This is a genomic window from Nitrospiraceae bacterium (assembly GCA_019637075.1).
Taxonomy (GTDB): domain Bacteria; phylum Nitrospirota; class Nitrospiria; order Nitrospirales; family Nitrospiraceae; genus JAHBWI01.
In genome coordinates this window covers 741,050-798,720 of sequence record JAHBWI010000002.1, presented here as the reverse complement: position 1 = coordinate 798,720, position 57,671 = coordinate 741,050, and the positions used below count along the sequence as shown (strand labels likewise).

45 protein-coding genes (2 of these 45 running past the window's edge) are annotated in these 57,671 nt (G+C 60.0%); 32 read left to right on the top strand and 13 right to left on the bottom strand.

Annotated elements, in window-relative coordinates; genetic code table 11:
* Positions 1-902 carry the 3' portion of an NAD(P)-binding domain-containing protein gene (locus tag KF814_08035; protein ID MBX3236088.1) on the top strand. It extends 409 nt beyond the left edge of the window, so the window shows 902 of its 1,311 coding nt (coding positions 410-1,311); the start codon falls outside the window, past its left edge; the stop codon is at positions 900-902.
* 18 nt (positions 903-920) lie between these two features.
* On the opposite strand, the gene KF814_08030 is transcribed toward KF814_08035, so the two are convergent.
* Entirely contained in the window at positions 921-1,430 is a 510-nt protein-coding gene (locus KF814_08030) for a hypothetical protein (protein ID MBX3236087.1), read from the bottom strand.
* Between the two features lie 306 nt (positions 1,431-1,736).
* Here KF814_08030 and KF814_08025 point away from each other — a divergent pair, with 306 nt between their 5' ends.
* The 7 genes from KF814_08025 to KF814_07995 all read left to right on the top strand — a co-directional run bounded on the left by KF814_08025 (position 1,737) and on the right by KF814_07995 (position 7,940).
* Positions 1,737-2,837, top strand: coding sequence for a deoxyhypusine synthase family protein (locus KF814_08025; GenBank protein ID MBX3236086.1), 1,101 nt, complete (start codon positions 1,737-1,739; stop codon positions 2,835-2,837).
* The gene (locus tag KF814_08020) at positions 2,837-3,532 is read left to right on the top strand and encodes a thioredoxin domain-containing protein (GenBank protein ID MBX3236085.1); all 696 of its coding nucleotides are present in this window, start codon (positions 2,837-2,839) and stop codon (positions 3,530-3,532) included. The genes KF814_08025 and KF814_08020 overlap by 1 nt, the downstream gene beginning before the upstream one ends.
* A 45-nt stretch (positions 3,533-3,577) precedes the next feature.
* A complete protein-coding gene (locus tag KF814_08015; GenBank protein MBX3236084.1) occupies positions 3,578-3,856 on the top strand; it encodes a hypothetical protein in 279 nt (92 codons plus the stop codon).
* A gap of 23 nt (positions 3,857-3,879) precedes the next feature.
* Positions 3,880-5,310 carry an aldehyde dehydrogenase family protein gene (locus tag KF814_08010; protein MBX3236083.1) on the top strand — a complete coding sequence of 477 codons (1,431 nt, stop codon included), beginning with the start codon at positions 3,880-3,882 and terminating at the stop codon, positions 5,308-5,310.
* A 175-nt stretch (positions 5,311-5,485) separates the two neighbouring features.
* Positions 5,486-6,061 carry an arginine decarboxylase, pyruvoyl-dependent gene (locus KF814_08005; protein MBX3236082.1) on the top strand — a complete coding sequence of 192 codons (576 nt, stop codon included), beginning with the start codon at positions 5,486-5,488 and terminating at the stop codon, positions 6,059-6,061.
* 13 nt (positions 6,062-6,074) lie between these two features.
* Entirely contained in the window at positions 6,075-7,007 is a 933-nt protein-coding gene (gene speB, locus KF814_08000) for an agmatinase (GenBank protein ID MBX3236081.1), read from the top strand.
* 222 nt (positions 7,008-7,229) lie between these two features.
* Positions 7,230-7,940: a pseudouridine synthase gene (locus tag KF814_07995; protein MBX3236080.1), complete on the top strand. Its 711-nt coding sequence runs from the start codon at positions 7,230-7,232 to the stop codon at positions 7,938-7,940.
* 2 nt (positions 7,941-7,942) lie between these two features.
* Here the strand turns inward: KF814_07995 and KF814_07990 are convergent, their stop codons facing one another.
* The 5 genes from KF814_07990 to KF814_07970 form a co-directional block, all read right to left on the bottom strand.
* A complete protein-coding gene (locus KF814_07990) occupies positions 7,943-8,734 on the bottom strand; it encodes an MCP four helix bundle domain-containing protein (protein MBX3236079.1) in 792 nt (263 codons plus the stop codon).
* A 78-nt stretch (positions 8,735-8,812) separates the two neighbouring features.
* A complete protein-coding gene (locus KF814_07985; GenBank protein MBX3236078.1) occupies positions 8,813-10,483 on the bottom strand; it encodes an ABC transporter ATP-binding protein in 1,671 nt (556 codons plus the stop codon).
* Between the two features lie 121 nt (positions 10,484-10,604).
* Positions 10,605-12,272: an ATP-binding cassette domain-containing protein gene (locus tag KF814_07980; GenBank protein MBX3236077.1), complete on the bottom strand. Its 1,668-nt coding sequence runs from the start codon at positions 12,270-12,272 to the stop codon at positions 10,605-10,607.
* A 137-nt stretch (positions 12,273-12,409) separates the two neighbouring features.
* A complete protein-coding gene (locus tag KF814_07975; GenBank protein MBX3236076.1) occupies positions 12,410-13,900 on the bottom strand; it encodes a TolC family protein in 1,491 nt (496 codons plus the stop codon).
* Positions 13,901-13,984: 84 nt separating this feature from the next.
* Positions 13,985-15,421, bottom strand: coding sequence for an HlyD family efflux transporter periplasmic adaptor subunit (locus KF814_07970; GenBank protein MBX3236075.1), 1,437 nt, complete (start codon positions 15,419-15,421; stop codon positions 13,985-13,987).
* Positions 15,422-15,590: 169 nt separating this feature from the next.
* Here KF814_07970 and purE point away from each other — a divergent pair, with 169 nt between their 5' ends.
* Together purE and KF814_07960 are read left to right on the top strand one after the other, a co-directional pair.
* Positions 15,591-16,145, top strand: a complete 555-nt coding sequence (purE, locus tag KF814_07965; protein ID MBX3236074.1) for a 5-(carboxyamino)imidazole ribonucleotide mutase — start codon at positions 15,591-15,593, stop codon at positions 16,143-16,145.
* Positions 16,142-17,287 (top strand): 5-(carboxyamino)imidazole ribonucleotide synthase, encoded by a 1,146-nt coding sequence (locus KF814_07960; GenBank protein ID MBX3236073.1) that lies wholly within the window; start codon positions 16,142-16,144, stop codon positions 17,285-17,287. The genes purE and KF814_07960 overlap by 4 nt, the downstream gene beginning before the upstream one ends.
* A gap of 95 nt (positions 17,288-17,382) precedes the next feature.
* Here the strand turns inward: KF814_07960 and KF814_07955 are convergent, their stop codons facing one another.
* The 4 genes from KF814_07955 to KF814_07940 form a co-directional block, all read right to left on the bottom strand.
* Positions 17,383-18,084 carry a rhomboid family intramembrane serine protease gene (locus tag KF814_07955; protein MBX3236072.1) on the bottom strand — a complete coding sequence of 234 codons (702 nt, stop codon included), beginning with the start codon at positions 18,082-18,084 and terminating at the stop codon, positions 17,383-17,385.
* A 27-nt stretch (positions 18,085-18,111) separates the two neighbouring features.
* Entirely contained in the window at positions 18,112-18,963 is an 852-nt protein-coding gene (locus KF814_07950) for a phosphohydrolase (GenBank protein MBX3236071.1), read from the bottom strand.
* Between the two features lie 87 nt (positions 18,964-19,050).
* The gene (locus tag KF814_07945) at positions 19,051-20,106 is read right to left on the bottom strand and encodes a TIGR00730 family Rossman fold protein (GenBank protein ID MBX3236070.1); all 1,056 of its coding nucleotides are present in this window, start codon (positions 20,104-20,106) and stop codon (positions 19,051-19,053) included.
* Positions 20,107-20,215: 109 nt separating this feature from the next.
* Positions 20,216-20,920, bottom strand: a complete 705-nt coding sequence (locus KF814_07940) for a CBS domain-containing protein (protein MBX3236069.1) — start codon at positions 20,918-20,920, stop codon at positions 20,216-20,218.
* A gap of 226 nt (positions 20,921-21,146) precedes the next feature.
* Here KF814_07940 and KF814_07935 point away from each other — a divergent pair, with 226 nt between their 5' ends.
* The 5 genes from KF814_07935 (at position 21,147) to lipA (ending at position 26,387) form a co-directional block, all read left to right on the top strand.
* A complete protein-coding gene (locus tag KF814_07935) occupies positions 21,147-22,658 on the top strand; it encodes a DUF692 family protein (GenBank protein ID MBX3236068.1) in 1,512 nt (503 codons plus the stop codon).
* Positions 22,655-23,830: a tRNA-dihydrouridine synthase gene (locus KF814_07930; GenBank protein MBX3236067.1), complete on the top strand. Its 1,176-nt coding sequence runs from the start codon at positions 22,655-22,657 to the stop codon at positions 23,828-23,830. Before KF814_07935 ends, KF814_07930 begins: the two co-directional genes overlap by 4 nt.
* Positions 23,831-23,833: 3 nt before the next feature.
* The gene (gene maf / locus KF814_07925) at positions 23,834-24,463 is read left to right on the top strand and encodes a septum formation protein Maf (GenBank protein ID MBX3236066.1); all 630 of its coding nucleotides are present in this window, start codon (positions 23,834-23,836) and stop codon (positions 24,461-24,463) included.
* A gap of 199 nt (positions 24,464-24,662) precedes the next feature.
* Positions 24,663-25,337, top strand: a complete 675-nt coding sequence (locus KF814_07920) for a hypothetical protein (protein MBX3236065.1) — start codon at positions 24,663-24,665, stop codon at positions 25,335-25,337.
* A gap of 120 nt (positions 25,338-25,457) precedes the next feature.
* Positions 25,458-26,387 carry a lipoyl synthase gene (gene lipA, locus KF814_07915; protein MBX3236064.1) on the top strand — a complete coding sequence of 310 codons (930 nt, stop codon included), beginning with the start codon at positions 25,458-25,460 and terminating at the stop codon, positions 26,385-26,387.
* Positions 26,388-26,630: 243 nt separating this feature from the next.
* Here the strand turns inward: lipA and KF814_07910 are convergent, their stop codons facing one another.
* Both KF814_07910 and KF814_07905 read right to left on the bottom strand, forming a co-directional pair.
* A complete protein-coding gene (locus tag KF814_07910) occupies positions 26,631-27,863 on the bottom strand; it encodes an ABC transporter permease (GenBank protein MBX3236063.1) in 1,233 nt (410 codons plus the stop codon).
* A 126-nt stretch (positions 27,864-27,989) separates the two neighbouring features.
* The gene (locus KF814_07905) at positions 27,990-29,306 is read right to left on the bottom strand and encodes an efflux RND transporter periplasmic adaptor subunit (GenBank protein ID MBX3236062.1); all 1,317 of its coding nucleotides are present in this window, start codon (positions 29,304-29,306) and stop codon (positions 27,990-27,992) included.
* A 262-nt stretch (positions 29,307-29,568) separates the two neighbouring features.
* Between KF814_07905 and KF814_07900 the strand changes: the two genes are divergently transcribed.
* The 11 genes from KF814_07900 (at position 29,569) to KF814_07850 (ending at position 47,649) form a co-directional block, all read left to right on the top strand.
* Positions 29,569-30,945 carry a sigma-54-dependent Fis family transcriptional regulator gene (locus tag KF814_07900; protein MBX3236061.1) on the top strand — a complete coding sequence of 459 codons (1,377 nt, stop codon included), beginning with the start codon at positions 29,569-29,571 and terminating at the stop codon, positions 30,943-30,945.
* Positions 30,946-30,978: 33 nt separating this feature from the next.
* A complete protein-coding gene (locus KF814_07895) occupies positions 30,979-34,272 on the top strand; it encodes a PAS domain S-box protein (protein ID MBX3236060.1) in 3,294 nt (1,097 codons plus the stop codon).
* A gap of 381 nt (positions 34,273-34,653) precedes the next feature.
* Positions 34,654-35,079 carry a response regulator gene (locus KF814_07890; GenBank protein ID MBX3236059.1) on the top strand — a complete coding sequence of 142 codons (426 nt, stop codon included), beginning with the start codon at positions 34,654-34,656 and terminating at the stop codon, positions 35,077-35,079.
* Positions 35,080-35,169: 90 nt separating this feature from the next.
* Entirely contained in the window at positions 35,170-36,561 is a 1,392-nt protein-coding gene (locus tag KF814_07885) for a sigma-54-dependent Fis family transcriptional regulator (GenBank protein MBX3236058.1), read from the top strand.
* Positions 36,562-37,101: 540 nt separating this feature from the next.
* Positions 37,102-42,039 (top strand): hypothetical protein, encoded by a 4,938-nt coding sequence (locus tag KF814_07880; protein MBX3236057.1) that lies wholly within the window; start codon positions 37,102-37,104, stop codon positions 42,037-42,039.
* A gap of 198 nt (positions 42,040-42,237) precedes the next feature.
* Positions 42,238-43,197 carry a carboxypeptidase regulatory-like domain-containing protein gene (locus KF814_07875; protein ID MBX3236056.1) on the top strand — a complete coding sequence of 320 codons (960 nt, stop codon included), beginning with the start codon at positions 42,238-42,240 and terminating at the stop codon, positions 43,195-43,197.
* 16 nt (positions 43,198-43,213) lie between these two features.
* Positions 43,214-44,137: a formylglycine-generating enzyme family protein gene (locus KF814_07870; GenBank protein ID MBX3236055.1), complete on the top strand. Its 924-nt coding sequence runs from the start codon at positions 43,214-43,216 to the stop codon at positions 44,135-44,137.
* 48 nt (positions 44,138-44,185) lie between these two features.
* Complete coding sequence (locus tag KF814_07865) at positions 44,186-45,157, top strand: formylglycine-generating enzyme family protein (protein ID MBX3236054.1); 972 nt, start codon at positions 44,186-44,188, stop codon at positions 45,155-45,157.
* A 119-nt stretch (positions 45,158-45,276) separates the two neighbouring features.
* Entirely contained in the window at positions 45,277-45,978 is a 702-nt protein-coding gene (locus KF814_07860) for a hypothetical protein (GenBank protein MBX3236053.1), read from the top strand.
* Between the two features lie 75 nt (positions 45,979-46,053).
* Positions 46,054-46,878 (top strand): MBL fold metallo-hydrolase, encoded by an 825-nt coding sequence (locus KF814_07855; GenBank protein MBX3236052.1) that lies wholly within the window; start codon positions 46,054-46,056, stop codon positions 46,876-46,878.
* Positions 46,879-47,175: 297 nt separating this feature from the next.
* Entirely contained in the window at positions 47,176-47,649 is a 474-nt protein-coding gene (locus tag KF814_07850; GenBank protein MBX3236051.1) for a hypothetical protein, read from the top strand.
* 41 nt (positions 47,650-47,690) lie between these two features.
* On the opposite strand, the gene KF814_07845 is transcribed toward KF814_07850, so the two are convergent.
* Positions 47,691-48,392, bottom strand: coding sequence for a CHASE3 domain-containing protein (locus tag KF814_07845; protein MBX3236050.1), 702 nt, complete (start codon positions 48,390-48,392; stop codon positions 47,691-47,693).
* Between the two features lie 494 nt (positions 48,393-48,886).
* On the opposite strand from KF814_07845, the gene KF814_07840 reads away from it, so the two are divergent.
* The 6 genes from KF814_07840 to KF814_07815 all read left to right on the top strand — a co-directional run.
* Complete coding sequence (locus KF814_07840) at positions 48,887-50,134, top strand: NAD(P)/FAD-dependent oxidoreductase (protein ID MBX3236049.1); 1,248 nt, start codon at positions 48,887-48,889, stop codon at positions 50,132-50,134.
* Positions 50,135-50,278: 144 nt separating this feature from the next.
* Positions 50,279-50,467, top strand: coding sequence for a DUF2892 domain-containing protein (locus KF814_07835; GenBank protein MBX3236048.1), 189 nt, complete (start codon positions 50,279-50,281; stop codon positions 50,465-50,467).
* A gap of 40 nt (positions 50,468-50,507) precedes the next feature.
* Positions 50,508-51,578 (top strand): efflux RND transporter periplasmic adaptor subunit, encoded by a 1,071-nt coding sequence (locus KF814_07830; GenBank protein ID MBX3236047.1) that lies wholly within the window; start codon positions 50,508-50,510, stop codon positions 51,576-51,578.
* A gap of 136 nt (positions 51,579-51,714) precedes the next feature.
* Positions 51,715-55,041, top strand: a complete 3,327-nt coding sequence (locus KF814_07825) for an efflux RND transporter permease subunit (GenBank protein ID MBX3236046.1) — start codon at positions 51,715-51,717, stop codon at positions 55,039-55,041.
* A 129-nt stretch (positions 55,042-55,170) separates the two neighbouring features.
* Entirely contained in the window at positions 55,171-57,228 is a 2,058-nt protein-coding gene (locus KF814_07820; GenBank protein ID MBX3236045.1) for a sigma 54-interacting transcriptional regulator, read from the top strand.
* 415 nt (positions 57,229-57,643) lie between these two features.
* On the top strand, positions 57,644-57,671 hold the beginning of the coding sequence (locus KF814_07815; protein MBX3236044.1) for a Spy/CpxP family protein refolding chaperone. 410 nt of this gene lie beyond the right edge of the window; only the first 28 of its 438 coding nucleotides appear in the window; it begins with the start codon at positions 57,644-57,646; the stop codon falls past the right edge of the window.

Below are 57,671 nucleotides of genomic sequence, written 5' to 3'. Positions count from 1 at the left end.
TGGGAGGAATGGGGCTGATCAGAAAGGGTGTGGAACAAGGTGCGCGGGCGGTGGAGGCGATTCAGCGCAACAGAGGTGGCGCGGATGAATTGGACGTAGTCATTGTCGGGGCCGGTCCAGCCGGACTGTCGGCGTCGCTTGCGGCAAAACAGGCGGGCTTGCGGTTCGTGACGATCGAACAGGAAGACTCTTTCGGCGGCTCGGTGTATCACTATCCGAGAAACAAGATCGCCATGACCGCTCCGATGCAGTTGCCGATGGTCGGCACGGTGAAGATGTTCGAGATCAGCAAAGAGGAATTGCTGGCGTTTTGGAATAAGATTCTTCGGCAGACGGGCTTGAAGATCAATTTCATGGAACGAATGGAGGCCGTGACCAAACACGGCGGCAGTTTCGTGGTCAAAACCTCAAAGAAGAGCTATGGGACCAAGAATGTGCTGTTGTGCATTGGACGGCGAGGGACGCCGAGAAAGCTCGGGGTCGCTGGTGAGGAACAGCCGAAGGTCGTATATCGACTTATCGACGCCGAGCAGTATCGGGGGCGCCATGTCCTTGTGGTGGGAGGCGGGGATAGTGCTGCGGAGGCCGCATTGGCAATCGCGGCGGAGCCTGGCACGACGGTGACCCTTTCCTGTCGAGGCGAGGAAATCTACACTCGGCCGAAAGAAAAGAATCGGCAGCAGATGAAACAGTTTGTGGCGCAGGGGAAGCTTGCCGTTTTTGTTAATTGTGCGGTGAAAGGGATTGGCGCCGGAGACGTGACGTTGGACCAACAGGGCACGATTCACAACATCAAGAACGAAGCCGTCATCGTGTGTGCCGGTGGGACACTGCCCACGCCGATGTTGAAAGAGATCGGAGTGATGGTCGATACCTTTTACGGAACTGCGGTTCCCGGCTGAAGTCGTGCGCTCGATGTCCTACCGGCCCTCCCGCTCCCCCGGTTCATCAAGATATCGAATAGCCACTCCGGATACATAGCGTTCCTGCCTGGGCTGGTCCGCCGACCCCTGAGTCAGAAGGTAGGGGTTTGAGGCGTAGGGGGTGTACCAGCCATATCCGTACAAGTGGAAGGCGGCACCCGCCGGACCCAAAAGCCCCGGTTCAAAGTAAGGGCTTACGGGTGTCCTTGATACAATCGCAGTTCCTCCATTCATCACCGCATCAGCGCCAAGTTGGCGCGCACGATCGAGAATCCGATTTCGCAGCGTATCCTGGCTCAGCAACGATCCACTGACGGTGATCGAAGCCAGTTCAATGTATGGTCGGCTCGGTTCCGTAGGAAGCCACTGGACTTGCCTGTCTTGGCTGCCTGCCGGGTACGCGGCATCGGTGAGATATTCAACTCTGGTGGAGCAGCTTGCGAGGATCAGCAATAGCATCGAGCCGACGATACGGAGCATTCCGGTCCCATCAGGAAAGCGTTTCATCTGCTCACCTCCTTCAGCCCTTGCGTGGTTGCTGGTTTCCAGGGCAGTGCGGTATGAAGGAGTACGTCGCACGCGATGGCGTTTGGGGTAAATCCATCGTTGGTAGGGGCGTTGCTGACGACGCCCCTTCCGAGCATGAGCGGAGCTCTCGTTTCCACCCTGCCGCGCATGGCTCGGATTGCGTCACTTTTCATGGCGACCGGGCCTTCCGCCTCGCGCCGGAACTTCAATTGACCCCTGTCGACAGGTTGTGTATAAGATTTGCGGCTTGTAGGATTATTCAGATTTTCCCGGGAGTGATTCACCATGGCTGCGCGCGAATTTCATGACGGTGCAAAGGACGGGTTGGAGGCGCTCGAACCCCTCGATCCCGACAAGATCCATTCCTTTTCCGAGTTGCTGGAGGCGATGCGAAAGACGGCCTTCGGCGGCCGCCGGCTGGGCGAAGCCTATGAAGTGCTCGCTGCCATGGTGGAGGATCCCGACTGCAAAATCGTGCTGACCCTGTCCGGGGCGATGACGATTGCCAAGATGGGCAAGCTCATCAGCACCATGATCGATCACGGCATGATCGACATCATCGTGTCGACGGGGGCGCTGATTGCCCACGGGCTCAGCGAATCTGTCGGGAAGGTCCACTATCGGCACCGTCCGTCGGCTTCCGACGAGGAACTCTTCCGCAAGGGCTACAATCGGGTGTACGACACGCTCGAGATGGAGTCGAACCTGAACTATGTCGAACATGTCGTCTCGATGACGCTGAAGCGGATCGATTCCGAGCAGCCGCTCTCGTCCCACCTCCTGACCCATGAACTGGGCAAAACGTTGGCCGAGGAGTTCGACGGCCCTGGTATCTTGAAGAGCGCCTACCTGAAGAAGGTCCCGGTCTATATTCCGGCCTTTACCGATTCCGAAATGGGGCTGGACGTCGGCACGTGGGCCATGAGCAAGAACATCGATCGCGCCAGGAGTCAGGCGAAGGAAGGCGGCGACACGGCCATCCTGCGGAACCTGCATCAGTCCTGCCCGAGTTTCAATCCGTATTTGGACCTCAACGACTATGCCGAACAGATCCTGGGCTCCAAGCGTCTCGGGATCTTCACCGTCGGGGGTGGCGTGCCGCGCAATTGGGCCCAGCAGGTCGCGCCCTACATTGAAATCGGCAACGTGCGGCTTGGGCTCAATGTGAAGCCGCCGCGGTTTCAATATGGCGTCCGTATCTGCCCCGAACCAGACTATTGGGGCGGCCTCAGCGGATGCACCTATCAGGAAGGCATTTCGTGGGGCAAGTTCGTGCCGCCTGCTGAGGGGGGCCGGTTTGCCGAAGTCTTAAGCGACGCCACCACGGTCTGGCCGTTGCTCGTAATGGGTTTACTCGAACGTCAACGGAAGAAGTCTTCAGCCTGATGAGCACCATGAAATTGGGAATGCTGCGCACCCTGTTCTCGTCCCTGGCGGTGGTCGTATTGGCCGGCGTGGCCGTCGCGAAGACCAGCCCCAGCGTCGACAACCGGGTTAGGGGAAGTGCGGAGGCTCCGCTGACCATCGTCGAATACTCCGACTTCACCTGCGGGTACTGTCTGAAGTTTTTCAAAGAGACCTGGCCGCGCCTGCAGGCCAAATATGTAGACACGGGGAAGGTGCGGTTCCTCTACAAGGACTATCCTCGCGCCGACCAGGGGCCCGGTGTTGCGGCTGCGTTGGCGGCCCGCTGTGCCGGTGACCAAGGGGCGTATTGGCCGATGCATGATCGGCTCTTTGCCGAGGGAGGCCGGCTGGATTCCGACGTGTTCTTCTCCCACGCCAAGGCGATCGGCCTGAAGGAATCGAACTTTCGGCAGTGTCTTCGGGACGCGTCGCACCTACCGTCGATTTTCGACGACCGCCAGGAAGCCAATGCCTGGGGTTTTCGCGGTACGCCGGGCTTCGTGTTGCTGAAGACGGCGCAAGAACCGACGACCAAAGACCCTGCCGTGGCGATCCCCGGCGCATTTCCGTTCGAAGCGTTTGCCGAGGAAATCGAAAAGATGTTGGCGACGGCTCCGCCGGTCAAAGGCGGCGCGCCGAAGACGGAACCGGGCCGATCCAAGTCCGGTCGTTAGTACAGACACGCGGTATGCGCAGATCATAAAAAGAGGGAAACGTCTATGGGTGGGAAGCAAGCATTCTGGACTGTGCCGCAGAAAGACGGTCAACCGGATCTCTGGGTCTGCATGTCTTGCCTCAACGAAGTGTTTTACCGGAAGGTGCCCATGCCGGATTGCCCATCGTGCCATGGGGCTTCGACCTACGAGCCCTTTACACTTGCGGCGGTACGGGATTGGGGAACCGACGACCTGATCGCCAAAGCCGTGGCGGCTCAGGAAGCAGGCGAGGCCTCCGTCGCCGCCGCTCCCGCCGCTGCCCCTGTCGAGTCGACGCAGTAGGCTTCTGTTACGGAGTCCTGCCGTTGGAAAAAGCGCGTCCTTTCTTAGTCGGCGGCCGGTGGCATCGGACGGCGACTACGGCTCCTCTTCATAACCCTTTCACGGGTGATATTCTCGCGCTGGTCTGCCAGGCCGGGGCCGACGAGGCCTCCCAGGCGACGGCATCAACGGTTGAAGGCGCTGCAGCCATGCGCCAGTTGCCTGCCCATGCGCGGGCCTCGATCCTCGCCAAGACCGCCCAGCTTCTGCAATCGCGCCAAGAAGAGTTCGCTCAGACCATCACGGCGGAAGCCGGTAAGCCCATTACGGATGCCCGCCGGGAAGTCGGACGCGGGATTCAGACCTTCATCGTTGCCTCGGAGGAGGCCAAGCGTCTCGGTGGAGAAGTTATTCCGCTCGATTGGTCGCCGGGAATGGAGTCCTATTGGGGGATGACTCGTCGGTTCCCGCTTGGGGCCATCCTCGGCATCACGCCCTTCAATTTTCCCCTTAATCTGGTGGCGCACAAGGTGGCGCCTGCGCTGGCGGCTGGCAATGCGATCCTCATCAAGCCGGCACCGCAGACCCCGCTCACGGCTCTCTTGCTCGGGGAGGTGTTGGCCGAGGCTGGGCTTCCGGCCGGCGGCTACAATGTAGTGCCCTGCAGCAATGCCGTTGCCGAGCAGTTGGTCATCGACCCGCGGTTCAAACTCTTGAGCTTTACCGGCAGTGCCCCGGTCGGTTGGATGCTGAAGGCCAAGTGCGGCAAGAAGAAGGCGGTCTTGGAACTCGGCGGCAATGCCGCGGTCATCGTCGAGCCGGACGCCGATCTCGACCATGCCGCGCAGCGCTGCGTCACCGGCGGTTACACCTATGCGGGGCAGACCTGCATTTCCGTTCAGCGGATTTTCGTCCACGAGTCGGTTATCGGGCCGTTCACGGACAAGATTGTCGCCCAGGTGTCCCGTCTGGAGTCCGGCGACCCGACGGATGAGCGAACGGTCGTCGGTCCTCTGATCGATACGGGCGCTGCCCGTCGGGTGGAACACTGGATCGGTGAAGCCGTGACGCAAGGCGCCAAGGTCTTGCACGGTGGCGGCCGGACGGGATCGGTGGTGCCGCCCACTGTCTTGTCGCAGGTGACGCCCGCGATGAAGGTCTCCTGCCACGAGGTGTTCGGCCCGCTGGTGACCTTGACGCCCTACCGCGATTTCGATGCGGTCCTTCAGGCGGTGAACGACTCCGACTACGGCCTGCAGGCCGGCATCTTCACGCAGCAGGTCGGGCGGATCTTCCGGGCCTTCGATCGGCTGGAGGTGGGGGGAGTGCTCGCCAACGAAATTCCGACGTTTCGTGCCGACCATATGCCCTACGGTGGGGTGAAGGATTCGGGAATCGGCCGCGAAGGGGTACGGTACGCGATGGAAGATATGACCGAGCCAAAACTGCTTGTCTTGAACCTGCCGCGGTCGTAAGGCGCACCGTGTGTGCGGCAAAAAAAACCTGCCGCCATATTGCGGATGGAACACAAACTTGATACAACTTTGCGCCGTATCCGCCGAGCAGGATCCCGTCGTTTTAGACCCATGACATTTTGATCGATCGCCCTGCGTGAGCGATCGCGTTGATCGGTGAAGGGAGAGAGGCACGATGGTACCAACGCACATGTTTTTGACGAGAGGGGTCGGAGTGCATAAGGAGAAGTTGGCCTCCTTCGAGCAAGCGCTTCGAAGCGCCGGCGTGGCGTACTGCAACCTCGTCAGCGTCTCTTCCATCCTGCCGCCGAACTGCAAAATCATTCCGCGCAAACGCGGAGAAAAACTGCTCAATCCGGGTGAAATCACCTTTTGCGTGATGGCCCGCTCCGAGACGAACGAACGCAACCGGCTGATTTCCGCCTCGATCGGGTTGGCCGTCCCGACGGACCGCAGCACGTACGGATATCTTTCTGAACATCACGCCTACGGCGAAACGGACGAGGAGTCGGGCGAGTACACGGAAGATTTGGCCGCGCAGATGTTGGCCACCACGCAAGGCATCGAGTTCGACCCGAACGTAGCGTGGAAAGAGCGCGAGCAGGTGTTCAAGATGGGCGGCAAGATCGTCCGGACCATGAACATCACCCAGTCCGCCATCGGGCGTCCGCATCGCTGGACCACGGTCGTGGCGCTCGCGGTCTTCATCCCGATCGAAAACCTGCCGAAGAGCGGCCGGCGCCGCGGTTAACCCACAGATCCCTATGGCGATCCCGGCAGGCTGGCTCGGGCTCAACGATAATTTTCTTGGGATCGATGAGCCCTGGTGCCATCCGGACCAGGCAGGCGTCTATGTTCTTCCCGCGCCGTACGAGCATACCTCGAGCTACATCCTCGGTTCCGATCACGGTCCGTCCGCGATCATCGAAGCCTCCCAACAGGTCGAGCTCTACGACGAAACATTGCGATGCGAACCCTACCGTGAGTGGGGCGGGGTCGCGACGGCGCGAACTCTCGATCTGAAGGGCCGTGTCGACGGAGCCGCAGTGCAGGCGATTCAGGATTTCGTCCAGCCCCATGTCGGGAAGGGCAAGTTCCTGGTGACCTTGACCGGTGAGCACACGGGCGCATTGGGGGCGATCCGCGCCCATGCGAAGGCATATCCTGGGATGTGTGTGTTGCAGATCGACGCGCACGGCGACCTGCGCCACGCGTATCAAGACAATCCCTTCAGCCACGCGAGCGTGATGGCCCGAGTGGTGCAGGACGGTTTGCCGCTCGTTCAGGTCGGGATTCGCTCGATCAGCCCTGAAGAAATCGAGTTGATCGAAAAGACTCCGCGCATCAAGACTTTTTTTGCCGCGTCGATCCTTGATCCCTCCGGTCCCTACGAAGGCCGCGCGGCCCGTTGGATTCCCGAAGTGGTAGCGGCCTGCAGCGGTCCCGTCTATCTCACGTTCGATTGCGACGGATTGGATGCCGCGATCATGCCCGCTTTAGGTACGCCCGAACCGGGTGGACTCGGCTGGTACGACACGCTGGCGTTGATTACGGCGCTCGCGAACGGTCCCGGCATCGTCGGGTTGGATATCAGCGAGATCGCTCCGATCGAAGGAATGGTGGCGCCGCAGTTCGGCATGGCGCGTCTGATCTATCGGATGTTGGGACGGATTCGCGCCGGCCGGCGCGTCCATTAGCAGGGCGTTGAAGGTGGCCGCCAGCGTTGTTCTCACATCGCTCAGACGCTCGACGTACGACTCAGAGTACGCCTCGCATCTTCGCTAGTTGCGGCCGCGCTGGTCGGTCATTTTCAACACCCCGTCGCCCGATACGCCGTAATCGTTTCCGATGGTGTTCTTTCTTTCCGAGCCATTTGCTGTAAGCCATACGCTATACGCTCCAGCTTCCCCATCCCATCCATGCGTATCAACAAATTCTTCACCGAACAGGGGCTGTGTTCACGGCGCGAGGCGGATCGCCTGATCGAGGAAGGCCGGATCACGATCAACGGCCTCGTTGCCAAATTGGGTGATCAGGTCTCCGAGGGAGACGTGGTGGCACGCGATGGTGTGGTGATCGCGCGCGACAACGAGGCGGTCTACATCAAGTATCACAAGCCGGCCGGCGTCACGACGACGAGCGAGCCGGACGTGCGGCGTAACATCATCGCCGAGATCAACCACCCCGCGAGAATTTTTCCCATCGGCCGCCTGGACAAAGATTCTACGGGTCTGATTCTGCTCACGAACGACGGGAACATCGTCAACGAGATTCTGCGCGTGGAACACGGGCATGAGCGCGAGTATCGAGTGGAGGTGGATCGAGAATTCGACCAGGCGTTTCTCGACCGCATGGCGGCCGGGGTGATGATTCTCGGCGTGATGACGAGGCCCTGCACGGTGACCAGGTTGGCCACGCGCACGTTTCGGATCATCCTGACCGAGGGCCGCAACCGCCAGATCAGGCGCATGACACAGGCCTTGGGCTACCGGGTGGTCGCACTCCATCGCGTCCGCATCATGCACATCACGATCGACGGACTGAAGGTGGGGCAGTGGAAATACCTGACGCAGGCTGAGCGAGCGGACCTGTTCCGCGCAATCGGGCGGACGACCACCGAGGGGACTTGACGCTATTCCGCGCGAAGGGCGTGCTTGGGTGGTTCGCCCGAGAGGGGTAGGGGAGGGTCGCTGCGGTCGGTGGGGCGGGCCTGAGCTGCCAGGGAATCTTGGCTGTCGGATTCCGACCGGGAGCGCCGCAGAAACAGGTTCAGCAGGGCGATGAAAAAGCTTCCGCCCACCAGCCAGGTACTGGTGCTGCGGATCGTTTTGGTCCCTTCGTCCCGCATGTCTTTCGCCACTTCGGCCACCGTTTCCAAAAGACGATCCAGGGCCAGGCTGACTTGCATGACCTTCGGTCCGGCATTGTCGGCCGCGTGCAACTCCGCCTTGCGGCGGAGGTCCGCGGCCTCCTGCGGCGAACTGGCGCTCCACTGCATCGTGAGCAGCTGAATCGTCTTGCTGGCCGCCGAGAAATATTGGTCCAGACTTTCCCGGACCGCTTGAATGTCTTTTTCCTCACTCCGGCCGCTTCTCGACACGCGTAAACCCGCCGCGGCATAGCGGTCCACGGCATGTTGGATTCGCGCCCGCTGAGTCGGCAGCGAGTCGGTGATCCGTTCGAAATCCTTTCGGCTGTCGGCTTCCAACGACCTGATGATCGTGTTGCGGTAACGCATCACGTCGGCCGAGATATGGGCGAGATCCGCCGCGCCGAGCGTGTATTCCGTGTACATGATGCGCAGGTCTTGATCGATCTGACTCAAGGCCTGGCCGCTCAGCCAGCCCAAACCGGCGATGAGGAGGCTGATGATCAGCTGGTTCGTCGAGGGAAACGGAATCCGGAAGCGGCTCAGCAGGGACACGGCGGATCCTTTCGTTGAGTCAAGTCTACCAGATTGCCGGCGAAGAATGCAGCCGAAAGGGCGTCGCCGGACGGGAGACTACTCAAGCACGACCCGCCGGTCGACCAGCGGGGCCATATCCGGGTCATTGGAGACGAACACGACCGACCAGGGCTCTTCTTTGGAGCAGAGCCGGCGGAGCAGGGTCATACGGGTGGCGGGTTCGACGTTGTGGAGGCTCCCGTCGAAGATCAACAACTGCGGTCTCGTGACGATGGTGCGGGCCAGCAGGATTCGCAGGATCTGACTGCGGGTAAAGTTAGCGCCGTTGGGTTGTACGGGGGTTTCGAGGCCTTGGGGCAGGGCGTCTACCTCGTCTTCCAGTTCTACGAAGCGCAGGGCCCATCCGAGATCGTCGAAGGTGACGTTGGGGCGATGCAACGAGATGTTCTCTTCCAGCGTGCCTTCGAAGAGGACCGGCAAGGAGTCGAGCATCAAGCCTCGGCAACGGTTGATGTAGGAGAGCGAGACGTCCCGCAAGTCCACGTCGTTGTAGCGGACGACGCCGGAAGCCGGACGATACAGTCCGGCTAACACGAGGGCGAGCGTGCTCTTGCTGATGCTGGTTTTGGAGAGCACGCTGATTTTCTCGCCGGGCGTGACCTCCAGGTCGAAATGCTCGAACACCCGGACCGAGCCCTGCTGAAACGACAGGTCTTTGGCCGTGAGACGGACGCCATAGAGCGAGGGGTCCGGCAGCGAGACGTCCAGCGGCACCGAATCGGCGTCTTGGGGCAATTCGAACAGACGGGAAAGTTCCTCAAGCGAGGTGAACACATACAGCAGCGCATAGAGCCGGCGGGAGAGGATGTCGAGATTCAGCAGGAGCGTACCGACGATGACTTCCGCCGCAACGAACTGGCCGAGCGTGATGTCGCCGACCGAGAGCAGAAACGCGCCGAGCCCGATCATGCCGCTGTGCGCGAAAGCTTGGAAAATGACGGAGCTCTTATACTGATTGCCCGTCAGGATGTCGCTTCGCATTTTTCTGGCTTGGACGTAGGCTTTCGTCAGGCGATCTGTCTTCTTGAGCAAGAGGGGGAGGCTTTCCGTCGCCTTGAAGTGCAATCGGTTGTGGCCGACGTCCTGCAGCCAGCGAAAGATCTCGTAGTGAAGATTGGAGACCCTCTGCGTGATGCCCAAACCGCCCCGTCCGAAGAAGGAAAGAAGGAACGCCAAGCCCGTCACGACCAGCACGTTGTAGCCGAGGAAATAGGGGTGGTACATGACCAGGATGCCCATGCCCACCGTGCCTGAGACCAGAATATTGATGAGGTCCGTCAGCATCGCGACCAGCGCGCGAGGCAGGAACTCCGCCTCCTGGAAAAAATTGGTGTGATGGGGGGCGAAGGCATCCTCCTGCACGCGCGGGAGCGCCTCGGTGAACGCCAGCGCCAGGCGTGTGTACAGCCGTTGAACGAGGATCTCGACTGCCCGGGCCTGCAGCACCCGGAAAGCCCCCATGAACAGCAGGGCGCCCAGCATGATCGCGACGAGCGTGACGATCATCACGGGCTGAATGGCAAAGGCGAAGGTATTGACCAGTTCCTGGACAGTCAGCGGGATGATCAGCGCGAAGAGGGCGATGGTGACGGCGTACGACGCGATGATGAGCAGGATGCGTCGCTCCAGCTCGACGAGGAGGTTCAGACGCGCGAGGATGGTCCAGATGGACGCGGGAGCGTTGGTCGAGTCGGTGGAATCGTTCACGCCGGAGGCTCGGATGATACGACAACTGCTGGCGCAGTCTCGGCAATCCGTGGGCGACTGTCAAGATGCCTCTCCCGGCGCGGGCTGTGACGGGGGCCGGGCCGGCCGAGTGAAGGCGTCCTCAGTCGAGGATGATACGGCGGTCGATGTGAGGCGTTAAATTCGGATCGTTCGACACGAAGATCACGGACCAGGGCTCATCCTTGCTGCAGAGCCGCCGAAGAATCGCCTCCCTCAACGCCGGCTGCATGTTGTGGAGGATGCCGTCAAAGATCAGCAGTTGCGGGCGCGCCAGGATCGCCCGGGCGACCAGGATGCGTAGAATATGGGTCGGGGCGAAGACCTTCCCCGGCGCCCGTACATGGGTCTTGAGTCCCTGCGGCAGGGCATCGATCTCTTCTTCCAGTTCCGTGAACCGCAGTGCCCACCGTACATCGCTGTAGGGGACGTAGTTGCGGCCGAGCACGATGTTCTCTTCGATGGTCCCTTCGAACAATGACAACTGGGAATCCAGCACGAACCCCCTGAACCGGTTCACGGTATCGAGGTTGAGGTGGCGGAGGTCGACGCCGTTATAGCGGATGACTCCGGATGTCGGCGATTCCAATCCGGAGAGGACTCGCGCCAGCGCGGTCTTGGCTACGGTTGTGCCGGCATAGATCCCCACTTTCTCGCCCGGTGTGACCTCCAAGCTGAATCCCTGAAAGATCGGGTGGGCCGGCTCCGAGGCAAAGCTCAGGTCCTTGCAGGTGACCCGAATACCATGCACCGTAGGGTCCGGTAGCGGAATCGATAGAGTCGCCGTGTCTTGATCCTTCGGCAGCGAGAAGAGAAAGTTCAGTTCTCCCATCGCCGTGAGGAAGTAGTAGATGTGCCCCATGCGTTTGACGACGCCGTCGAAACTCAACAGGATGCCGCTCACGACGACTTCGGCAGCGACGAACTGGCCGATCGTCAGCTGCCCGATACTCAGAAGCCAGCCGGCTGTGGCGATGAGGCCGCTGTGGGCCAATGCCTGCCACCCAAGGGAGCTTAGGTATTGCCGGATCAGGATCGTGAAGCGCCTCCGGCGCACGTCCACGTAGTGGTCCACGAGGTCGTCGGTCTTCTTGATGAGCAACGCCTGGCTGTCGGTCGACTTGAAGTGCAGGAGGTTGTAGGAGATTTCCTGGAGCCAGTGCAGCGTGTCGTACTTGGCGTGCGAGAGATCCATATCGGCCTTGAGTCCGCCGTGGCTCATGAGGAAGAACACCACGTTGAAGCCGACGAGCAGAATGGCGTTAAACAGCAGGAAATAGGGGTGATAGAACACCAGGATCGTCATGCCGACGGCGCCACCGACGATCACGTTGATCAAGTCGACCAGCAGGACCGAAATGGCCCGCTGCATGAGGATGGTTTCAAAGAAGTAGTTGGCGTAGCGCGGCTTGAAGCCTTGGAACCGGAAGCGCGGCAACTGATTGGTCATGGCAATGGCGACCCGCGCGAAGATCCGCCGCTCCAGCACCTCCACGGCAAAATATTGCAGGGCGCGGAGGGCGCCGACGAACAGCAGGCCGATGACCATGATGACCGCCAACGTCACGATGGTGACGGGTTGCAGCGAGAAAGCGAAGGTGTTGACCAACTCCTGGACCGTCAACGGAACGATCAGGGAGAAGAGCCCGATGGCAATGGAGTACGAAAAAACCAGACCAAGGATGCGGCGTTCGAGGCTGAACAGCAAGCCAAGGTGGCTGAGCACGGCCTGAAACAAATTGCCGGTACCGCTCGACTGCTGCTGGGCCATAGGGCGTCTCTTGGGTAGGGACCGATCCCGATTCCTCGTCGGCAGACTGAGGCGCGGCCGGAAGAATCTCTCCCCGGCCGCGCCTCAGGGACAGTCAGTCTACACTAGACCCTATCAGAGCGATACCTAAATTGTCACTATTTGGAAAGGTTCGCTCCGATCCGATAATTCACCGGCACCGCGCTCGGCGTGCTCCTGGCCCAGGACCCCGTCGCCCACTGGTACAGGGCCAAGGCCTTCTGGTAATCCGCCTTGGCTCTGACGAGTTGGTTTTCCGAGTCCACCGAATTCCGCTCACGGAGATTGACGAAGAGCACGCTTGTGGCGCCCAGGCTGAATCGGAACCGTTCGCCCTCCTCGAGCGTTTTGGCCATGCGGAGGGATTCGGTGGCGGCGGCGACTCGCTCCTTGGCCCGCTCGATCGCGGAGAGCGCATTGTCCACATCGACGGCGACCTGCTGCTCCCGGTACCGCTGGACGAGCACCAATCGGTCGGCCTGGGCCTGTGCTTCCAGGACCTCGCCGCGGCTCTTGCGCTGCAGGATCGGCATCTTCAGTTCCAGGCCGAACCGATAGCCGAGACCCAGCACGAACTTTTCCGGGGCACGGGCCGGGGCGGCCTCCGCGTCGAGACTCGGCAGGAGGTTGTTCTTGGCCAGCTCGAGGTCGATGTTGTTCAGTTTGGCTTCAATGTCGACTTCACGAATCTCAGGGCGATCCGTCTTGGCTTGGAGTTTGTGTGCCTGAACCATGTCCATGGCCGGCGTCGGTGCGGGCGGGGGGAAGTCCGGGGCCCGTTCCAACGGCGGAATCGTCGGGGCCTGGTTGTCCCACAGGAACATCGAGAGCTTGTACTGCTCTTGCTCCAGCGCGCGTTGGGCGGCAATCGCCACTTCCCGGCGGCGCTGGACCTCTTGGCCTGCTTCGACAACGTCCAACGGGGCGACCGCCCCGGCCTTGGCCCGCCCTTCCACCTGTCGCAGGCGCTCTTCCGCGACGGACAGGGCGCGGCGCTGAATGTCCACGAACTTGGCCGTCGAGACCCAATCCCAGAACTGACTGGCTGCCGCTAGAAAGAGGTCCTGCCGGGTCTGAGAGATTTTTACATCCGCTCGCGGATCTGCATACTCGGAGCGCTGCAGTTCGGCGTTTTCCGGGTTGACCATCAGGCCCTTCAAGAGTGGGACGAAGCCGCCGACCAGCACCTGCCGATTGTGGCCGAGCGACAAGTCCGGGATGACGGCGTCGCCGATGGCCTGACGAAACCCGGCGCTGCCTCTAAAGCCCCAGGGATGGCGGGCTTCCACCAGCGTATCGTTGAAGCCGACGGTCTGCGTGCCTTTGCCGGGATCGGTCTTGGAAACGAATCGCTCGACTTCCGTGTCGTTGATGAAGGTCGGTTCGAACGCGCCCAGGGCCTTCAACATTTTTCCTCGGGCGGCGACTTTGTCCGTTCCCGCGCCCTTGAGCAGGGGATGAGCCCGGTCGATCCATGCCAACACTTCATCGAGCGAAAGCGGAATCGGGGGTAACGGTCGTCCCTTGCTCGGTTCCTCCGCCGCGAAGCTCAGGCGCGGCAGCAAGGTGGCCGCCGCAATCAGCACAAAGACCAAGACCGGACGTGTCATGAGGTGACTCCTTTCACCAGACGAAGAAAAGGGTTCGGACTGAAAGAGAGGGTGCCCCAGCCGGAATCCAGCACGGGGAAAGATCTATTTCGCCCCTCGCCCAGCCTTGGGCAGGAGGGTATCGATCAGGCTCGGCGGGCGCTCCTGATAGTCGGGCGGGAAGAGGTTGAATCGGCGCCACAGCTCATACCAAAGCGGGACACGGTTGAGGACGACCCAACCCATCACCTTCGTGCCCTGGCGCACATGTTCCTGCGGCGGCCAGGGGCGCTCGTCGGGATCCGGTACGACCCAGAAGCGGAAGTTGCCTTTGCCGTCGTCGACTTGGTCGACCACCTTGATGACCCCGTTGTAGGTGCCGGCCATCAGTTCGGGCCAGGCGGGAAGCGGGATGGCCGGAATGCCGTAGAACAGGATCTTGACCTTCCGTCCGACGTTCAACAGCGGAGCATCCAATCCATCGGCCGTCATCTCGATGGCCTTGTCGGTGCTCGTCGGAGAAATGCGCAACAGTTTTTCACCCGGCCGTACGGTTTCCCCCGCGCCGGCTTGCGACATTTTCACGACTGTGCCGTCGATCGGCGCATAGATGCGGCTGGCCAGCCGGCGTTGGTTGGCGTTCGAAAGCCGTAAGGAGACGTCGGCCAACTGGTCGGTCGCCCTGGCTGCCTCGGCGATCGATGCGTCTCTCGCCGCCTCGGCGTCCAGCAGCCGCTGCAAGACTTCGGCGTTGACCTGTTCCCGGCCGAAGCTCAAGGCCTTCATGCCCTGCTCGGCCGCTTTCAAGTTGGCCTGCGCTCCCTGCAGATCAGCCTTGCTGGCGATCGCGGACTGGATGGTCAGTTCGAGCTCCCGCTGGGACACCAGCCCCTGCTCGGCCAACTGTTTGTGGCGGTCGACGTTGAGCTCAGCGGTGGTGACGGCAATTCTCGCCGCCTCGACCTTCTGGTGGGCCTCGCGAACCTTACTTTCCGCCTCCAGCACGCGCGCGCCGGCCGAGGGTACGGCAGCCTTCACGAGATTCTGCATTTCCTTGATGCGTCGGTCGAGTTGGTCGGCACGACTCGTCGCTGCCTTGTGAGTGTCCGTCAGCGCCTGTTTGCGCTGATCGAGCAAGTTCAGGAGGTCGGGGGCCATGTAGTTGGGATCGTAGTCGTCGAGTTCGAGGATGATATCGCCCTGTTTGACGCGCACGCCTTCGAAAATATGCCACTTCCTGATGCGGCCGGTGATCTGGGCTTCGATGTCCTGCGGCCGCTCGAACGGGGTGTAGGCGGAAAGCTGTCCGGTGACGGTAATGGTTTGGGTCCAGGGGACGAAGGCGACGATCAGGATGAACAGCGCGACAAGCTTGATGGCCAGGCGCGAAGAAAAGCGCAGCCGTTCGGGGATCTGTACCGCCTCCCACGATTGGAGTTTCGTGGAGGTGGCCAGATCGTCAACCGCAATCTCATCCAATCCGGTATGTCGGTTGACGAGGGAGCGGATGTTGGCTTTCAGACCCTCTCGGATGCGTTGCAACGGGTCCTCCGCGCAGAGCAAGGCAACTTGACCAGTGTTTATGATAGTGGATTTTCGAGAGGTTGGTCAATTCAAGCAGGGTTTTCGGCGATCTCCGGCTTGACCCTTCGATAGGGGAACGGCTAAGGTTCCTACGTTTATTCACCCCTCGACCTAGGTGACCTTGCTCATGGCAAAAACCAACAAAACTCCCAAGTCCATCGTCGGTGTACTCGGCGGCAGCAAATCGGATTTCCCAGTCCTTGAAAAGGCAGTGGCACTGTTGAATGAACTTGGCATCCCCAACGAATTGTTGGTGGTATCGGCCCATCGCACCCCGGACCGTCTCTTTGCCTATGCCGAGCAGGCGCCGGAGCGGGGAATTCAGGTCATCATCGCCGGGGCTGGAGGCGCCGCGCACCTGCCGGGTATGCTGGCGGCTAAGACGCACGTACCGGTCATTGGTGTGCCCATTCCCACAGAACAGTTACGGGGCTTGGATTCGTTGCTGTCCATCGTGCAGATGCCACGTGGCATCCCCGTTGCGACGGTGGCGATCGGCGGGGCCGAAAATGCCGCGTTGCTGGCGGCGCAAATTCTTTCATTGGCGTCCCCCGAGATTCGCCAACGGTTCAAGCGATACCGGGCCAATCAGACCCAATCGGTCTTGGATTCGCAGGATGACGGCCGACTCAACCCGCCGTTTCGATCGACCGCTTCAGCCAGTACGAGCCGGCGCCCGTGACCGATCCGCTCCTTGCACCAGGCGCGACCATTGGTGTTCTTGGCGGAGGCCAGCTCGGGGCCATGTTTGCCGCCGCCGCCCGTCGCCTGGGCTATCGGGTGGCGGTCTGGGACCCTGATGCCGATGCCCCGGCGCATCGACTGGCAGAATGCTCGATTACGAAGCCCTTTGCGGATACCGCGGCGGCCGCCGAGTTTGCGCGGCAGGTCCAGGCCGTGACCTTCGAATGGGAAAATGTCCCCAGCGACCTCTGTGCGAGGCTGGAGCAGGAGCGGCCGGTCAGGCCATCCAGTTCGGTGCTTCGGATCATCCAAGATCGCATTGAACAAAAGACCTTCCTGCAGCGGCAGGGCCTGGCGGTCCCGCGGTTTTCTATCATTACGAGTCCACAGCAATTGGGCCGTGACGAGGCGCTTGGTCTGCCGTTGATCTGCAAGACCGCCCGCTCCGGGTATGACGGGAAAGGGCAGTGGATGGTCACGGGAACAGCCGAGCTAACGCAGGCGCGGGCGGCCATGCAAGAAGGCGCGCAACCGGGTATGCGATGGATTGCGGAAGAACTGCTGCGGTTCGAACGGGAGGTTTCGGTCTTGGTCGTGCGGGGGGTGGACGGCGCGATCCGCACCTATCCGCTCGTGGACAATGTGCATGAAGCCGGAATTCTGAGACGGACTACGGTACCGGCTGACGTTTCCTCAGGCGTTGCCGATCACGCGACGGACTTAGCGGCTCGTGCGGTGACGGCGTTGAAGGGTATAGGGGTGTTCTGTGTCGAGTTGTTCGTGATGGCGGACGGCCGTGTGTTGATCAACGAGGTGGCGCCGCGTCCGCACAACTCAGGCCACTATACGCTCGATGCCTGCACCGTCTCGCAGTTCGAACAGCAGGTGCGCGTCCTTTGTGGCCTGCCTCTTGGTGAAGTTCGCTTATTGAGCCCCGCAGTGATGATCAACTTGATCGGGTCAGAGATTGATGCCGTGAGCGGTAAGGGGAATCTCTTTGAGGTGCCGGGTGCCGCCGTGCATTTCTATGGAAAACGGACGGTTCGGCCGCGGCGGAAAATGGGCCATGTGACCTTCCTGGCTGACTCCACCGGCGAGGCAGCTGCCAGGGCCGATGCCTTCTGCGCTATCCTCCGCTAAGACGCCCGCCTCATTCGACTGTCCGGCCGTGATCGACGGCAACGATTCTCCAAAACAGGACGTGGCGAGATTCGCTTCACGAGCGACGAGAATGCTCATCTCCATTCGGCATGCCGCGCCGGAGCGAAAAACTCGACGTCCCGCCGTTTAAAGAGTCCGATCAGAATCATCCCCGCCACAAACCCTCCGATGTGCGCGAAGAATGCCACACCGCCGCCCTTGGAGCCGAGGCTCGCACCGCCGCTCAGGATCTGCATGACGAACCAGAGCCCGAGCACGAACCCGGCCGGCACATACGTTGTGCCGATGTATGGAGCCAGCACGAGCACGCGCGCGCGAGGAAACAGCAGCAGGTAAGCCCCGAGGACGCCGGAAATTGCGCCGCTGGCTCCCACCATCGGCACGGTCGATGAGGGATCGGTGAGCGCATGGGAGAAGGCGGCTAACAGACCGCACGTCACATAGAAGATGACGAAGCGGCCATGCCCCATCACGTCTTCGATGTTGTTCCCAAACACCCACAGGTACAGCATGTTGCCCAGCAGATGCATCAATCCGCCGTGCAGGAACATGCTGGTGAAGAGCGTCGCATAGGCCGGGATGGCCGCAACTTCCGCGGGAAGTCGAGCATGGCCAAGCACCAATGCCGGAATAGCGCCGTAACTGAAGACGAACGCTTCACCCGGTCCGGAGGGGAGCGAGGCTTGATAAAAGAAGATGAGGCAACAGGCGACGATGAAGCTGACCGTGACGACCGGGGTAAGTTCGGTGGGATTGTCGTCATGCAGCGGCATCATGGGGGCACCTCTGCGGGCTGGTCGGGATTAGGCTGGCCGGGGGAGCCGAGGATCCGCAGGAACCGATCCGTCGGGCTGCAACGGAACGGAAAACCCGGCCGCATGGGTGTGACCTCCGCCACCGAAGGAGGCCGCAATGCCGCCGACGTCGGTGCCGTCCTCGCGCGAGCGCATGCTGTAGTACCGGCGACCGTTACGATCGTGCCAGATGAGGCAAAAGGGATGCTGGGCTGAAAGCCGCTCGCCGATCTGGCTCGTCAGCACGGCGCTCTGAACCGACGGCACGAGTTCCCCTTCGAATCGAACCATCATGACGTGAGAGGCGAGCTTGGTCACCAGCTCATTCTCATAACGCAAGATCGCCCGCCCCTCCCGTTCCAGTTCATGCTGCTCGAAGCGGCTCCAGAGCTCGAAGTCGAACGGGTGAGAGGCGAGCGCGGCACTGATTTCCCGGCTGTGCGGCAGCGCCCAGTGCCACAGGTCCTTGTCCTGCACATAGCGCAGGAGCCAGGGCGCCGGCTCGTCATGCGCCCATTCCCATGCTAAGAGGGCTCCGGATTTCGACAGATCAAAATGGGCGAAGGGCAGGTCCGCAAGGGCTTGCTCGGCTGTAATGTGATGGTCGAGGACGATGAGGGCGTCGGCTTCTTTCGCCATCGCCTCCAGGGTGGGGCGGGTGTAGCTGAAATCCACAATGACGACGCGTTCGCCGCCAAGATCGGCGGGAGGCGGTTCACCGTGCTTGACGGGCTGGAATCTCGCCTCCGGATATCGTCTCCAGATGGCCCAGGCGGCGCCGAAACCGTCCGCGCATTCGGCGTGGTAGAGAATCAGGGTTGGGGGAACAATGAAGGGACGTCGAATGGCGGCCGCACTCATACGCGAGACACCATAGCACGCCGGCCGAGGGAGACAAAAGGACTATCTCGCTCGAGGCCGGCATGCGTCGGATCGGTCGATCGGCTTTCAGGCCCGGTCTGGGAGCGCGTTTAGATGGTTGATGAGCTGGCGTAGCCGGCCAGCGCTTCGACGGTTGAACAGGAACGTCAAGCGCGAGAGATCCTTCAACGCTGGCTCGTCCATCTCTTCCGGAAGCGAAGGACGCTGTTCGAAGGTGCCATCCGTCAGGAGATCTTTGAACTGGTCCTGAATGACCCGGAGTTGCTCATCCGTCAGGGGTGCTTTCATGCGAACCGCCAGTTGCCTGCCAACGAACCGTAGCGAGTGGTAGCGGCGATAGAAGTTGCGGATTTCGGTGACCGCGTCCTCGACGTTGTCCACGATGCGGTAGAGCGATAAATCCTCGGCGTTGATCAACCGACGTTTCAGTAGTTGGTCGGTGACGAAGGAATGCCAGTGATTCCAGTAGTCGCAGCCGGGGGCCTGGAGGAAGACGATGGGCTTCGGGTCGCTCTTGCCGGTTTGCACCAGCGTCAGAATCTCAAACCCTTCGTCATGTGTACCGAATCCGCCCGGGAAGAGCGCGATCGCATGCGATTCCTTTTGAAACATCAGCTTGCGGGTGAAAAAGTATTTAAAGGTGACGAGTTTAGGGTCGTCGGCAATGACGGCATTCGCGCCCTGTTCGAACGGTAACATGATGTTGACCCCGAAACTGTGCTCGCGCCCGGCCCCTTCCTGGGAGGCCCGCATGATGCCGTCGGCGCCGCCGGTGATCGTCATGTAGCCTTCCTCGACCATGCGGCGGGCGAACTGGTAGGCCAGCTGATAGTTCGGATCATCCGCGGCCGTTCTGGCGGAACCGAACACGCTAATCTTCAAGCGACTGCGATAACCTTGAAAGACTCCGAACGCATGGCGCAATTCCTTCAGCGCGCGGTTGACGATCTTCAAGTCCAGCACGTCCAGGTTCGCATCCGACAGTCGGAGCACGCCGGCCAGGATTTCCTTCATCAGGGCGGCTTGAATGTCGTCGTCCGGGCGCTCGAGGAGACTTTTCAACTGGGTCAGTATTTCATCTTTGGTTGGAATCGGTTTCGAACGGGCAGCGGAAGTCTTCATCGTGTCTCACCTAATGGAGGGGCGGTGCATCCGGTCTGCGTCGGACCGGAAGAAAATCATAACAATCAATGGATGACGATGCAAAGGTGCCTCGAAGGATGCGCTCGACTCAGGAGAGATCGGACATTCGGGACAGATTCTGAAGGACCCAGGCGCGGATTCTGGATTCGTCGGAGGAGGACATATGGGAGAACTGAATGTCGACCATCGGCTGCACGTCGTCCAGGTCCCCGTGGTCCAGTTGGTCCGGCTCATAACTGCCGTTGAGGATCGTGCCTCGAACGGTGAAGCTCAGACCGACTTCCGGCAACACGAACGAGAGGGTCACGCTCGTGCCGGGTAGCAGCAGGGTGGTGCTTTCGATGGAGGCGCCGACATGGCTCAACTGACGAATCGTGGCAATGTGCCGCGCGCCCTCACAGTCGGCCACTTGCACGGTGGCGGGAATGTTGGCTTCGCAGCGCTTCGGGGCCAGAACGAGGTCCCGCGCCGTGAGGATTCCGACCGGCTGACTCTGTTTCGTGACGATGAGCAGCGACGCGCCGGTGGTGGCCATGAGGTTCGTGGCGTCATCCAGCAAGTGATCATACTCAATGGAATGCACGGGTCTCGACATGATCTCCCGCACCTCGACTTCCTGAGGCTCGAGTCCTTGCGCCACGACTTTCTTGACGATGTCGCTGGAGGTCATGATGCCGAACATGGCCTCGCCGTCCTTGACCAGGAGGCAGGGCATGCGTTCGCGTTCCAAGAGCAGTGCCGCCTCACTGACCGAAATGTCTCCAGGGATCTGCACCACGCCCGGAGTCATCATGTGTGCCACCATGGAGGTTGAAGAATTTGCCGATCTGTCGCGGAGCATGGAGCCGACCTTTGTCATGGCTTGGTTCTCTTTTCGCCGGTCATCAGGTTGACGATACGGCCGGCCGACCACCACGACGAAAGGAAGTATATCAGACGGTGTCGGCTGGCCCTGGTGCGCATCTTGCCTTGTCAAACAATCAGTTAGATGCTTAGACTACACAGTAAGCATAGTCAGTATGGTAGCTTCAAAATATGACAAACCGGACATGATGCAAAGGGAATTCGAAGAACGCGCGGGGAAAATACTGCCGCACGGCCTTGGCCTATCCGTGGACGTGTACAGCCCGGACCTGATGGAACTCGTTCGCACCTTACGGGACGCAGGCGCGGCTCCCGATTTTCTCGAGGTGTTCAAAGCCGCCACCCCTGCGCTCCAGTCGGTGCGGCAGCAGCTGAGCGGTATGTTGCTGACCTATCACGGCGAGGGACTGTGGGTCACGCAGCCTGAATTTCGTGACAGCCCGTCAGGTCGCACGGGAGTAGTAGAGGCCTGCGACCATATCACGGCGTTGCAGAGCGCCTGGTTGAACCACGAGTGCGCGACCAAGCAAATGGCAGGCTACTCGTTCGGCACCTACCTGCCTCCTTTATATATGGAGTCTGCCGCCAAGATGACGGCGGAAAACCTGCGCTTCGTCCAGGAGCGGTTGGACGAACGGGCGCAGGCAGAGAGTATGGTTCCGGCTCTCCTATTATTGGAGATGCCTCCGCTTACCTATTTCGGCTGCGGCGAACTGCCGATTCCGCAATTTTTCCGAATTGTTACCGATCGTGTAGGCTGTGGGTTGGTACTCGATATCGGCCATGTCTGGACGGTGTATCGCTATACGGGTGCGTGGCGCCGCCAGTCCGTACAGGAATTCGCCCACGAGTTTTTGCGGGAATTTCCAATGGAGCGGGTCATTGAGATTCACGTTGCGGGACTGGCTCCTCACGGTGAGGAGCCGGCTGCTTCCGAGAGGACCCCGCCGCACGAATTGCCTCGTTGGATCGATGCCCATGGGGCACCGATTCCCAGCGTCTTGTTCGATCTTCTGCGGACCGTTTTGCAGGATAGCCGCTTGGTGAGCCTGAAAGGCATCGCCTTGGAAGTCGACACGAAGCCGATTCCTGACATCCAGTCTGAATTCAGCACGTTCCTGAAGGCCTTCGCCCGTGAACGGGAACGGTGGGTCGGAAAGGATCGTGTCGCATCGCAAGGGGCAGTCGGTCCAGGCCCGTCGAGCAGTTTCTTGAGTCAGGATGGGCTGACCCACGACGAGCGAGCCTCGTTGGCCGGGGCGTATGGCCGCTATGCGGAGTTCGCTTTGGCCGTGAAGGGTGGTGCCGCAGCCGGTGGTTCGTTACTTGACGGGTGCGGGGAGGATCTTTCGCGCTACCGTGAGATGTATTTGCCGTACGAGTTGCTGCATTGGGGCGGCGACCTATCGGCCATGTTTCCGGCCACCTGTGCGGCGCTTCGCGAGGCCGGAGTGGAGATGGAGGAATTCGTCACATTCTGGCGGCATTCCCCGCGGCGCGAGACTGGCGTGTTTGATTTCTTTTTGATCAAGATCGACCGTTTCCTCGAGTTCGTGGAGAGTTTCTGTCCGTCGGCCGGTCCGGTTGCGCGCAGGGAAGCCGACGAACTTCGGAGAGCCTACGAGGCAGCCAACGTTCCGGCGCCCTGTATGAGAGCGGACGCATGAACTTCTGGCGAACCCTGCCGCAACCGATCATTGGATTGGCCCCGATGGACGGCGTCACCGATGCGACGTTCCGACGCGTCGTGGCCTCCCAGGGAAGGCCCGACGTTACCTTCACGGAATTCACCAACGTCAGCGAAGTCTGTCGCGGCCCCGAGCATCTGCTCTCGACGTTGATCTACAGCGAGCTCGAACGTCCGGTGGTGGCGCAACTCTACGGCAAGGATCCGGAACTCTTTTATCGCGCGGCGCAAGTTGTCTGTGAACTGGGGTTTGATGGGCTGGACATCAATATGGGCTGTCCCTCCAAGAGCGTCGCTTCCTCGGGGTCCGGTGCGGGGCTGATCAAAACACCGGCGTTGGCGCAGGCCATCATGCGATCGGCGCGTCAAGGCATCGAGGACTGGGCCGGGGGACGGAACTTGGACGAGGCAGCCTTCAAGTGGTCCCGCATCGACTTTATCCGCACGCTCAACCTCCGCCGTAGCGGCGTCGCCGCGCCGCCGCGGCGCGTGATTCCGCTTTCGGTAAAAACTCGGCTGGGGTATGACTCCAGCATCGTGGAGCAGTGGGTAGACACCCTGCTGGCCGAGCGGCCGGTAGCGATCACCATCCATGGACGGACGTTGCAACAGATGTATCGAGGAGGGGCGGACTGGTCGGCGATCGGCGCCGCGGCTGCGCTGGTGCGGCGGACGGACACACTCATTTTAGGTAACGGCGATCTCATGACGCTGGCGGACGTCGTGCGACGCGTGAAGGAAAGCCATGTCCATGGCGCCTTGGTTGGGCGGGGAACACTCGGAATGCCCTGGTTTTTCCGGCACAAGGAGCGTGCCCGTGAAGCAATCCGGCAAGGGGCTGTCCACGAGGGCGAAGCGTGGGAGGCTCCCATGTCGCTGGCGGAGCGCATGACGTTGATGCTGGACCATGCCAAACAGTACGAGGCCGTGGCTGGACTCGAACGTTTTCGTTCCATGCGTAAACATCTGGGTTGGTACTGCAAAGGATTTCCCCACGCTGCCGCCATGCGGGCCAAAATGTTCCAAGTTTCGAACGTGTCGGATGTCGAGCAAGTGATCCAAGAGTTTTGCGGCGATGTGCTCGGGTCGGGAGAGATCACCCCGCCGGCCCGCGAGACCTCGCCACCCCTTCCGGAATCCTGCCTCTCCTGAACGATGCGACTGATTCTGGCATCCACTTCACCCAGACGAAAAGAGTTGCTGAGTCTGCTGGGGCTTCCATTCGACTTGGCTTCGCCCGACTATGTGGAGCAGGTGTTGCCCGGCAAGACCGCGATGGATCAAGCAAAGGAGTTTGCCGCGGGCAAGGCCCGATCTTGCACGGTTGGTTCCGAAGACGCGCTCGTGCTCGGCAGCGATACGTTGATCGGCCTGGATTCGGAAGTGTTGGGCAAGCCCACCGATCTGTCGGAGGCGGCGGCCATGCTTCGCCGCATGTCCGGGCGGAGGCATGTGATCTATACCGGCGTGGCACTCGTCGGGAGCGAGGGAAGATTCTGCGATGTCGCCGTGGACACAGTGCAGGTTACGATGAAACCCTTCGGCGAACGGGAGCTGGCCGCATACATCGAGACAGGTGAGAGCCTGGGCAAGGCCGGCGCCTATTCGATTCAAGGAGCCGGGGGGGCCCTCATTGCCACAATCGAGGGCGATTTCACCGCTGCAGTGGGATTGCCGCTTCGATTGGTGGCCGCGATGCTTGCCGGTCGCGGAATGCACTGCCCCATGGATCTGGATCGACTCTACCGCGAACGGCCCTACCCGAATTGGGGAAGCTTCCCGTAGACGCAACCATCGACCAGCGTGTTGCTCTTCACTGCGCACGGTCGCGTTCTGCGGCCGTCGTCGTATGTGAAGCGTCGTGCACAGTTCGCCGGGATTGAGACGCGCGCCGTCACATTCGATGGCGGGCGAGCCGATTGCATTACCCGCCGGGCCTCCGTACAATGCGCGGATTGTTGTGTCGTTGTCGCAGGAGGTTGTCATGTCCGTTCAGTGTGAACAAGCCATTGGGCGTCGATCATCAAGCCTAGTGCTCGCAGTCGCAGCCGGAACCCTGTTCTTGGGCATCGGAACCGGTGCGTGGGCGATCGATGTGAAGTTGTCCTCGGACGAAGCGAAGAAATCCCTGGAAGCCGGGCGGGTTCCCATGGAGAAGGCGGCATCGCCGGAAGACGTGAAGAAAGTGTTGCAGCAAGCCTCGGTGGCCACCCGAGTCGGGGCTGATCCCGAAAAAGATCCTTGCGGAGCGAGCGCAATCCTACGTACCAAGCGGTTTCGGTTGGAAGCGTTCGGGCGTCAGGAGGCCGCGGAGTCCAAGAAACAGAAAAAGGATGTCCGAATGCCCGAGGAGTTCATCCAGAAGGTCATCGACATGCCCAACATGGAAGTGGAAGTGCAGCTCTGCGGCGACGACGAGTACTTCGCCGAAAAGGCCGACGTGGTCTTTCAGCAGAAGGGGAAGAACATCAAGCCGATCGATGTGAGCCCGGCTGAGCGTGGCAGAAAGAACGAAGGGCAGGGGCCGGGTTATCGCGCCCGCTTCACCGCGCGGTTCGGTTACGACACCTTCGATCCCAATGCCAACACGACCATCGTTGTGACGTTGCAGGACGGCCAGGAAATCAAGATCGACGCCGATTTCTCCAAGGTCAAGTGAGCCCTCTCGGGGAGAAGCTCTCGCTTCTCCCCGTTAATCTTCTCTCCGGTTCTTCACCGCATTGATCTCCTGCACACGGGGTTGAGTCGGCCATCCGTGGCCATGCATAATGCAAGTCGTATGAGCTTCATTCCCGTCACACAGCTGCGGCCTGTTGATGCCTCTCCTTCGCCTGGGACCGACTCCGACCCGTCCGATCTTCGGCCTCGGCGGCTTCCCCCCTGGTTCAGGGTCCGGTTACAGACCGGCCCGGATTACCACGACATTCGCACGACGATGGATCGGCTCAAGCTCCACACGATTTGTGAGGAAGCGCGTTGCCCCAACATGTGGGAATGCTGGAACGCCAGAACGGCCACGTTCCTTATTCTGGGGGATATATGCACGCGACGCTGTCACTACTGTTCGGTCGCCACCGGTCGGCCCCATGCGGTGGACTCGGAGGAGCCCTTGCGTGTAGCGGAGGCGGTGCAGGCCCTCAACCTCCGTCATGCCGTCGTTACCTCGGTGAACCGAGATGAGCTGGAGGATGGCGGTGCCTCGGTCTTTGCCGAGACGATCCGCCAGATTCGGCGATTGATTCCCACTTGCTCGGTCGAGGTCTTGATTCCGGATTTCGAAGGCAATGAAGCGGCCTTGACGCTGGTTGCGGCCGAGCGGCCGGACATTCTTAATCATAATATCGAAACGGTGCGGCGTCTGTTTCCGACCATCCGTCCGCAGGGAAAGTATCAACGCTCGATTGAGCTGTTGAGGCAGGCAAAACGGATGGGGATGACGACCAAGTCAGGCCTGATCGTCGGGATGGGAGAATCCATCGAGGAAGTTCGCGAGGTGATGCGGGATCTTCGTGCGGTTGACTGCGACATTATGACTATCGGCCAATATCTGCAGCCCACCAAGGAACACCTGCCGGTTGCCTGCTTCTACCTCCCCGACGAATTCGCCGCGTTGAAAGAAGAGGGCCTCGCCCTCGGTTTTCGCCATGTCGAATCGGGTCCGCTGGTGCGCAGCTCCTACCATGCCGAACAACAAGTCCCGGGATGTTGAAAATGGTCTCCGGCGTCGCTCTCGTTTCGCTTGATCTCTCCACGTGCGGCTCCTTTGAACGCCTCGACCTCGCGCTCGCTGCAGCCTAACCGGACGGCCATTTTGAAGATCCCGTGACTGCAAGTGAAATGGTCTCTTCTCGCCCGCCCGACGCCGGCGCGCTTCTCTGCAGGATTCCGAGAGCTAGGCTTTTGGGACTATCGCCATAAGCGATACGCGCCAAGCCCTTCATGCCATCTGCTCCTACTCGTAATGCAGCGCTTCGATGGGGTTCATGCGCGAGGCCTTGTTGGCCGGATAGAGACCGAAGAAGATTCCCACCACGAGTGAAAAAAAGAAGGCGACAGCGATGGCTTGCGGAGAAATGATAGTCGGCCAGCCGACCAGCTTCGTCATCACCTTGGCCCCGACGATCCCGAACATGACACCGGCCACTCCTCCGATGGCCGTGAGGATCATGGCTTCGATCAGGAATTGCAAGAGGATGTGGGCCCGCTTCGCCCCGACGGCCATGCGGATTCCGATTTCCCTCGTCCGTTCCGTCACCGAGACCAGCAAGATGTTCATGATCCCGATGCCCCCCACGACGAGGGAAATGGAGGCGATGCTCAGCAACATGATCATCATCGTGCGGCTGGCTCCTGCGACAGTCTTGGCCACATCTTCCATCGTCCGGATCGTGAAGTCGTCTTCTTCGGACGGATGCAACCGGTGACGGGCGCGTAAGAGATCCTTGATTTCCTCTACGGCCCCGGGGATGGTCTGGCGATGGCGAGTAGCGACCATAATGATCCCGACGGTGCCCAAAAACTTCGTCCCCAGCACCTTCCGTTCGGCGGTGGAAAAGGGCATCACGACGAGATCATCCTGATCCTGTCCCGTCAGCGATTGCCCCTTCGGCGCCAGTACACCGATCACACGCAGCGGCACATTTTTGATCCGTATCTGTGCGCCGATGACTTCTTCGCCGCGCTCGAAGAGGTTGTCCACCACGGTTTTCCCGATCACGACCACTTTGGTGGCGGCATCTTCGTCCGTTTGGGTGAAGAAGCTGCCTTCGGCCACCGGCCAGTTCCGCAAGTCGGGAAAGGCGGCAGTTGTTCCCAGGGCCACGGTGTTCCAGTTCTTATGCTCGCGGACGACTTGCAAGACCGAACGAGTGGCGTAGGTGACGAGGCTGACATCCCCCGTCTTTCGCTCGATGTCTTTGGCATCGTCGAGGGTGAGTGTTGAGACGGTGCCGAGCCCGCCCCTGACGCCGCTGACGGTGGTGGCGCCCGGGATGATGATCATCACGTTCGTGCCGAGGCTGGCGATTTCCCTTTGTACCGACAGCGTCGCGCCTTGGCCGAGCCCCACCATCGCCACGACGGCTCCGACACCGATCACGATGCCGAGCATGGTCAACCCGGCACGCAACGGATTGCGTCGCAGGACGCGGAGTGCCGATTGGATGGTGAGCCAGAGAAAGCCCATGGGTGGTCCACCAGGAGCTAAGAGCGAATGGAGTATAGTTTATGGCACAAGCGATGCGTCACTCATCTAACGCCTGACATCTCACGCCTCGTCAGGCCATACGCCATCGGCGATTGGTTCTCGCTCCTATTTCATTCTGGGTCCCATCTGGAACCCCGGCGGTAACGTTTCCTGTGATTGGTCGTCCGCTTCGATCAACCCGATCACGACCTGGTCGCCTTCCTTCACGTCGCCTTGGACGATCTCCGTGGAGAGGGAGTCGGCGATGCCCGTCGTGACGGAGCGACTCGTGGCTCGGCCTTGTTCGTCCACCACCCAGACCTGCGAGTGTTTTTTGTCCAGCGCCGCCCCGGGCATCCGAAAGCGGAGCGCGGTCGTGGGCACTCGCAATGCGTTCTCATTGCGCGCCGTCACGATCGTCACGTTGGCCGTCATGCCGGGCTTCAACTTCAATTCACGGTTGTCCACGGAGATGATGACGTCATAGGTCACGACGTTTTGGATGCTGATCGGAGCATTGCGCACTTGCGTGACAATGCCGTGAAAAAATTCACGCGGGTAGGCATCGACGCGAAAATCAGCCGATTTGCCCTCCGCCACGCCGCCGATGTCCGATTCACTCACGTTGGCGATCACTTGCATGCGGGTGAGATCCTGCGCAATCACGAACAGCGTGGGCGTTTGGAATGATGCGGCGACCGTCTGCCCTTCTTCGACGTTGCGCGAGACGACGGTGCCGTTGACCGGAGAGTAGATGGTCGTATAGCCGAGGTCGAGTTCGGCCGAGTCCAGCGTCGCCTGGGCCTGATCGACTTGCGCTTGAGCCGCTTCCACCTGCGCAGCTGCATCGTTGTAGTTGCTCATCGCGAGATCCAAGTCCGACTGTGCGACGAACTGCTGGCGCCGCAACACGGTCGTTCGATCCCGTTCCAACCGTCGCAGCGCCAGCATGTTGTTGGATTTGGCCACGGTCGCGCGGGCGTTCTTGAGCGCGGCCTTCGCCTGACTCACACGGGCGATGAAGGGTTTCTGGTCGATCGATGCGATGATCTGCCCCTCTCGTACGACCGAGTTGAAGTCTGCATAGAGCTTCGCGATCTTGCCCGAGACTTGACTGCCCACCTGGACCGATACGACCGGGTTGACCGCGCCGGTCGCAGTGACGATGGCCGTGATCGGCCCGTGGTCGACCGGTTGGCTCTTATAGAGCGGGGCGGTGTGGTTGGATTGGTACCAGTGCCAGACGGCGAGCGCGATCAGCAGAATCGGGAGGAGAAGCCAGCGGAGCCACCTGCTCCGTGACGCCGTCGCCTGGGGGGCATCCCGGGGCCTGGCCTCGGTTACTGCCTGGTGGCCCTGAGTTTGCAGAACTACCGGCGTGAGCGGTGTCGAAACGGACGATTCGCCAGACGGAGATTGGGAAGACGCCTGATCCTGTTGCATGAGTCACCGTGGATTGAATACACGCAAAAGCAGTGCCTTTCCCGTTCACCAGGAACATGGGCGGAAGCGAGGATGATGAGGCAGAGCGTGAAGAAGTGCCGGTGACGCCGTGACAGCGACTGGGGCATTTGGCGACAGTCCGGCTGTTTCCCCTGCGGCAGCCTGCCCCTTGACCGCCTCGCGAAAAGCTGGGTAGGGTGAGCAGCTGGTTTCACCTGTAAGGGGAATCTTGGACGACGTGATCGAAACACAGGATGGAAGCATGACGGAGGAGTGGGGCGCAGTTTTGGTGGTTGACGACGACGCAGAGATGCGGAGCCTCGTCTGTGATGTATTGCAGGATCGAGGGCACCAGTGTGTCTCGGTCGGGAGCGGCGACGAGGCGCTTCGTCAGCTTGCGGAGCAGGATTTTGCGGTGGTGCTGACCGATCTGCGCATGAAGGGCATGCTCGGCACGGAGCTCCTCACGGAGATTCGCCGGGCCTATCCCGATATCGGAGTCATTCTGATGACGGCGTTCGGTTCGGTCGAGACGGCCGTGGATGCCATGAAGCGTGGCGCGAGCGATTACCTGACGAAGCCGGTCAAAACCGAGGAGCTGGTGCGGGTGGTCGAACGCGCCATCCGCGAGGCGTCGCTTCGCCGGGAAGTGGGCCGGCTGCGGAAGGAAGTGCACAAGGAGTACAGCTTCCATCAGATCATCGGAAAGAGCAAGCCGATGCAGGACGTGTTCGATTTGATTCGACGCGTCTCCGACGGCCCCACGAACGTGTTGATCACCGGCGAAAGCGGAACCGGAAAAGAGCTGGTGGCCAAGGCCATTCATTACAACAGCGACCGGCGGGATGCGCCGTTCGTGCCGGTGAACTGCGCCGCGATTCCCGAACAATTGTTGGAAAGCGAATTGTTCGGGCACATGCGGGGCGCCTTCACCGATGCGAAGATGGACAAGCGAGGGTTGTTCGAGGAGGCTCAGAAGGGCACCCTGTTTCTGGACGAAATCAGCGAGCTCCCGCTCATGCTCCAGGCCAAATTGTTGCGGGCGATTCAAGAAAAGGAGATTCGACGGGTCGGGGCGAACAAACCGATCTCCGTGGATGTGCGAATCATCGCCGCGACCAATCTCCATTTGCCCGAGGAAGTGAAAAGCAAGCGGTTCCGGGAAGATCTCTATTACCGACTCAATGTCATTGAGCTGAAATTGCCGCCCCTGCGTGAGCGGCGGGAGGACATTCCGCTTCTGGTCGAGGCTTTCCTGAAGAAGTGCGGCGAGGTTCGTGGAAAGCAGGTGAAGGCGGTCAGCGAGGCTGCGTTGGCCATGCTGGTCGACTATGCCTGGCCCGGGAACGTGCGGGAATTGGAGAATGTCATCGAGCGGGCGGTGACGCTCAGCCGGGGCGAAAAGATCGTCGCGGATGATCTCCCGCCGGCTATCCAGGGGGCGCGGGGCGATCGCCGTGTCTTGGACGAAGCGGCCGAACGGACTCTGCCGTTGCACGAAGTCGAGAAGGAATACATCCTCAAAATTCTCGAGAAAACCGGAGGCAACAAGTATCAGGCGGCGCACGTGCTCGGCATCGACCGCAAGACCCTCTATCGCAAGTTGGGGGAGATTGAACAAGAGAAAGCTCACGAGTAACATAACGAAGGATTTCTCGGATGTAACCAGCCCGTGACGTTGCGCTCCAATACCCCGATCGCCTTCTCGGTCAGCGCTCTCCTTCTGCTGACCTGCTCCATCTTCATCATCGACGTGTCTGCACCGCCTGGCTGGGCGGCCTGGCTGCTGTATCTTCTCCCGCTCGTTGTTGCCCTGCGCTCGGTTCCACGCCGTTCACCCTATGAGTTTGCGGCCGGCCTGACGGTCTTGATCGCCCTGGGAGGCTACCTGTCCGCCGGCGAACCTGCATTCCGCTTGACGCTGTGGAACCGCGGGCTTGGCATCCTCGTGATATGGGGGCTCGTGTGGTTGCTGAGAGGACACGACCGATCGCGGCAGCAAGTCGAGCCGCGGCCGGAAGCTCGCGACGAGGTCTACCGGCAACTGGTTGATCGAGTGCGCGACTACGCGATTTTCTTGTTGAATCCCGAGGGGGTGGTCGTCACCTGGAATGAAGGTGCCAAGCGGCTTAAGGGGTATGAGGCGGAGGAAATCATCGGCCGCCACTTTTCCAGGTTTTATCGTGCCGAGGACCGAGCGGTCGGGCATCCGGACCTGTTGCTTCAACGGGCGAAGGAAGACGGGCATGTGGTCGATGAGGGATGGCGGGTTCGGAAGGATGGGACGCAGTTCTTTGCCGACGTTGCGCTCACGGCGCTACGCGATGCGCAGGGACATCTGACCGGGTTTGCGAAGGTCACCCGCGACGTTACCGAGCGCAACCGCCTGACCGAGCAGTTTCGGGTCGCGGTCGAAGCGGCGCCAAGCGGCATGGTGTTGATCGACGAAGAAGGGACGATCCAACTCGTCAACGCGCAGGTCGAAAGATTGTTCGGCTATACCCGTGATGAACTGATCGGCCGCTCGGTGGAAATCCTCGTGCCCGACGTCGCCAAGGACAGTCATGGGGCGCTTCGAGCGCGATTCATGGCCGAGCCTCAAGCCAGACAGATGGGGGGCGGACGCGAACTGAATGGACTTTGCCGTGACGGCACGGTGTTTCCGATCGAGATCGGGTTGAATCCGATTCGGACGAAGGACGGTCTGCGGGTGTTGGCGGCCATCGTCGACATCACGGAGCGGAAGCGGCTTCAACGGGACTTGGAAGAGCGTGAATCGCTTCTGCGGACGATCATCGAGACGGAGCCGGAGTGCGTGAAGGTCTTGAATCTCGACGGGACGGTGCGGTCGATGAATCTGGCCGGGTTGGCCATGGTAGAGGCGGGGACCACCGAGGAAATCGTGGGAAAGGACGTCTGCCAGTTGGTCACGCCGGCGTTTCGGTCTGCCTTCGCCGAGTTGACCGGGCGAGCGGCTCGCGGAGAGACCGGCGTGCTTGAGTTTCAAATGGTCGGGTTGAAAGGGGCCCGCCGCTGGCTTGAAACTCACCTGGTGCCGCTGCGTGATGTACGGGGGGCGATCACCGGCGTGCTCGGAGTCACGCGGGATATCACGACGCGGAAGGACGTCGAATCGGCGCTCTCCCTAAGCGAGGAGCGACTCCAGAATATCCTCAACTCAATGGAGGAAGTCGTCTGGTCGAGCTCGCTGGATTTCTCGGAAGTGCTGTACGTGAGCCCTGCCGTGATGAAGATATACGGCGTCGCCTCGGCCGACTTTATCGTCCATCCATCCCTGTGGATCGACATGATTCATCCTGCCGATCGGTTGATCGCGGAGGCAGCGATACGGGACACGGCAGAAGGCCGTGCTTTTGACGTGCAATATCGCATCGTTCGGCCGGATGGCGGCATCCGATGGATCAGGGACCGCGGCCGAATCATTCGAGACGAGCAGGGGCAGGCGCTCCGAATCGATGGGGTTGCTGCGGACGTGACGGAAAAACGAACGGCCGAGCAGGCACTGAGGGGAGCGGAGGAGCGATTCGAAGATATCTTTGAGGCGTCGAAAGATGCGATCGGGTATGCCTCTCTCGACGGCACCTTCGTGCTGGCAAACGATGCCTTTGCCCGCCTGACCGGCTATTCAAAGCAGGAACTCTTGACCCGCACGTACCGCGATCTGACTCCGCCGGAGTATCGGGAGATTCAGGCGGAAGTGATCGCGGGCGTTCTGAAGACCGGAGAGCCGAGGGAATACGAAAAAGTGTATGTCCAGAGGGACGGCTCGCGCATTCCGGTGAGTTTGACGGTGTTTGCCGTCAAGGGCGAGGATGGAAGGCCGGCGGGAGTGGCGGCGATCGTGCGCGATATCACGGAGCGGAAGAAGACTGAGGAAGCCTTGCGAACCAGTGCGGCCCGCCTGCAATCCGCCATCGCTGCGGCCAATGTCGGCACGTGGATGGTCGATCTGAAGACCAAAATGGATACCCGCGACTCGGGCCTGAATAGAATGTTGGGGCTGCTGCCAGTGGAAAGTTCTCAGCCGTTGGAGGATTTCATAGGGCGAATCCATCCCGAGGATCGGGCGGCCTGCGCGCAGGCCTGGGCCGAGGCGATCGAGGTGACGCGCATCTACGACGTGACCCATCGCATCATTCGAGGGGACGGCGAGATCCGATGGTTCCGCAATCGCGGCCAAGTGGCGGTCGATGCCGAGGACCGGCCGCTGCACGCGATCGGGGCTTGTGTCGACGTAACCGATCAACGGAACCTCGAAGAGCAACTTCGACGGACCGAGCGCATCGCCGAATTGGGCACGTTAGCCTCAGGTATGGCCCATGAGATTGGGACGCCAATGAATGTAATTCTCGGCCGAGCCGAGTACTTGATGCAGCGGGTCAAGGAAGAACCGATCAAGCGCGGATTGCAGACGATCGTGGGGCAGGTCGAGCGGATTACCAGAGTGATGAACCAGTTATTGTCGTTTGCCAGGCGCCGCACGCCGGAGCGCCGATCTCTCGACCTGAAGGGAACCATCGAAGACAACCTCGAAATCTTTGAAGAACGTTTGGCCCGGGCGCAAGTACGGCTTGAGGTCTCGTTTCCGGATTCCTGCCCGCCCGTGCATGCCGATCCCGACCAGATGAGCCAGGTGTTGATTAATCTAGTGATGAATGCCATCCATGCAATGCCGGACGGAGGCACCCTGCGCATCGGGCTTACGCCCGCGAGCGGTCGAGTGTTGCTGACGGTATCCGATACCGGTCACGGCATTCCGAAGGACGTCATTGCGAAGATCTTCGACCCATTCTTTACCACCAAGGAATTCGGGAAGGGGACCGGCTTGGGGCTTACAGTGGTGAAGGGGATTATCGAGGAGCATCAAGGTACCATTGTGGTCGAGAGCGAGCCGAACCGGGGCACGACGTTCACGATCAGCCTGCCGATACATAAGGGCCTATAGCCTCTGGCAAACCCGACAGCCGATGGCTTGCAGCGCGAACGAATGATCGAAGCCTAGGTACCGATCGATCTTGAAAGTTTGCCGCTTATGCCCTCTATAAGCCGTTTCCTATTCTGCCGGTAGCTCTTGGCATCTGCCGTATGCGATAAGCCATCAGCCCTTCCGACTCACTGTGGCGGCCCGCAACAGCGCGGCGTCTCCATTGGGGTCTTTGTCGCCAGCTAGGGAAAATCCTACAGCCAGCCTCGCCCTCAGTATTCCTGAAAAATCATGGATTTATTTGGGCACCATGAGATCTATCAATGGCATATCCCTTGCGAACGCACTTTCCCCAGAGGCCGTCAGCAAAGGGAGCTCATTGTGGAAGGGAGGCGAACGGCTGTGGTGCTGATTGTGGAAGATGACGAAGCTATGCGCAGTTTGCTCTGCGACGAACTGTGGGGGGACGGTTACCAGTTACGGGAAGCGGCAAATGGTCACGAAGGGCTCGAATCGATATTGACGACGGTGCCTGACCTCATCGTGACCGACCTCAAGATGCCGGCGGGGGGATTTGACTATATCCACCGGCTACGGACTTTTGCCCCGGATTGCCCGATAATCGTCATGACGGCTTTCGGCGAGCCCCACACCAAAGCCGAGGCACTGAGGAGCGGGGCGAGTGCCTATGTGGACAAGCCGGTGAGGCTGGCGGAACTCAAATTGCTGGTGCGGCAGCTGCTTGATCGGCAGCCGAATGGAACCGGGGAGCAAAGGGGGGATTTGAGCGGAAGTCCGGAAGCGAGGAGACCGGGAGTCGCCCCCTGATCGGGCGGGTTGAGTTGTGGGGTCGATTCGGGGCACAATAGGGCCCTCTGAATCGGAGCGAACTCCTCGAACCACAAGGAATGAGACTCGATGACCGATGCCCGGCCGGAGCATAGCGGCAAAAGTGCGTTTAGTGATCCGATTTTGGCTGCCCGTGTCGATGCCCTCATGCAACTCGCCGGAGGTATGAAGGATCAGGTCGCCGTGATGGATCGCGAGTTCAACGTGATCTATGCTAATGAAGCGGCCTGGGGTCGGACCAATCCCGGCGAATCAGGCGAACGCCCTGCCAAGTGTTACGAAGCCTTCGTCCAACTCCAAGACCACTGCAGTGCCTGCCCGGCGACCTCGGTGTTTGACTCCCAGGAGGCAGCGAAATCGGTTGCTGCGGCAGCTACCCCTTGCGGCATGTACCAGGCGTTACCTTTGACGTCGAGCAACGGCGAAGTCGGGATGGTGCTGGTTTTATTTCGGCAGCCGCCGAGTGGTACCGTTACTTCCTTGCCCATTCCTGAGCCGATGGAGGGAACCAGGCGCCCCGAGCGACGTTCTGAGGGCCTTGGGGAGTTGATCGGTAGCAGCCCGGGCATGCGGCAGTTGTTCGATATGATCACGTTAGTGTCAGACAGCTCGGCCACTGTTCTGATTCAGGGTGAAAGCGGAACCGGTAAGGAGCTCGTCGCCAGAACCATCCATAAGACAAGCTACCGGCGGGATAAACCCTTCGTGGTCGTGGATTGCGGCTCCCTTCCCGAGACACTGCTGGAAAGCGAATTGTTCGGCCACGTCAAAGGCGCATTTACAGGAGCCAGCAGTGCCAAGCGAGGGCTGTTCGAGGAAGCCGACGGCGGCACGGTGTTCCTGGATGAGATCGCGGACACGACTCCGACGTTCCAGGCCAAATTGCTTCGTGTGCTCCAGGAAGGCGAGATCAAGCGGGTCGGTGGCACGCAATCCATCAAGATCGACGTGCGCGTTATTTCGGCCAGCAACAAGGATCTGGCCGAGCTAGTCAAGATGAAGGCCTTTCGGCAGGACCTCTACTATCGCCTTGCGGTGCTGCCGCTTCATTTGCCGCCGTTGCGCGACCGGCGCAGTGATATCCCATTGCTTGTGAGGCGATTTGTGGCGGATTCTTGTGCGCGGCATCGCCAGCCGGCTCGGGACGTGGGTGATGACGCCATGCGCGCCTTGACGAGCGCTGCCTGGCCCGGCAATGTGCGGGAGTTGCAGCACTACATCGAACGTGCCGTCGTCACGACTACAGGGACGGATCTGCCCTGCAGGGATCTTTTGGGCAAGAGTACGACCGAGGGTGTGGACCTTCGCGCAGCTTCCCGTGGGGCAGTCCGGCAGGTTGAGCGAACGAGAATTTTGCAAGCATTGCAGCAAGCCGCTGGCAATCGCATGAAGGCAGCGCGCTTGCTCAAAATCAGTCGCGCCAGTCTCTATAACAAGCTCCGCGAATACGATATTCAGTAGCTTTGTCCTTTCTCGCAGTCGTCCTCCTGTAAGTATTTATCCGACATTCCTTGTGCGGTAATGCCCTGTGCCATGTAGCATACATCCCCAAATTATGCGTTACACTGTCTAAGTGTTTAGACGGTGTAACTCGTTGATATTTCGTTGTGCCTAATACGATATCTCTAAGAGTGTCTAGTGCTGTGGATTTGTGCGGCGTAGGGTTTTCCCAACTCGTGATTCATCTGCACATTCAAGTGTTGGAAACTACGACAAAAAATTTCTATTTATATTTTATGCTACATTCGGGCACAGCTGTTGCGGTAGGAAGAGACCGCTGGTGAAGGTGCGGGTGATTAGGACCGGCCTCCGAATGACCTGCTCTCTCGCAAGAGGGAATCCTTCACCAGCTCTTACTTTCCTTGAGTTGTATTTCGTGGGGGAAAGTCAAGAGAGGCCGGAGCAGCCGGGATCCTTCCTGACGGAGGCCGGTCACACGACCAAGTTTCTTAACCACTCCCGCGGTAAGGGTGCGGGAAATACAAGGAGGGAGGCCGACATATGAGGTCTTCATGGTACTCATCCCAGCGCAGGCGCCGGCGTCGTACGACGCTGGGCTTGCAAGCGGCGTTTCTGACGAGCAGCTTGCTCGCGACGCCGTGGTTATTTGCGGCCGGGCCGGGAGATCAGTCGCATGATGGACATGCGAAGCCCGTCTCGATGCCGGGTTGGACTCAGGCCCTGAAGGGTCAGACAGTCGTGGAGGACACGATCGAAGGGCGTCCTGATCGCTCGGAGAAGATGGAGCTGCAGCACCATCGTTTGATGGAGAAGCTCCAGGAGCAGGCCTACAAGGATGGGCAGGCTCAACCGACGTCGGGTGCGTTCAACGACATGTCGATGATGCACCAGTACATGGGGCAGGACGGCAGCAGCTTCCTGCTCATGTCGGACTCGAGTAAGGGCGAACCGGTGTTGACGTCCGGCGGGAAATGTCCTGCCAATGCGCCGGTGAAGAAGTACGACGTCTCGATGATCAACATCGAGGTCACGTTGAACCGCTGGTTGGACTATTATCCCGGGTACATGTATGTCCATACCGAGGATGTCGACCAGGCCCGCGCCGAGGAAGCGAAAAACAAAGCGTCCAGAGAGAAAGATGGCTTTGATCCGGGAGCCGTGACAACCGGGTTGCAGGGCGACGTGATTCAGCCGCTGGTCTTGCGCGCCAACCAGGGTGACTGCGTCAAGATGACGCTGCGCAACCAGATGGAAGGCGAGGATGGCAGCTTGTTCATCCAGGCCTCCAGCATGATCGTGAGCTCGACCGGCAAGCCGGCGACGACCACGAACCCGGATGCCATCGTGTCCCCGGGCAAGAGCCAGGAGTTCGAATGGTACATCCATCCGAACATGCAGGAAGGTGTGCGTCAGTTCCACTCCTGGAGCCATGACCGCGAGTTGACGGTCTTGGGTCTCTTCGGGGCCTTCATCGTCGAGCCGAAGGGCTCGAAGTACTTCGACTCCATAGGCAGCGGGCCTGACAAGGAAGTGAAGAGCGGTTGGCAGGTCAACATCGATAACGGGTCGGGACCGGACTTCCGCGAGTTCGTGTTGTTCTATCACGAAATCGGCGACGAAGCCTTCCGTCCGCTGAACAAGAAGGGTGACTTCTTGCCGCAGCGCGATCCGCTGACGGACGCCTATCGTCCGGGCGGCCGCGCGTTGAACTATCGCAGCGAGCCGTTCGGCATCGATCAGATGCATTTGCAGCATGAGTATTTCGGTTTCGAAGATGAATCGCTGGCCTACAGCGCCTACACCTTCGGTGACCCGCCCACCACGATTGCCCGCGGTTACCTCGGGGAGCCGGTGAAGTGGCGGGTGGTCCATGGCGGGTCGGAAGTATTCCACTCCCACCATCCGCACAGCGGGACCATCCGTTGGCAGCGCAGCCCGGTGACCGAGCCCAACAACATGTGGGCGATGGGTCAGGACGGTCCGGTGAAGTATCCGGTGGTCCGGACGAAGTCGGATCGGGTCGACGTGGAAGTCATCGGTCCGTCGGAAGCCTTGGACCTGGAGCCGGAATGCGGCGGCGGTGGCTGTCAGCACCTGGCCGGCGAATTCCTCTATCACTGCCACGTGGCGCACCACTATGTGGCGGGCATGTGGGGGTACGGCCGGTTCTACAATACGTTGCAGGTCGGCAATGCGCACACCGACACGATGCCGGACTTGCAGGAATTGCCGGATCGCAAGGGCCGCATGAAGCAGGGTGTCTCGTCGGATAAGTTGATCGGCACCACGGTCGACTGGTTCGGCAAGACCTTCAAGATCGTCGACAAGAGCCAGAAGACGAACTGGAAGTCCGATCCTGTGATCGTGAACATCAAGGATTGGGTGGAAATGTTCGTGCCGGCTCAGGGTCAACCGGGCCACACCAACGATGAGAAGGGCCAGATCATGGCCTATGACTCGACGGTGTGGGACTGGAAGTGGGACGGCAACATCGCCCGCGGTGAGCGGGAGAGCACGGCCCAGAATCCGAAGTATCCATGGGCGGCCAAGTGGGATGACAGCACCAGACCGGCGATCCTGTTCGATCCGACGACGGGAAAAATGGCCTGGCCGTTGTTCAAGCCGCACTTCGGCAAGCGCGTGCCGTTCTCTGCGAACCACAGCGGTGCGCCATGGTTGGAGCCGATTCACCAGGATGCCAACGGTGAGCGGACCTCCGAGCCGGCGATGCCGGGCGAACAGGGTCGTTGGAGCCTGTGCCCTGACAACGCCAATCGGAAGCATTACAACATTCACTTTGTCCGCATGCCGATCACCCTGGCCAAGAAGCAAGGGAAAGAGCCGGCCATCACGGACAAGGACGGTCTGATCTACTTGCTGCATGAGGAAGAAAACCTCACGCGTGCCAACGACGATCTCAAGTTGCCGGCTGTCATTCGCGCCAACGTGTATGACTGCGTCGACATACTTTTGACCAGCGAGTGGGACGACGACGACTACACGAACTTCCAGTCGTCGAAGATCAACATCCACCCGCACTTCTTCCAGTTCGATACAGGGAACTCGGACGGAGTGATCTCGGGCATGGAGTATGAGATGTCCGTTCGCCCCTTCACTATGTGGGGCAAGAAGACCAAGCACGGCTTGCCTGCTCCGATGGTCGCCAAGGTCGTCGGTGGAGCGAAAGCCGGAGCGACCTCGATCAAGATCGAGATGGCTCCCGGTGCATCAAAGTTCCATCCCAACACCGAACTCATGGTGGGCATGGATTGCTTGGAAAAGGGCAACGACCCGACGGCCTCCTTGGCGCGGGACAAGAGTTGCTCCGAAGTCGCCCGCATCAAGGAAATCAAGGGCGACCAGGTGACCTTCTTCAAGCCGTTGAAGAACAACCACCCGGCCAACGACCTCGTGTCGCCGGAGTTCGTCCGGTATCGGTGGTGGGTGGACGTGGATTTGGGGACCGTGTTCTGGCATGACCACGCGTTCGGCGCGACGACCTGGCCGCATGGCGGGTTCGGCGTGACGATCGTGGAGCCGTTCGGGTCCACCTATCACGATCCGAAGAATGGCAAGCTCGTTTGGAGCGGACCGGTTGCGGACATCCATACGAATGAGCCGATCGGTGCCGGTGTGAGCGGCAGCTTCCGTGAGTTGATGGTCTCCATCCACGACACGGTGCCCCACACGGTCAACGTCATTGAAGCCGGCAATCCTCCTGGACAGCCGATCGAAGTGGCGTTGGAAGCAGGTAAGACGGTGTCGTTCCAGATGCCCGATAAGATCTTGAACGCGCCGAACAAGTACATCAACGGTGGTACGCACACGACCGGCAGCGGTTTCAATTTCCGCGCGGAACCGTTTGCGCAGCGCCTCTCAAACAATCCTGACACATCGAAGCTGTTCAGCAGCGCGATCCACGGTGACCCGGACACGCCCCTCTTGCGGGCCTACACGGGTGACACGATGGTGTTCCGTCTGCTGCACCAGCTGATGAACGAATCTCACGTCTGGACGATCGCCGGCCATACCTTCCTCACGGAGCGGTATGCGGCGGATGCCAACCGGAAGTACTCGATTCACGTCGGTATCGCCGAGCGGTATGACCTCGTCACCAAGGCGGGTGGATTCCAGGGTATGCCGGGCGACTACATCCACTTCAACGGCCGGAGCTCGCACTTCGCCGAAGGTGGATGGGGTATCGTCCGCGTGCTCGACAAGCAGGTTGCGGATCTGATGCCGCTCCCGAAGGGTACCAACCCGCTCGGGATCCCTGCCACGCCGAGCTCGGTGTGTCCGTCGGACGCCCCGGTGAAGAACTTCAACGTGGTGGCGTTGGATCGCCCGATGAAGCTCAATCCGAAGGCGCCGGATGCCATCGAAGTGGACTTCGAGCGTAAGATTGAAATGACCATGCCGGAAGGCAAGATCTTCGCGCTCGAGGAAGAGGCCGCCACGGTCGCGGGCAACGTGATGCCGAATCCGCTCACGCTGCGTGCGAACTTGGGCGACTGCATCAAGGTGACTCTGAAGAACAAGATGAAGGCCAGCCGGGCGTCGTTCTTCGTCCCGGGCCTTGCCTTCGATCCGCGAGACAGCCAGGGCCTGAACGTCGGCAACAACGGCGGCGATCAGACCGTGGGTCCGGGCGAAAGCCGGAACTACACCTATTATGCGCATCCCGCCAACAAGGAGACGACCTCCCTGGTGTGGGACGGCGGTAATATCGTGGTCAACCCGCGCAACGGGTTGTACGGCGCGATCGTGATCGGTCCGAAGGGTTCGCAGTACCGCGACCCGGTGACCGGTGCGGATGTATCGTTGAAGAATACCTGGCGTGCGGATGTCATCGTCGACGCCAGCCTGCCGGAGAACGTCGGCAAGCGGAACTACCGTGACGTGGCCTTGTTCTTCCAGGACGAGGACAACATCATCGGAACCGCGTTCATGCCGTACGTGCAGAACGTAGCCGGATTGACGTCGGTCAACTACCGCGCGGAACCGTACAAGTTCCGTGAGGAAGAAGGCTGCTCGCTGGGCAAGATCTTCCAGCCGTGCAAGGTGGATAAGCCCGAGGATCCCGTGACGCCGTTGATCGAGGCGCACGCGGGTGACCCGGTCCGCATCCACGTGGTCGGCGCGAACAGCGAACAGAACGGAATGTTCGGCATCGAGGGCCACGAGTGGCCGATCGAGCCGTACATGCCGGGTGCCGACATGATCAGCGTGGTGGAGTATGCCGGGTCTGAAACCCTCGATGTCTTCCTCCGCGGCGGTGCGGGCGGTCCGTATCGCCAGGTCGGAGACTTCGTGTGGTCCAACCAGCGGCTGCCCTACACGCAGTCCGGACAGTGGGGCTACCTCCGTGTGTTGCCGGCTGGCGACTCCCGGATTCAGTCTCTGAGCGCCGGCGGAACCGGGGCGCGCCAAGCGGAAGTGGCGCCTCAGCCGCAGGCCATTCCAACCGCCATGAAGTAAGCGGGTGGGATAGGGTGTAACTACCGGTGGGGGAGCTGCCAGAACCATGCGGCTCCCCCATCGTGTTTTTTGACTTTGATAGGAATCGATGATTGAGTCCATGTATCATGGCCCATTAGGGAGCGAAAGCGGTTGGACCAATCACCGAGGAGGCCGAAAGTGAAAGCATCAAACGGAATCATCGAGAGCAAGTGCAAAATGAAAAAGTGCGCAATCCCGTTATATGTATTGGCAGTTTTCCATTTTGCATTGGTAAGCATCGTGGCGCCCCCAGTCGGTGCCTATGAAGAGACTAAAGTGATCGATGGAGGGACTTTGCACGGGACCGTCAAGCTTGTCGGGGCCGTCCCCAAGCCAAAAGGGTACAACCTGACGACCCTGCCGGACCCGTTCTATTGCGGCCGCATCTCCGATGGGGAGGGATGGCGCATTCTGCAGCCTTTTAACGTCGGATCAGGCGGCGAATTCCGCGAGGTGGTGGTGTATCTCGAAGGAGTAGAGAAAGGGAAACCATTCGAGGAAGGGGGCGTGCCGCAGATCGAAGCGAAGGATTGCCTCTTCCTTCCCTTCACGACTGTAGTGCGCGACGATCAATCCGTGACGGTGGTGAACATGGATCCCGTCATGCACGATATCCAGGCCTATGAGACGTCGAACTTGGGCGCGCGCGTCTTGTTCAATGTCCCGCTGCCGATGAATCCGCAGCATCCACGCAACTTCAAAGATCGGAGCGAAGCCGGGATGTATCACAAGCACATGGCTGGGCCGCCGATGAAGCAGTTGGTCAATCTCAGCAAGGGGCGGAGAGTTTTTGTCATGCAATGCGGCTTCCATGCGTATATGGAGAGCTGGGGTGTGGCCGTCATGAACCCCTATTTTGCCAAGACGGACGACCAGGGCCGGTTTACGATCGGCGATATCCCTCCTGGTACGTACAAGCTGGTGGTCTGGCATCCCTATATCCGGACCTCGACGGAACAAACCGTCACTATTGGTCCGAACGGGACCGTCGACGCCACTCTGGCGATTCCGGCGCCCACCGGACGGCTGTACGCCAACGAGGTCTTGGAACACGCCTACACCCGCTATAACGTGACCGAGGAAGCGAAGAAGGAAATCGATCCGTTGCTGGAAAAACAAGGGCATAAAGGGAACTAGATTCTGGCAAGGCAAGATGACTAAGTGCAGGTGGTTCGTGTTTTCATGTGTCATTGTCGGTTGTGCGCTCGCGGGCACCTTCGCGCCGACCGCGCGTGCCAACCATGAATCGGCGAAACAGCCGCCGCTATGGACGCCCGTCGATGAGGTCGAGCAAATGGCGACGCTGGAGGCACCGGGGGGGATGGTGCTGGTCCCTGCCGGAGATTTTTTGATGGGAAGCGATCCTCGCAAAGATCGGGCAGCCGGTCCGCAGGAGTTCCCGCAGCATCGCGTCTATCTCGATGCGTTCACGATCGATCGGTTCGAAGTGTCGAATGTGGAGTACCTGCGTTATGTGCTCGCCACCGGAGCCGACTGGCCGCAGTTCTGGCGAGCCAAACCCTTCGCGGACAAGATGGCACTGCACCCGGTCATCAATGTCAGTTGGGAAGACGCGCATGCCTACTGCCGTTGGACGGGCAAACGGTTGCCGACCGAGGCGGAATGGGAGAAGGCCGCGCGAGGCGAGGATGGTCGAATGTTTCCCTGGGGCGACGAACCAGCCGGTTGGATCAAGAGCAACATCGCTCACCCGGGATCGAAGCGCGGCGCCAAGTATCCGCCGCTTGCCAACATCAATCGCTACGACAAAGGTGTCAGCCCGTATGGGGTCTACCAGCTAGCCGGCAATGTGAGTGAGTGGGTCGCGGATTGGTTTGATCCGGAGTACTACCGCAAGGGCGTGGATCGTAATCCGAAAGGGCCTGAGACGGGAGAGTTGCGGGTGTTTCGAGGCGGTTCATGGAATGAGGATCCGGAAGTGGCTCGGTCAGCTGGCCGTAACGGCGGCGAACCGGGAAGACGGAGTTACCTGACCGGATTTCGATGCGCGCAGAATGCGCAGGAAACCTTGAGCGTGAAACGGGAAGCGTCACGCAGGCCGGAGGCGATCCCCTGATCGCCCGTGATGATTCACCGTGTGGAGATACTTCAAAGGAGGCCGAAAATGCAGTCGCAGGCGCAGAGGCAGACAAGACGGATTGAATGGGTAGTAAACGCGCTCCTGGCTGGAGCAGCGATCCTTTCCCTGGCCAACGCGGTCTGGGGGCTGGACACGCAAGATATCATCGTTGAATTCACCCCGGAAGGGCGCAAGTTGGCCGAGGAGCGGGTTCGTACCTGGACGCCGAAGGAAGAGATGGTTCTCATTCCCGCCGGCGAGTTCCTTATGGGCAGCGACAAGAAGGTTGACCGCGTGGCCTACCGTTCCGAACTGCCGCAGCGAAAGGTCTACTTGGATGCCTATGAGATTGATAAGTACGAGGTGACGAACCTCCACTATATGAAGTTCATCTTGTCGACTGGGCGAAACCCGCAGCTTGATTGGCGATACGACGGCGGCAATTTCCAGGACACGATGGCCAACCATCCCATCATGCATGTGTCCTGGTTCGACGCTGATGCCTACTGCCGCTGGGCAGGCAAGCGCTTGCCGTCCGAGGCGGAATGGGAGAAGGCGGCTCGAGGTGAAGACGGTCGCCTGAATCCCTGGGGTAATCAGTCTGCGGGGTTGACTCGCGCGAATTTCGGTAGGACCGGTCTGTCGGGTCCTGTGCGTGACCGTCCGGAGCGGCTTCTGCTGTATCCACCCCTTATTTCCGTGGACAAGTATGACAATGCCGTGAGCCCCTACGGCCTTTACCAGATGATGGGTAACGTTTCGGAGTGGGTGAACGACTGGTATGACCAGGATTATTACAAGAGCGCCCCGGACCGAAATCCGAAGGGGCCTAATAGTGGGACACAAAAGGCCTTTCGTGGCGGCGGCTGGATGGACAGCACTACGACCATGCGCGCTGCGATGAGGAATGGAACGGATCCGAATACCAAGATCAATTGGATGGGTTTCCGTTGTGCGCGGGACGTGCAGGACAAGGGGGCGCAGGCCGCCGCCGTCTCAGCGCCGGCGGGGAATTGACGGAGCAATTATGCTTCGTGTGCTTTCTGACAAAATGATGTCTCGGGCCGGCGGGCATCATGCAACGAGTCGGGAGACGGGTGAGGAACATCCGTCGCCGACAGCCCAAGGAGGGGGGCATGATGCGAAATTGGCTGAGTCGTGGGATCGGTGGCGTATTGTGTGCAACGGTTGCGATCGTCGGGGTGCTCGGTGTTTCTGGTGTCTCGCTGGCTTCGGCTGACGAGGGCACCGGGAATATGGTCTTCTTCAAGGGCGGTTTCATGAATCTGAACAGCGACCGCTCGGGGCAGATCTTTTCGGACACCGCAGGTCTGACAGGGGTCAACGGCGGGAACGCGGGATGGTACGCGGGCGCCGGCCTTGACCTGGTGATGTCGAAGAATGTGTGGGGCGGGATGGACAAGACCTGGGTGTTGGGAGAAATCGGGTTGCAGTTCAACCGCATCAATTCCGCACGTGTCAACAACGTGGCCGGTAGTATCGCTACGCATACGTTGACCGGTACGACGGGGACGGATCCGCAGAAGGTCCAGTTGACGATGCTGACCATCGACGTCGCGCCGAAGATCAAGTTCATGGAGGACAGCTGGTTCCGTCCGTGGATCATTCCCGTCGGTCTGGACTTTCACGTGATCAGCCCGCCGTCCAACCGTACGCAGTACCTGGATATCGGTTTGCAGTTCGGAGCCGGCTTCGAGGTGCAGGTGTGGAAGGCAGTCAAGCTGGGCGTGGACGGGCGGTATCACTGGACGGCCGACATGACCAACACCAATAATAGCTACTTCCAAGTCGGGCCCTACGTGGGTATCAGCTTCTAAGCCAGGGAGATTGTGCCGACCCGTAGACCGCGATGTTGAGCGATGTACTGAGCGACCTTTAACAAGGGAGGACCTATGGCCGGGAATTTGTTGTCGAGTGTGACGAACGCTGGGATCAACGCATCATTACCGGTCAAGCTCTACGACGATTCTCAACATCAGGTCTATTGGGTCGGCATCCAAGGCGGTGGAGACGAAATCGAATGTAACACGTACTTGATTGTGGACGGGGGTGAAGGCTTTCTCATCGAGCCCGGCGGCCACGACCGTTACATCCCCGTCCTCAATAAGATCAATCAGGTCATGAACGCGATGGCCATCACGCACCTTCTGGTGAGCCATCAAGACCCCGATCTCTGTGCCTCGATCCCGGCCTGGATTCGCACGAACAATAAAATCAAGATCGTGCTGCCGTCCCAATGGACTCGGTTTCTTCCTCATTACATGGATTGGAACGTCTCCCAGGTGGCCGGAGACAATCTGGCCTACCTTCCGGTCTCGGACGAAGGGGTGGTCTTGCCGTTCAAGACAGGTGGGCAATTACGCTGCATCTCGGCGCCCTACCTCCATTCTCCCGGCAATATGGTGATGTTCGATTCGGTCAGCGGGTTCATGTTTTCCGGCGATATCGGCGCAGCGGTCTTCAAGGACGGTAAGCTTCGGCTCGTTGTGGACGATTGGGCGGGCCATGTGTCCGCTATGCAGGGATTCCATCAGCGCTATATGAGTTCGAATCGGGCCGTGCAGGGCTTCGTGAGAAAGGTCGAAGGACTTCCGATCAAGGGCCTGCTGCCGCAGCACGGCTCGATTTTTCGAGGAGATGAGGTCAGCAAGTTTTTCCGTTGGCTTGAGCAGTTGCCGGTCGGCGTCGACTACCTGTATGGTGGGACGCGCTTTTAGGGTGCCGTGACATTGGCCGTGCACGTACCGGCTGAGATGGAGGATGGATTCCCTCGCCTCCGTCTCCTGGCTCAGCCAGCACGGCGTGTCAGTTCTTGTGCCGCGAGTGCGACTTGATTGAAAAGCACGAGAAGTCCCTCGCGCTTCTCCCGCGAACCCAGGTGCTGGCGGTGCTGGGGGAGGTCGACTGGTGCCTCAATTTGGTCGTGGCGCCGGATGTCCCGCGCAGCTGAGTAGTCATCCTGCCTAGCTTTTCTCGAACCGACCAGTCACCCGAACTAGCAGAGGGATCGATCGATGACGATTCTCGTGTGGGGACATCTGTTGGCCGCAGTCGTCTGGATCGGAGGGATGGTGTTTCTGTCCCTCGTGCTGGTCCCGGTCTTACGGCAAGGCGGTCAGTTCGCCCAGCACGCAAGCCTGTTCAGAACCGTGGCCTTGCGGTTTCGATCGGTCGTGTGGGGAGCGATGGCGATGTTGGTGGGGTCCGGAATCTTTCTTGCGGCGGGGAGGGCCATCCCGCTGACCGACCCCGCTCACTGGCCGACCATCTTTGTGGTGAAAATTTCCTTGGTCAGCGTCTTATTGAGTCTGACCTTCCTGCACGATCTTGTCGTGGGACCTGGGGTCAGACGAGTGTTGGCAGTCCCGGAGGCCCAGCGCAGCAAGTCGGATCGGATGTGGCTGCGGTATTCTGCGCTCGTCCCGCGTCTGTCGCTGCTGCTCGCTCTGGCTGTCCTTTTTCTGGCAGTCCAGCTGGCGCGTTCCTGAACCCGGCAGCGCGGCGTCTGCCCGTCTACCGCCGCGCTAATTCAGCTTGGGCGGGATGGCTGTTGTTCGGCGAATAGCTGGGCCAGGGTCTGTGCCTGTTGCTGCACGGTGAGCGTCAATCGGAGCATCACCCAGAACAGCGCAAAAATCACCAACGTAACCAGGAAGAATGATACCGATAAGGCGCCGGTCGTCACGGCCCAAATTTCGGAGTCGGCTTTTCCTCGCTTGAGCCGCTCGTACTCCTCCAGCCGAACCTGGTTCGCCACTTCCCGAATCGACTCCATCGTAAAGCCTTGGGCATTCGCCACCAGGACGGCCTTTGCGGCACCGAACCCATCCCGCTCTCTGCGTTCGAGGGCCTCGGTCATCTCGCCGACCCGTCGGTCGATTTGCTGATCCAAGAAGGCGATTCGGTTGCGATGCTCGGGGTTGTGAGCCGCCAGGCGGGAGAGCTGCTCTAGGTGGCGCTCCACGCTGTCCACGGAATGCTGATAGGGCTGCAGGTAGGTGGAAGAGCCGGTGACCAGGAAACCCCGTTGGTGGGTTTCCGCAGAGGAGAGTTGCCCCATCAAGGATTCTACTTCGAGCAACATCTGTTGGGTTTGGGCGACTCCCCCATTCGCTGTCTTATAATGCACGAGACTCAGAAAGCTTGCGGCAACCAATGATTCCAACGCAATGAACGCGAGAATGATGCCGACGAACAACCCTGTCTGCTTATAGATCTGCGTGAAGCGCATGGTGCCTCCCCAAAAAACAAAACGACGTGCGAATGGAATACTTGTATTGAGGCCGGGAGCGACTGTCAATCCGACAATATAATGCTGATCCCCCGGAAGATGTCCAAAGTGTATCACACAAGCACAGATTACGTATTTCATGGGTCTCAATCAACTACCGGAAATCTCGAATAGGTTCCGCTGATACAGTGGTCTAAAGATCGGCATGGCCGCACGGCATGTCGCCTATTGCAACAATGTGATGCGTTCCGTAGGCGCAAGTTGCCTCGCTCTGCTGTTTCATGTGCGCGGACTGTCTGAGAGTCATGCGGATGTTTCCTTGAGATTCCAAGGTTTTAGCAGGGATCGTGGGAGGGCTATCTTTTTGCAATTCTTGCCTTGGTCGGCCAGTGACATGTCGACGGGCGGGACGAATCCAATCGCCCGCGCAGGCCTCTACCATCTATAGGGAGCCCCGGCAGCGGCTCCAGCGGTTCATGACAGGGAGGTGTCCTATGGCGCGGGTGGTCATTGTCGGGGCCTCGATCGGCGGATTACCCGCCGCCTACGAAGCCCGGGAGCTACTGGGCGAGCAGCACAAAATCACGGTCATCTCGAACGTCGAATCGTTCCATTTCGTTCCCTCCAACCCCTGGGTCGCAGTTGGGTGGCGGAAGCGGAAGGATATTAGCTTTGCTCTTGGGCCCGTGCTGGAAAAGAAGGGCATTGAGTTTCTCCACGTGGCGGCAGACCGGATCGAAGCCGAGCAAAACCGCGTCATGACTTCCAAGGGCGAAGTCCCCTATGACTACCTCATCATCGCGACTGGACCGAGGCTGAATTTCGGTGCAGTGCCGGGCTTGGGGCCGAGCGGCTATTCCCAGTCTGTATGCAATGTCGACCATGCCGAGCAGGCATGGGGGGCCTATCAGAGTTTTCTCAAGGATCCTGGCCCGATCGTCATCGGCGCCGCGCAAGGGGCCTCCTGTTTCGGCCCAGCCTATGAGATGGCATTCATTCTCGATGCGGATCTGAGGCAGCGCAAACTACGGAAGAAAGTCCCCATGTACTTTGTCACGCCTGAGCCCTACATCGGACACATGGGGCTGGCAGGAGTGGGGAAATCGCGGCGCTTGATGGAGGATGAGTTTTCGGAACATGCGATCAAGCCCATGACGGGTGCGTCGATCAAGGAAGTGCAACCGGGCAAGTTCATGTTGGAAGACGGACAAGAGGTGCCGTTCCGGTATTCCATGATTATCCCGCCGTTTGCCGGGGTGGAAGCAGTGGCGTCCACGGCCGGTCTTTGCAATCCGAAAGGCTTTGTCAACATCGATGCCTATCAGACCAATCCCAAATACAAGAACATTTACGCCGTGGGTGTCTGTGTGGCGATTCCTCCGGTGGAACAGACACCTGTGCCGACCGGTGCTCCGAAGACCGGCTACATGATTGAATCGATGGTGGCGGCTGCAGTTCACAACATCAAGGCGGACATCGACAACAATTCCAAGCGGGAGACCGCGACATGGAACGCGATCTGCTTGGCCGACATGGGCGACACGGGCATGGCCTTCGTCGCGATCCCGCAGATGGCGCCGCGGAACGTGACCTGGGCCAGGAAGGGTAAATGGGTTCACCTTGCCAAGATTGGATTGGAAAAATACTTCCTCATGAAGATGAAGCGGGGCGTCAGCGAACCATTCTTTGAAAAGGCCATTCTCAAGGCGATGGGGATCACGAAGCTGGAGGCCTCCGCATAGAGAGGCGTCGGATGGGGCGAGGGTCACCGGTGGGCAGGAATCAGATTGCCTGAGGTAGAGACTCTTGCCCCGTGCCGCCTCGTATCCTCGATGAATCCTTTCCCTTCCCCGCCGCTCATACCGGGTACATTAGGAGGTGAGGCCATGAGACTTAATGAATGGCTGCGGTTGATCGCCGGGGGCGTTGTGCTTCTAGCAGTTTTCCTGGGCGCGACGGTACATCCTTACTATAATTACGCTGCGGCGTTCGTCGCCGCCAATCTGATTCAGTCAGCCTTTACCGGCTGGTGTCCGATGATGGCGCTCCTGCGAAAGCTGGGAGTCCAAGAATAGAAGAAAGGTTCCGCTGACTCGGGAGTCGTCCCGACCCCATATGAGAACATCCGCTTTTCCGATGATGATGTTGTTGTTGGCCGCACTAGCCGGATGCGGGCCTGGTGAGGAATCTCCGCGGCAGGGTGGAGCGGTGATGGAGGCCAAAGCACCGCCCGCGATTCAGGCCACGCTGGTCGAAGTGAAGGCCGCGCAGGTGCCCTTGAGGCTTGAAGTGACCGGCCAGGTCACGGCGGTCTATCAGGCGACATTGGCCAGCCGTGTGCAAGGCATGATCGAGGCGGTGCTCGTCCGCGAAGGCCATGTCGTGAAGAAAGGGCAACCGCTTGTCACGCTGGATAGTCGGGACCTGCAGGCCGAATTGGCGCGAGCCAAGGCCGAAGTAGAAAACGCCAAGGCGCAACTCGACCGTATGGCCGATCTGTACCGCAAGGATGCCGTGTCCAAACAAGAGTTGGAGAATGCGACCAGAAGTTACAAGGTCGCCGAGGCCGGCCAGAAGGCCGTGGTTGCGCAATTGAGCTATACGGTGGTCAAGGCGCCGTTCGACGGTGTGATTACCGACAAAAAGGTGGAAGCGGGCGAACTCGCCTCGCCGGGTCAGGCCCTGCTGCGCATGGAAAACCCCGGTGAACTCCGGCTCGAAGCGACCGTGGCGGAAAGCGATCTGCAAGCGGTGACGGTGGGCGCGTCGTTGCCGATCGTCGTCGATGCGCTTGGGGCCGGTCGATTGCAAGGGACCGTCGCCCAGATTCTACCGGCCGGCGATCCGCAAACCCACACCTTCACGGTCAAGGTAGACCTTCCGCAAACCACAGGCCTGAAGTCCGGTATGTTTGGGCGACTGCAACTCGAGAAGGGCACCAGTCAGGCCCTGGTACTGCCTCGCAGGGCATTGGTCGAGCGGGGTGAATTGTCGAGCGTGTTTGTCGTCGGTCCTGACCGCATTGCCCGCCTTCGCTGGATCAAGGTGGGACGGAATCTGAACGACACCATCGAGGTCCTGTCGGGACTCAATGTCGGTGAAGTGGTCATGGAGGACGGGACCAAGGGCAGGGACGGGGCGCCTGTTCAAGAAGTGACGGCGGTAGCCAGGCCGGAGAAGACGTGAAGCAGACGAAAACCGGTAGACGTCAGACGCATGAAGTCCGGCCGAGTCTCATGCCTCACGGCTTACATCTCACGTCCGGCGGTATACGCTTCACGAGGTACGCTCACTGAGCCATACGCCATCAGCGATACGCGCTATGTCATCTGGTTCACCACATCCCCTCGGTCCTTCCGGTCGCCTTGCGGCGCAATTCATCGACAGCAAGTTGACGCCCCTGATCATCGTGGCGGTGCTTCTCCTGGGTGTATTCGCTGTGGCGGTCACACCACGAGAGGAGGAACCGCAGATCGTCGTGCCGATGGCCGATGTCTGGCTTCCCTTTCCCGGTGCCTCCGCGAAGGTGGTGGAGGAGCAACTCACCAAGCCGATCGAGCGAAAGCTATCAGAAATCAAAACGGTCGAGTATGTCTACTCCATCTCCCGTCCCGGCGGAGCCTTGATCATCGTCCGGTTTTACGTCGGCCAGCCGATGGAGCAGAGCCTGGTCGATTTGTACGACAAACTGATGTCCAACCAGGATCTTCTACCGCCGGGGGCCGAGCCCTTTCTCGTGAAGCCCCGAGACGTCAACGACGTGCCAATCGTGACGCTGACCCTTTCCAGCGAGCGCTATCAGGATTTCGACCTGCGCCGATTGGCCGATCAGGTTCTGGAGGAGACGAAGAAGGTGGCGGGCACGGCCGGTGGGTTCGTCGTCGGAGGCCACGATCGAGAACTGCGTGTCCAGATCGATCCGGCCCGCTTGAAGGCCTACGGACTGACCCCGTTAGCCGTCGCCGGCGTCATCAAAGCCGAGAACTTGGCATTGCCGGCCGGATCGTTCGAAAGCCAGAATGCGAGCCGGCTCGTGGAAACGGGGCGCTTCATCCGTTCCAAGGACGATCTCGAAACCCTGGTCGTGGGGGTACATGAACAGCATCCGGTATATCTGCGCCAAGTCGCGGAGGTCACCGATGGCCCGAGCGAAACCAAGCAATACGTGTGGTTTGGGGAAGGAGTACGGGGGGCACGTCAGACGTCAGACGTCAGGCGGGAGACGACCGGGGTTTCGTCTGACCTCTCACGTCTCACGTCCAGCGAGTTTCCCGCCGTTACCGTGGCCTTGGCCAAACAGGCCGGCACGAATGCCGTGACGGTGTCGCGAGACGTCGTGCGCAAGGTCGAGGAGATGAAAGGGCGTGTCATTCCTGCCGACGTGCGTGTGACGATTACGCGGGATTACGGCGAAACGGCCGACGAGAAAGCGAACGAACTGCTCTGGCACCTGCTGATTGCCGTGGTCGCGGTGGTGGTGTTTCTCGGCCTGACCTTAGGGCGCCGTCCGGCCGTCGTCGTGTCGGTCGCGATTCCCCTCACCCTGGCGCTGACGCTGTTCGTCTCGATGCTCATCGGGTACAGCATCAACCGCGTGACCCTCTTCGCGCTGATTTTCTCCATCGGCATCTTGGTCGATGACGCCATCGTGGTGGTTGAAAACACCTATCGCCATTTGACGATGCGCCTGCGTCCGCACCGTGAGGCGTCGTTGTATGCGGTGGATGAGGTCGGGAACCCGACGATCCTGGCGACGTTGACGGTGATCGCGGCCCTGCTGCCGATGGCCTTCGTGTCCGGCTTGATGGGGCCGTACATGCGGCCGATCCCCGTGAACGCCTCCATCGCAATGTTCGTCTCGTTGTTGGTGGCCTTCGTGGTCATTCCCTGGTTTTGCCAGGCCTGTTACCGTCCCGGCGTGAAAATGGCGGGAGTCGACCACGAACAGTTCCAAGGCGGTCTTGCTTACCGCTTCTATCAACGCGTGCTGACGCCGGTGCTCTCTCACCCGGTCATGGCCTATGCCGTGCTGGGGTTCATTGCGCTGCTGCTCGCCGGATCGCTGTGTCTGTTTTATACGCGCGGCGTGGTGGTGAAGATGCTGCCGTTCGACAACAAGAGCGAACTGCAGGTCGTGGTCGATATGCCGGAAGGGACCACGTTGGAGGAGACGGCCCGCGTGACTCAGGCGCTGACCCAATACGTGCGCACGATTCCGGAAGTGCGGGATTACCAGGCCTACGTGGGGACGGCCTCGCCGTTCAACTTCAACGGTCTCGTGCGGCACTACTATCTGCGCGATCAACCCCACGAAGCGGACATTCAGGTCAACCTGGTCGCCAAGGGGGAACGCCGCTCGCAGAGCCATGACATCGCCCAGCGAATTCGTCCCGAGCTGCAACAGATTGCCCGGCAGCATGGGGCCAATGTGAAGATCGTGGAGGTGCCGCCCGGTCCGCCGGTCCAATCCGTCTTGGTGGCAGAAATCTACGGCCCTGATTATGCGCGACAGACGGCCATCGCGCAGGACGTCCGTCGGCTCTTCGAATCCACGCAGGGCGTGGTGGATGTGGATGACTACATCGAGGCCGACCAAACAAAGTATGTGTTCACGGTCGACCGCGTGAAGGCGGCGCTGGCCGGGATTCCTTCCGATGAAATCGTGAAGACCCTTCGGCTCGGATTGGAGGGCAGCCAGGTCGGGCTGGTTCACCTGCCGCGGGAAAAGCGGCCGGTGCAGATCATGCTGCGGCTGCCGGTCAGCGAACGGTCGGGATTGGAACATTTCGGTGAGATCGCCCTGCGCACCCCCGCCGGCCGCATGGTGCCGCTGGCGGAGCTGTTGCGGATGGAGCAGACCGTGCGGGAGTCCGCCATCTACCACAAGAATCTCAAACCCGTGGTGTACGTCGTTGGTGATGTCGGCGGGGCCGCTTCAGATAAAGGCGACAGCCCGGTCTACGGCGTGTTGGGCGTCGGCCGGAAGCTGGAACAATTCACGCTGCCGGAAGGCTACCAACTCGCGCAACATTATGCGGCGCAACCTTGGTCGGAAGAGCGGTTTGCGATGAAGTGGGACGGGGAATGGCATATCACGGTCGAAACGTTTCGCGACATGGGCATTGCCTTCGGCGTGGCGATGATCCTGATCTACTTGCTGATCGTCGCGCAATTTCAATCCTTCCTGACCCCGGTCGTCATCATGGCGCCCATCCCGCTCACCTTGATCGGCATTTTGCCGGGGCATTGGCTGACCGGCTCCTACTTCACCGCCACGTCGATGATCGGATTTATCGCGTTGGCCGGGATCATCGTGCGCAACTCCATCCTGCTGGTGGACTTCATTCAACACCAGGCAGCCGATGGCGTGCCGCTCCTGGAAGCCGTGATCCGGGCCGGCGCCATCCGCACCAGGCCCATTCTCTTGACGGCGGCCGCGCTCATGGTCGGGGCGGCCGTGATCATCCTCGACCCGATCTTTCAAGGCTTGGCCGTGTCGCTCCTGTTCGGCGTCGGCGCCTCCACCGTACTTACGCTCATCGTCATTCCGGTCCTCTATTACCGCTGGATCGGGGAACGGACCGAACCTGTGTCCTGCCCGCTTCCGAATGGAGCGTCACAGCCCTTTTCGGATGCCGCCGCGCCATGAGGCGTGTATCTCATCGATGCGGTTATTGAACCTGTCGCAGCCGCAAGCGGACACATAGTCTCAGCACAGTTGGACGCCCCGGGTCGTTCTTCTATCGTCACAATCGCTCAACCGCATTCACGGTTATCCATGTCTTCTCATGAACATGCCAAGTATGTAGCTTTGCTTGATGTCGCGGAAGCGATTGCGAGCCATTCCGATCTCTCGACGCTTATCAGGCACCTTGCTTCCTGTTTGCCGAAGGTCATCGTCACCGATTTCCTGGCTCTATCTCTGTACGATGCCGAGCGCCACGCCATGCGTCTACATACCTTGCAAGCCAATGTGCAGGCCGACGTGATCGGGGGCCACGTCTTGGCCCCGGACGAGCTGCCGGCGGGACTCGTCTGGCAAACGCAACGGCCATTGCTCGTCCCGGATTTGTCGCAGGAATTGCGTTGGCCCAATGTCATCAGGATGATGCGGGAAGACGGCATCCAGTCGTTTTGCTACGTCCCCTTGACCACCGCGGCGCGCCGGTTGGGGGTCCTGGGGTTCGGCAGCCTGCGCAAGCGGGCCTTCGAGGAGTGCGATTCGACATTTCTGATGCAAGTGGGGAAGCAAGTGGCCGTGGCCGTGGAGAATGCGCTGAACCGCGAGGCTGCGTCTCTCTCGAAACAAGAGGCAGAGCGACAGAGGGATCGGTTCCGTCTCCTCCTGCGCATCACCAACGCCATGGTCTCGAAGTTGGACCTGCGCGAGGTGTTTCATGCTGTGAGTGCGACTGTTCGAGAACTGGTGCCTCAAGAATACACCTGCTTGGTTTTGTACGATGAGACTCGCCAACAGTTTCGTCTTCGTGCGTTGGATTTTCAGGACAATCCTGGGTGGTTGTTTGAGGGGTTTGTCGCGGATGCCGTGGACTCGCCCGCGACTATCGCTGTGAGCACAAAGCGGCCCGTGGCGATCAATCACCTCAAGGAACTGGAACGTTTTGGTCATCACGTCATCCGGATGTTGCTGGACAAAGAATTCAAGTCGATGTGCGCGCTGCCCCTTCTGTCGGACGATCGAGCCATCGGCTGTCTCACCTTCGCGTCTCGCCAGGAAGAGGCATTTCCCGAGTCGTCCATCGAGTTTCTCATGGAGGTCGCCGGGCAGATCGCCTTGGCCGTAGCCAACGCCCTGGCCTATCAGGAAATCACGGAACTGAAAAATAAGTTGGCGGAAGAGAAGCTGTATCTCGAGGAAGAGCTGCGTACCGAGCAGGGATTCGAGAACATCATCGGCGACAGCAAGGCCTTGAAACAGCTGCTCAAACAAGTTGAGGTCGTGGCTCCGACCGATGCGACCGTCCTGATTCAGGGGGAGACAGGGACCGGCAAGGAGCTGATCGCCAGAGCGATTCATCGGCTCAGCGGACGCAAGGAACGCACGTTCGTTAAACTCAATTGCGCGGCCATTCCCAGCGGCTTGCTGGAAAGCGAGCTCTTCGGTCACGAACGGGGTGCGTTCACCGGGGCCATCAGCCGGAAGGTCGGCCGATTTGAACTGGCGGACAAGGGAACCATTTTTCTGGATGAAGTCGGCGAAATTCCGCTGGAGTTACAATCCAAGCTGCTGCGAGTGTTACAGGAGCAGGAATTCGAGCGTCTGGGCAGCACGAGAACTATTCGGGTCGACGTCCGCTTGATCGCCGCGACAAACCAGGACCTCAAGAGCCTGGTGGATGCGAAGGAGTTTCGAAGCGACTTGTACTACCGACTGAATGTCTTTCCGGTGACCATGCCGCCCCTTCGAGAGCGACGCGAAGACATTCCCAGTTTGGTGCGCTATTTCACGCAGCAGTATGCCGGGCGTATGAAGAAACGGATTCATACGGTTCCTCTCAAAACGCTCGAGGCTCTTTCGCGCTACGCGTGGCCGGGCAACATCCGTGAGTTGGAAAATCTGGTCGAACGTTCCGTGATCCTCACGAAAGGCACAGAACTACAGGTCCAGCTCGGTGAACTTCAGATTGAGGTGAGTTCGAAGACGGCTCCGACCGCGACACTTCACGAGACTGAGCGTGAACACATCCTCGGCATCCTCCGCGAATCAAAGTGGGTCGTCGCCGGATCGGACGGGGCAGCCGCAAAACTAGGCCTCAAACGCACCACGCTTCTTTCGAAGATGAAGAAGCTCGGCATTTCTCGCCCTCTCGGGTGACGATAATCTCGACATCTGTCGAGATATCGACATTGTTCTTTCGTCATCTCTGCAGCTCCATCACTCCCTGCAATCCAAGTTCTCCGATCACTTGCCTTTGAACTCAATGGGTTGAACGTTCTTGTCCAGGGAACTCGAACCTGGAACGGTCCCTGCTGTGGGTAGGTCAGCAAGCTGCATGATGTTAACCGCCCTGGCCCGGCACGCCATTACGTCGATTTTGAGCATCGAGCCTGCGCGTATGTCGGGCGGAGATGCGGTTGCCGTGACGAGGTGGTTTGGGTGGCGGCAGTCCCGATTGCCCATCACGGAGGTTACGATGAAACGAGTCTTAAGAAAGGGCCAAAGTGAACGTCGCGCGGAGAAACCGCACCTGCATGAATGAGACACGATGATTGGGGAAAAGGAGGTTGCCATGAAGACGAAGATCATCAGAGTCGGGG

Bases quoted from the DNA above. Each gene is read 5' to 3' on its own strand.
- KF814_07920 (MBX3236065.1), top strand. From the start codon at position 24,663: ATGTCCGTTCAGTGTGAACAAGCCATTGGGCGTCGATCATCAAGCCTA.
- KF814_07940 (MBX3236069.1), bottom strand. From the start codon at position 20,920: ATGATGACTCCGGGCGTGGTGCAGATCCCTGGAGACATTTCGGTCAGT.
- KF814_07950 (MBX3236071.1), bottom strand. From the start codon at position 18,963: ATGAGTGCGGCCGCCATTCGACGTCCCTTCATTGTTCCCCCAACCCTG.
- KF814_08025 (MBX3236086.1), top strand. From the start codon at position 1,737: ATGGCTGCGCGCGAATTTCATGACGGTGCAAAGGACGGGTTGGAGGCG.
- KF814_07885 (MBX3236058.1), top strand. From the start codon at position 35,170: ATGACCGATGCCCGGCCGGAGCATAGCGGCAAAAGTGCGTTTAGTGAT.
- KF814_07935 (MBX3236068.1), top strand. From the start codon at position 21,147: ATGGTAGCTTCAAAATATGACAAACCGGACATGATGCAAAGGGAATTC.
- KF814_07865 (MBX3236054.1), top strand. From the start codon at position 44,186: ATGCAGTCGCAGGCGCAGAGGCAGACAAGACGGATTGAATGGGTAGTA.
- KF814_07850 (MBX3236051.1), top strand. From the start codon at position 47,176: ATGACGATTCTCGTGTGGGGACATCTGTTGGCCGCAGTCGTCTGGATC.
- KF814_07945 (MBX3236070.1), bottom strand. From the start codon at position 20,106: ATGAAGACTTCCGCTGCCCGTTCGAAACCGATTCCAACCAAAGATGAA.
- KF814_07875 (MBX3236056.1), top strand. From the start codon at position 42,238: ATGAAAAAGTGCGCAATCCCGTTATATGTATTGGCAGTTTTCCATTTT.
- maf (MBX3236066.1), top strand. From the start codon at position 23,834: ATGCGACTGATTCTGGCATCCACTTCACCCAGACGAAAAGAGTTGCTG.
- lipA (MBX3236064.1), top strand. From the start codon at position 25,458: ATGAGCTTCATTCCCGTCACACAGCTGCGGCCTGTTGATGCCTCTCCT.
- KF814_07910 (MBX3236063.1), bottom strand. From the start codon at position 27,863: ATGGGCTTTCTCTGGCTCACCATCCAATCGGCACTCCGCGTCCTGCGA.
- KF814_07860 (MBX3236053.1), top strand. From the start codon at position 45,277: ATGATGCGAAATTGGCTGAGTCGTGGGATCGGTGGCGTATTGTGTGCA.
- KF814_08030 (MBX3236087.1), bottom strand. From the start codon at position 1,430: ATGAAACGCTTTCCTGATGGGACCGGAATGCTCCGTATCGTCGGCTCG.
- KF814_08015 (MBX3236084.1), top strand. From the start codon at position 3,578: ATGGGTGGGAAGCAAGCATTCTGGACTGTGCCGCAGAAAGACGGTCAA.
- KF814_07955 (MBX3236072.1), bottom strand. From the start codon at position 18,084: ATGATGCCGCTGCATGACGACAATCCCACCGAACTTACCCCGGTCGTC.
- KF814_07880 (MBX3236057.1), top strand. From the start codon at position 37,102: ATGAGGTCTTCATGGTACTCATCCCAGCGCAGGCGCCGGCGTCGTACG.
- KF814_07825 (MBX3236046.1), top strand. From the start codon at position 51,715: ATGTCATCTGGTTCACCACATCCCCTCGGTCCTTCCGGTCGCCTTGCG.
- KF814_07870 (MBX3236055.1), top strand. From the start codon at position 43,214: ATGACTAAGTGCAGGTGGTTCGTGTTTTCATGTGTCATTGTCGGTTGT.
- KF814_07975 (MBX3236076.1), bottom strand. From the start codon at position 13,900: ATGACACGTCCGGTCTTGGTCTTTGTGCTGATTGCGGCGGCCACCTTG.
- KF814_07855 (MBX3236052.1), top strand. From the start codon at position 46,054: ATGGCCGGGAATTTGTTGTCGAGTGTGACGAACGCTGGGATCAACGCA.
- KF814_07845 (MBX3236050.1), bottom strand. From the start codon at position 48,392: ATGCGCTTCACGCAGATCTATAAGCAGACAGGGTTGTTCGTCGGCATC.
- KF814_08005 (MBX3236082.1), top strand. From the start codon at position 5,486: ATGGTACCAACGCACATGTTTTTGACGAGAGGGGTCGGAGTGCATAAG.
- KF814_07840 (MBX3236049.1), top strand. From the start codon at position 48,887: ATGGCGCGGGTGGTCATTGTCGGGGCCTCGATCGGCGGATTACCCGCC.
- KF814_07830 (MBX3236047.1), top strand. From the start codon at position 50,508: ATGAGAACATCCGCTTTTCCGATGATGATGTTGTTGTTGGCCGCACTA.
- KF814_07835 (MBX3236048.1), top strand. From the start codon at position 50,279: ATGAGACTTAATGAATGGCTGCGGTTGATCGCCGGGGGCGTTGTGCTT.
- KF814_07900 (MBX3236061.1), top strand. From the start codon at position 29,569: ATGACGGAGGAGTGGGGCGCAGTTTTGGTGGTTGACGACGACGCAGAG.
- KF814_07820 (MBX3236045.1), top strand. From the start codon at position 55,171: ATGTCTTCTCATGAACATGCCAAGTATGTAGCTTTGCTTGATGTCGCG.
- KF814_07930 (MBX3236067.1), top strand. From the start codon at position 22,655: ATGAACTTCTGGCGAACCCTGCCGCAACCGATCATTGGATTGGCCCCG.
- speB (MBX3236081.1), top strand. From the start codon at position 6,075: ATGGCGATCCCGGCAGGCTGGCTCGGGCTCAACGATAATTTTCTTGGG.
- KF814_08020 (MBX3236085.1), top strand. From the start codon at position 2,837: ATGAGCACCATGAAATTGGGAATGCTGCGCACCCTGTTCTCGTCCCTG.
- KF814_07980 (MBX3236077.1), bottom strand. From the start codon at position 12,272: ATGGCCCAGCAGCAGTCGAGCGGTACCGGCAATTTGTTTCAGGCCGTG.
- KF814_07995 (MBX3236080.1), top strand. From the start codon at position 7,230: ATGCGTATCAACAAATTCTTCACCGAACAGGGGCTGTGTTCACGGCGC.
- purE (MBX3236074.1), top strand. From the start codon at position 15,591: ATGGCAAAAACCAACAAAACTCCCAAGTCCATCGTCGGTGTACTCGGC.
- KF814_07905 (MBX3236062.1), bottom strand. From the start codon at position 29,306: ATGCAACAGGATCAGGCGTCTTCCCAATCTCCGTCTGGCGAATCGTCC.